Below are 41,342 nucleotides of genomic sequence, written 5' to 3' on the forward strand. Positions count from 1 at the left end.
AGTATGGCACAGGGAACTGTGAAATGGTTCAACAGCGAAAAGGGCTTCGGCTTTATCGCCCCCGACGACGGCTCCCCGGATGTCTTCGTCCACTACTCTGAGATCCAAGGCGGCGGCTACCGCTCGCTGGAAGAGGCTCAGCGAGTTCAGTTCGACGTCGGACAAGGTGCGAAGGGCCCCCAGGCCACCGGAGTTACCGCGATCTAAGAACTTCACGGATTATGGGCTGACAAGGGAAACCTTGTCAGCCCATAGTTCGTTTCGGGGCCCAATTCGGTTGGACCGCACGCGGTTTGCCGTCAGCCGGGCAGGATCAGCGAGACCGTCACGACGTTGACCATGGTCCCGCCCACGATCGACAGCAGCGCATTGCGGCGCCAGAGGTGCAGTCCGACGGTGACCACCAGCGCCGCGGCCAACGCCCAGCCGTGACGCCCGTCGACGTGGGGGGCGTCCCGCAAGGTGTACACGGCCAAGATGATCATGATGCCGACGGGCATGTGCACGCTCAGGTAGCGCACCACGACCGACCGCCGCATCGGAGCCAGCACGGCGAACGGGAATGCGCGCAGCGCCCACGTGATCACCGCACTGACCGCCACCATTGCCGCGGTGTGCCACGGCTCAGTCACGGGCCTCCCGTCGGCGGTCGATGACGAACCGGCCCAGCAGCATTGCGGTGTACGCGGCGAACGCCCACACCAACATTTGATCCGTTACCGCCAACGCCGCCACCACGGCGCAGACTCCCGAGCCTCCCGCCAGGAGCCGGTCGGGTCGAGCGCGGTAGGCGTCGATGGCCAAGACCACGAACAACGCGGTCAGCGCAAAGTCCAAACCCTGCACCCGCTCGATGGGCACTGCGGTGCCGATGAGCGCGCCGACCGTCGCACCCGAGACCCAGGCAATCTGAAAGATGAACTGCATCAACAGAATCGACCGCGACGTCCAACGCAGCGGATCGGTTGCCGTGACGGCGTAGGCCTCATCGGTCAACGCATAAGTGCTGTAGACCTTGGCGAGCCTGCCGTCGACCCTGTCCAACGGAAACGACAACGCGTAGAAGACGTGGCGCAGGTTCACGATGAGCGTGGTCGCGGCGACCTGCGCCAACGGAGTCGCGGCGACGGCGAGACCGACGAGGAGGAACTCCAGCGAGCCCGCGTACACGACCGCCGTGAACACCGTCGCCCACCACCACGCCAGACCGGCGTGGACGACGACCAGCCCGAAGGCCAGACCCAGCGAGAAGAGCCCCAGCCCGACCGGCACGACGACCGCAGGCACCCGACTCCGTCGTTCCACGACGAGTCAGCGTAGATGCCCGCGTGGCGGACCCGGTCATCCGGCGGTTTACTAAACGCCGTGACCACCGAACTGCTGTTCTCCTACGGCACCCTGCGTCAGCGAGAGGTCCAACTGACCACCTTCGGCCGAGAGCTCCGCGGCGAAGACGACGCGATCGTCGGCTACGAGCTGGACTGGGTCGCCATCACGGACCTGCACGTGGTCGCGACGAGCGGCACCGACAGTCACCCGATCCTCAAGCGGTCCGGAAGCTTAGACGGGGCCGTCGAGGGCACGGTGTTCGAGATCAGTGCCGAAGAGCTGGCCGCTGCCGACGAGTACGAAGTCGACGATTACGCCCGCGTCAAGGTGCCACTGCGGTCGGGGCGTTCGGCGTGGGTCTACGTGTGGGCAGCGAGCCGCTAGCGCTCGGTCACCGGCTCAGTCACCGGCACCGGCTCACTCACCACTGACCGAGCTGGCACCACGGGCTGTAGGGGTTGTCCTGTTGCACGGCGATCTGACCGTCGACGGTGATCTCGCAGTGCGCCCCTGGCGGGCCGGACGTGCCGCGCGTGGTGCTGCTGACGGTCAGGATTGCCCACTGCGGATCGGCGAGCGTCGTCTCGAAGGTCCACGGCGCGCCCGGCGCCAGATTCACCCGGTCGCGCTTCGCGTATGCATACGCGTCGGCGTTGTAGGCGGCCTTGTCCGCAGGCTGCGCCGTTAGGTAGAACAGCTCGAAGTCATACGGCGCGTTGGTGGTGACCGTGTACACGACCTTGTGTCCGTTGGCAGGCGCGGGATCGGGCTCCGCGTTGGCCACCCCGACTGACAAGGCAGTGTGGCCGACCACGCTTGCGGCCGCCAGCATCGATGCCACTCCGAGGGTTGCCCCGATCTTCTTCGTAGGTGTTCGCATGAAGGTCACATCGTCGGACGCTACCCGATCGTTACCCTTCTCCCCACCGTCACGGTCGGTGGCCGTCAGAGCTCCAGCAGGACCGTCACCGGGCCGTCGTTGACGAGTTCGACGGCCATGTCGGCGCCGAACACGCCCGTCTGCACGTGCGCCCCGAGCGCGCGCAACGCCTCGGCGAACGCCGTCACCAACGGCTCGGCCACGTCGCGCGGTGCGGCCGCATTCCATGACGGCCTTCGACCCTTTGCGGTGTTGGCGTACAGCGTGAACTGGCTGACCACCAGCACCGGTGCGGCGACGTCCGACGCCGACCGTTCACCGTCGAGAATGCGTAACTGCCAAAGCTTTTCGGCCAGCCTTGCCGCGATCGCCGTGTCGTCGGTGTGCGTGACGCCGACCAGTGCCAACAGTCCCTGACCGGTCGGTGTGATGGCCCCGACGACGTCACCCGCAACCACGACACGCGCGGAGGACACCCGCTGCACCAGAATTCGCACGATCCTCGATGTTGCCACGCGGCCCGTCGGCGATGGCCGGCTCCCTGTGTGACCGCCTCCGCGCAACCGAGGATCTCACCGAAGTCGGCGGTCTCGCGGTGTTGGCGCTGCTGCACCAGGTGAGCTTCGAAACGATGGACGCGGGTCAACCCAGGCGAGCGAGCACCTCGGCCACCACCGCGTCGGCACCCACGTCGGCCTGCTCCCCCGTCGCCAGCTCCTTGATGCCGACGGTCCCGGCCTCGATGTCACGGTCGCCGACCACCAGCGCGATGCGGGCCCCCGACCGGTCGGCCGCACGCATCGCGCCCTTCAGCCCGCGGTCACCGTAGGCGAGGTCGACGCGCACGCCGTTGGCTCGCAGCGCACCCGCCACCGTCACCAGCGCCAGCTTCGCCGCCTCGCCCATGGGCACGCAGTACACGTCGACGCGGGCGGTCTCGCCGACCGTCCTGCCCTCGGCTTCGAGCGCCAGCATCGTCCGGTCCACGCCGAGACCGAACCCGATGCCCGACAGATCCTGGCCACCGAGCTGCTTCATCAGCCCGTCGTAGCGGCCGCCGCCGCCGATCCCGGATTGCGCGCCGAGCCCGTCGTGGACGAACTCGAACGTCGTCTTGGTGTAGTAGTCCAGACCGCGCACCATCCTGGGATTGATGACGTACGGCACGCCCAGCGCATCGAGGTTGGCAAGCACGGTGTCGAAGTGGTGCTTGGCAACGTCGGAGAGGTGGTCGAGCATCAGGGGCGCGGCTGCCGTCATCTCACGCACGTGCGGTCGCTTGTCGTCGAGCACCCGAAGCGGGTTCAACCGAGCGCGTCGCTGTGTTTCCTCGTCCAGGTCGAGCTTGAACAGGAATTCCTGCAACAACTCCCGGTACTGCGGGCGGCACGTGTCATCGCCCAGCGAGGTGACTTCGAGCCGGAATCCCTCGAGACCGAGGGACCGGAACCCGGCGTCGGCGATCGCGATCACCTCGGCGTCCAGCGCGGGGTCGTCAATGCCGATCGCCTCGACGCCAACCTGCTGCAGCTGGCGGTACCGCCCCGCCTGCGGCCGCTCGTACCGGAAGAATGGGCCCGAATACCGCAGCTTGACGGGAAGCTGGCCGCGGTCGAGACCATGTTCGATGACGGCCCGCATCACGCCTGCGGTGCCTTCCGGTCGCAACGTGACCGAGCGCTCGCCCCGGTCGGCGAACGTGTACATCTCCTTGCTGACGACGTCGGTCGACTCGCCGACACCACGCGCGAACAGCGCCGTGTCCTCGAAGATCGGCAGTTCGACGTGGCCGTAGCCAGCCCGTCGGGCAGCCTCCAGCAAGCCATCGCGGACCGCGACGAACGCGGCGGAGTCCGGCGGCAGGTAATCCGGGACGCCCTTGGGCGCCTGAAAGTCACTCACGTAGACAAGCCTTCGAGGAACGGGTTGGTGCGACGCTCGGCGCCGATGGTGGACTTGGGGCCGTGCCCCGGTAGTACCACGGTGTCGTCGTCGAGCACCAACAGTTTTGACACGATCGAGGTCAGTAGGTCTCGCCCGCTGCCGCCCCACAGGTCGGTGCGGCCGATCGACTGCTTGAACAGGGTGTCGCCGGTGAAGGCCAGATCGGACGCTCCTCCGTACGACATTCCGTCGCTTCGCTCCACCCCGCCCGCCACCCGGAACGTCACCGAGCCCCGCGTGTGGCCGGGCGTGTGGTCGACGGTGACGCTGAACCCGGCCAGGTCGACCTTGTCGCCGTCGCGGTCCAGCTCCACGACCTGGCGCGGTTCGCGGAACATCGTCGACAACGCCAGCTGCGCGAGCCGCGGCCCGAAACCCTTGATCGGGTCGGTCAGCATGGTCCGGTCCTCGGGGTGAATGTAGGCCGGGCAGCCGAATGTGTCGGCCACCTTCTGCGCCGACCAGATGTGGTCGATGTGACCGTGGGTGAGCAGCACCGCCGCCGGGGTCAGCCGATTGTCGTCGAGAATCTTGCGCAGCGGCCCCATCGCCCTCTGGCCAGGGTCGACGACGAGACAGTCGGCTCCAGGGCCCGGCGCGAGCACATAGCAGTTGCACTGCAGCACGCCCGCCGGAAACCCCGTGATGAACACGTCGACCAGTTTCCCATCCGTCTTTGACGTGGGTCGCAGCGCCTACGCTCAGCGAATGCTGGCACACTCGGTGCCGATCGACCACATCGAGGAGGAGTACGCGGTGCCGACCAACGAACAGCGGCGGGCGACGGCCAAGCGCAAACTGGAGCGTCAGCTGGAACGTCGGGCCGCCCAGGCCCACCGGCGTCGGCTCCTCACGATCATCGGATCCGTCGTCGGGGTGCTGGTGCTCATCGGTGCGGGCGTTGGCCTCGTGTACTACACCGGCAAGGACTCCTCCGCCTCGAACGCGTCGGCCGACACCCCCACGTCGACCCCGGGCTCGGACACGCCGACGCCGGCGGCGGGCGCGCCGCTGCCGCCGTTCGTGGCGCCCGCCGACCTGGGTGCGAACTGCCAGTACCCGGCTGCCGAGGCGGCCGCCAAGGCGAACACGCCGCCGCGCACCGGCAAGGTGCCGACGGACCCCCCCGAGGTCAGCGCCAGCATGACCACCAACGAGGGCAACATCGGCCTTCAGCTCGACAATGCCAAGGCGCCATGCACCGTCAACAGCTTCGCCAGTCTTGCCAACCAGGGGTACTTCAACGACACCTCCTGCCACCGCCTCACCACGACGCCGGGCCTGTCGGTGCTGCAGTGTGGCGACCCGAAGGGTGACGGCATGGGCGGCCCCGGCTACCAGTTCGCCAACGAATACCCCACCGACCAGTTCCGGCCCGACGATCCAGCACTCCAGCAGCCGGTGACCTATCCGCGGGGCACCCTGGCGATGGCCAATGCCGGACCCGGCACCAACGGCAGCCAGTTCTTCCTGGTCTACAAGGATTCGCAGCTGCCCCCCGGGTACACGGTCTTCGGGACGATCGACGAGACCGGCCTTGCGACGCTCGACAAGATCGCCGCGGCGGGAGTCGATCCGGCGACCGGCGCCGGTGACGGCAAGCCGAAACTGCCGGTCCAGATCAAGTCGCTCCAGCTCGACTGACGCCGACCCGGCCGTCCCAGCCGTGACCAACCCGCCGCCCCATGGCGCGATACCACCCGAACCTGCCCCGTACGGCGTGCCGGGTGCCTACGGTTACGCACCGCCCCGCAGGACCAACGGAATGGCGATCGCGTCTCTGGTCTGCGCGTTCCTGTTCTTCCCACTGGGCATCGTGTTCGGGCACGTTTCGCTGTCCCAGCTCAAGCGCAGCGGCGAGGAGGGCCGCGGGCTGGCCATCGCTGGCCTGGTGGTCAGCTACGTGATGGCGGTGCTGACTATCGTCGCGATCGTCGCCACCTTCGTGTTCGCCGCATTTCTCGTGCGCGTCGCCGACGACGGGAACTTCGGGTCCTCGTTCACCTCCGGGCTGAACGCCCCGCCACCGACCGGGGACCCGCTGCCGCCGTTCAAGGCGCCTGCCAACCTCGGCGGCAACTGCCAGTACCCGAACACGACGGAGGCGGCCAGCCGACCCGTACGGCCGCCGCGCACCGGAGCCGTCCCCACCGAGCCCGCCACGGTCGATGCCACGATCGTGACGAACGACGGCGCCGTCGGCCTGCAACTGGACAACGGGAAGTCACCGTGCACGGTGAACAACTTCGCCAGCCTCGCCCAGCAGGGCTTCTTCGACGGGACGACATGCCACCGACTGACGACGTCGGCCTCGCTTGGGGTCCTGCAGTGCGGTGACCCGACGGGAACCGGAATGGGCGGGCCCGGCTACCGCTTTCCGAACGAATACCCGACCAACCAGTTCCGCCTGGCGGATCCGGCCAAGGAAACCCCGGTCGTGTATCCGCGGGGCACGCTCGCCATGGCGAATGCCGGGCCGGGCACCAACGGCAGCCAGTTCTTCCTTGTCTACGCCGATTCGCACCTGCCGCCGACCTACACCGTGTTCGGCACCATCGACGAGGTGGGGCTGGGCGTCATCGACCGCATTGCGGCCGGCGGCGTCAAGGGCGGCGTCGAGGACGGTCCGCCCGCCACGGACGTGACGATCGAATCGGTCCGGCTCGATTGACTAGCCGGCGGCCTCCCGGTTCGCGGTGGTCACGATCGACGTCAATAGTCCTGGGGCTGCCTCGTCGACGGCCCTCGTTCGCAGCAGCTGATGGGTGTGCCCGTCGATCACCAGCCGCTCTGTGAGACCCGCTTCCCGCAGGATCTTGAAGTGGTGGGTCGCCGTGGACTTGTTGATGCCGTCGTAGAGCAGTGCGCACGGCACGGAGTCGGCGGCGTTCATCAGACGACGAACCATCTCGAGGCGCACGGGGTCGGCGAGCGCGACGAGCAGTTGCTGCACGCTTGCCACGGAGTTTCCGTGGCCATCGGGGAGCTCGCCCGGCGGCACCGTTGTGTGCTCGCTCACCGCAGGTTTGACGTTCATCGAACCGAGCGTACTCTCGCTGGAGTTCGATGTTCGTCAAACCTGCTTGCCGAGGGAGGACTACGTGGCTGTGGTCGCGGTCGACCGTTTCACCGGGGAGACCCAGCGCGGGGCCTACTCACTGCTACTCGTCCTCAGCGGCGTCGCCCTCGGAGTATCGGGGCTGCCCGCGCCGCTCTACGGCATGTACGAGGAACAGTGGCACCTGTCCCCTCTGGCCACCACGATCGTGTTCGCCGTCTACGCCGTCGCGGCGCTCGGTGCCGTCCTGGTGTCCGGTCGCATCTCCGACGTCGTCGGCCGCAAGCCGGTGCTGCTCGGCGCGCTGGTCGCGATGATCGTCGGACTCGGCGTGTTCCTCGTCGCCGACAACATGGCCATGCTGATGCTCGCCCGCGTGATCCACGGCGCCGCGGTTGGCTCGATCGTCGTCGCAGGCTCTGCCGCCCTGTTGGACCTACGGCCCGACCACGGCGTCCGGTCCGGCCAACTCAGCGGCGTCAGCTTCAACATCGGCATGACGGTCGCCCTCGTCGGCTCGGCGCTATTGGCTCAGTACGCCCCCCATCCGATGCGCACGCCGTATGCGATCGTCGCCATCATCTGCGCAGTGCTCGGCGTGGGCGTCATCGCCCTGCGCGAACCCCACACCACCCGCACGCACGGCCGCATCCGGATCGCCAAACCCGCTGTGCCACAGGAGATTCGTGGCGACTTCTGGTTCGCAGCGATCGGCGCCATGGCGTCGTGGTCGGTGCTCGGCGTACTGCTGTCGCTGTACCCGTCACTGGCCGCGCAGCAGACGCACGTGCACAACCTCGTGTTCGGCGGCGCCGTCGTGGGAACCACGGCGTTCGCGGCCGCGATGGCCCAGCTCTTCTCGACCCGCCTGCCCGCCCGAGTGTCGGCGATCGCCGGTGACGCGGGGATGGCCGTCGCGCTGATCCTCACCATCCCGGTGTTGGCGACGCACAACTGGCCCCTGGTGTTGGTGGCAGCCGCGGTGCTCGGGGCGTCGTTCGGCCTCGGCTTCGGCGGCTCGCTGCGACACCTGTCGCACGTCGTTCCGTCGAACCGGCGCGGTGAGACCATGTCCGCCTTCTACCTGGTCGCCTACACCGCGATGGCGGTACCTACGCTGCTCGCAGGCTGGGCCGCGACGGAATGGCCGCTCGGCGCGGTGTTTCCGTGGTTCGCCTGCGCGGTGGCCGTCGCGTGCCTGGCCGCCGCCGGAATCGGCGCCGTCACGACGCGCGGCCGCTAGCACCCCAACGGCCGCCGAGCGTGGACTTCGTCTACGCCGCGGGTCGAATCGCGTGCCAGAAGTCCACGGTCGGCGGGGACGGTCAAGCCGCGGACGTCACCCGGTAGACGTCGTAGACGCCCTCGACGTTGCGCACCACGTTCAGCACGTGACCGAGGTGCTTGGGATCGCCCATCTCGAAGGTGAACCGGCTGATCGCCACGCGGTCGTTGGACGTCGCCACCGACGCCGACAGGATGTTCACCTTCTCGTCGGCCAGCACCCGCGTGACATCCGACAGCAGCCGGTGCCTGTCGAGCGCCTCGACCTGAATGGCCACCAGGAACACCGACGACGGAGACGGCGCCCACTTCACGTCGATGATGCGCTCCGACTGTTCTTGCAGCGACGTCGCATTCGTGCAATCGGTGCGATGCACACTGACACCGCCCCCACGCGTGACGAAGCCCATGATGTTGTCGCCGGGCACCGGGGTGCAGCACTTCGCGAGCTTGGTCAACACGCCGGGAGCGCCAGGTACCGCCACGCCGACGTCGTCGCTGGTGCGCTGCCGCACCGGCATCGTGGCAGGCGTCGACCGCTCGGCGATCTCGTTCTCGGCCTCGTCGTCCCCGCCGAGCTGAGCCAGCAGCCGCTGCACCACGTGGCGGGCGGAAACGTGTCCCTCACCGACCGCGGTGTAGAGGGACGACACGTCGACGTAGCGCAGCTCACGCGCCAGCGCCGCCATGGACTCGCCATTCATCAAGCGCTGCAACGGAAGACCACCACGGCGCACCTCACGGGCAATCGAATCCTTGCCCGACTCGAGCGCCTCCTCACGCCGTTCCTTCGCGAACCACTGCCGGATCTTCGCCTTCGCCCGCGGCGACACGACGAACGACTGCCAGTCCCGCGACGGGCCCGCGTTGAGCGCCTTCGAGGTGAAGACCTCGACCACTTCGCCATTCTCGAGCTTGCGCTCCAACGCGACCAGCCTGCCGTTGACCCGCGCACCGATGCATCGGTGGCCGACCTCGGTGTGCACGGCGTAGGCGAAGTCCACCGGCGTCGAACCCGTTGGCAGCGTGATGACGTCACCCTTGGGCGTGAAGACGAAGATCTCCTGCACGGCGAGGTCGTAGCGCAGCGACTCCAGGAACTCGCCCGGGTCCGCAGCTTCCCGCTGCCAGTCGAGCAGCTGACGCATCCACGCCATGTCGTCGAGCTCGGCGGCCGCGTTGTTGGCGGGAATCCCGTTGCGGCCCTTGGCTTCCTTGTACCGCCAGTGCGCCGCGATGCCGTACTCGGCCGTGCGGTGCATGTCGCGGGTGCGGATCTGCACCTCCAGCGGCTTGCCCTCCGGCCCGACGACGGTGGTGTGCAGCGACTGGTAGACGCCGTACCGCGGCTGGGCGATGTAGTCCTTGAACCGGCCCGCCATGGGCTGCCACAGCGAGTGCACCGCCCCGACCGCGGCGTAGCAGTCGCGGATCTCGTCGCACAGGATTCGCACGCCGACAAGATCGTGGATCTCGTCGAAGTCGCGGCCCTTCACGATCATCTTCTGATAGATCGACCAGTAGTGCTTGGGCCTGCCCTCGACGGTGGCGTTGATCTTCGACGCGGTCACGGTGTTGACGATCTCCGCGCGCACCTTCGCGAGGTAGGTGTCGCGTGACGGCGCCCGGTCGGCCACCAGTCGGACGATCTCTTCGTACTTCTTGGGGTGCAGGATCGCGAACGAGAGGTCTTCGAGCTCCCACTTGACCGTCGCCATGCCGAGCCGGTGAGCAAGGGGCGCAATGACTTCCAGCGTCTCGCGGGCCTTGCGGGCCTGCTTCTCCGGCGGCAGGAACCGCATGGTCCGCATGTTGTGCAGCCGGTCGGCGACCTTGATCACCAGAACCCGCGGATCCCGCGCCATCGCGATGATCATCTTGCGGATGGTCTCGCCCTCGGCGGCGTTGCCCAGCACCACCTTGTCGAGCTTGGTCACGCCGTCGACGAGATGACCGACCTCGACGCCGAAGTCGACCGTAAGAGCGTCCAGTGTGTAGCCGGTGTCCTCCACCGTGTCATGGAGCAGCGCCGCCACCAGCGTGGTGGTGTCCATGCCCAGCTCGGCCAGGATGTTGGCCACCGCCAGCGGATGGGTGATGTAGGGATCGCCCGAGCGGCGCAGCTGATCGGCATGCCGCTGCTCGGCGACCTCGTAGGCGCGTTGCAGGAGCGCCAAATCGGCTTTCGGGTATACCTCGCGGTGCACGGCCACCAGCGGCTCGAGCACCGGGTTGACGGCACTGCGCTGCGACGTCATCCGGCGGGCGAGCCGAGCGCGGACCCGCCGTGACGCGCTCGAGGTCTTGGTCGCCTCGGGCGTCGGGTCCGGAGTGATGATCGGCATCGGCTGCGTCTGCGTCAACGCCGGATCGTCCACCGCCATGCTCACCTCCTGACCAAAGCCGGGCTCCTAACCGAGGATATCCCTGCTAGCCCATCTGTTCTTCGCGCAAGCGCTCATACCCAGCCATCTGTTCTTCGCGCAAGCGCTCATGCCCAGTCATCTGTTCTTCGCGCAAGCGCTCATCACACCACGTACAGGCTCGTCACCGGCAAGTCCGGTAACCGCGCCCGGCCGTTGAGGGCGGACAGCTCCAACACCACCGCGGCCGCCGTCACCGTGGCTGCGCCGGTGCGGAGCAGTTCGATGGCCGCCGCCAACGTCCCACCGGTGGCCAGTACGTCGTCGATGACTACAACGCGAAGACCGGCGAGTTCGATGCCGTCGGCGGGAATCTCCAGCGTTGCGGAGCCGTATTCGAGGTCATACGTCACGCCGTGCACCCGGGGCGGCAGCTTGCCGCCCTTGCGAACGGCGAGCACGCCCTTGCCGAGCCGCGTCGCCACGGCAGCGCCCAGCAGGAACCCACGCGCGTCGATCCCGGCGATCAGGTCGGCGTCTTCGGCTACGGCGGCCAGCGCGTCGGTGACGACGGCCAGGCCCGCGGCATCGGCGAGCACCGGGGTGAGGTCCTTGAACTGGATGCCCGGCTCGGGGAAGTCAGGTACCTCGCGCATCAGCGACGCGATCACGGCGGTGACGTCCGTCGACGTTTCAGACCGACCCCGATCGCTTCGGTCCGCCCCACCGGAAGCGGACTCACTCACGACGTCAGTTCCCAACGGTCCATGTTCCATCCCGCGCCCCATCGGGTCGGATTGCTGCTCACAGCCGTCATCTTCGTCGATGTCAGCAAGGTTCGCTGCTGGCGGTACAGCGGAAGTGTTGGCATGTCGTCCCACAGTACTGGGGCGCCCTCGCCCAGCAGTCTGGCGAGCTCCTTTGGATCGGCGGACACCGCAAGCGCGCTGATGACGCCGTCGATGCGCTCGTTGGTGTACCCGGAGAGGTTGTTGCCGTTCCCGGTGAACAGGTCGTAGGCGTCCACGGCAGACGAGCCGCTCGAACCACTCCCGGTTGCGCCACCCGTACTGGCGATGAGGACGTCGATCTCGTTGTCCCGCAACGACAGTGGGCCCACCGTCTCCGATGCGGCGTCCTCAACCGTGATGCCCGCCGCCTCACACGACCGGGCGATGGTGCCCACGGTGGCGGCAAGTCTGGCATTCGGACTCTGGTAGCCGATGCGAACGGTCAACGGTCTCCCGGCGATGGCGTCGCGGGCCGCGATCGGGTTCGCCGCGCTGAACTGGCCGCCCTCGGCAGCGCTCTCGGCCGCCGTGATCGAATCCTCTGCGGCGGCGTTGAGCCGACTGTTGGCGAGCGGCACCTCCGCGTTCTGCGCGATCTGGTCGCGCGGCGTGCACAGGGCCACCGCCCGCCGCGCCGCCGGATCGGCCAGCGGACCCTGCGGGGCGAAGATCAGTTGCTCGATGCCTGCCGAGGCGCTGTCGGACCGGGTGTAACCGTCGGGCAGATTCAGGGTGCCCGACGAGCCTGCGGCGATGTCGACGACGTCGTAGTCCCCCTCGTTCACGCGGTCCTGGATGTCGGCGCCGCGCGGCCAGACGGTGATCTTCTGCGTCAGGGGCTTGGCGCCCCACCACTTGTCGTTCGCCACTAGCTCGACGGCGCCGGCGTCGGACACCGAACTCAACTTGTACGGCCCCGACGACGGGAAGCGCTTCACGTCGAGGTCGGGCTTGAGGTCCCACGTGGTGTTCCACAGCTCCGCGATGCGCGCGATCGTCGGCAGGTCGGCTGATTGCACGGCGTTCGTCACCCCCGCATCGCCCTCTCCGAGTTCGTCGGCGATCACGTGCGACGGCATCATCGCCGTCGCCGCGAACAACTGCCCGAAGTCGACGAAGGCTCGGTCCTGGGCGAACGAGACGCGGGCCTTCTTCTGCCCTGGGGTGCAGTCGACGGCGGCGACGTCGATGTAGCCCGCCCGGGTGGCCGCGTCGAAACCGGGGAATCGGCCCGACTGCGCGGCCCAGGCGAGCACCATGTCATCGCACGTGACGGGCTTGCCGTCCGAGTACACGGCGTTGTCGCTGATCTGGTAGTCGAGCACCAGCGGAGCACGACCGACCACCGCCACCGTGCCGAAGTCCCGATCTCCGACGACTTGGCCTTCGGGACCGTGATAGTTGAAACCCGTCAGCACGCGGGCGAAGGCCTGCGGTCCACCCGACGCCGCGCCCGCCACCGTGTTGGTGTTGTAGGTGACGAGCGTCCCGTCGACGGCGTAGTGGATCTCGTCGGCCGAACTTCCGCACCCGGACAGGCTCAATGCGCCGACCAGAGAAACCGTCGCCGCCACGATCGCGGCCCGCCTGGATCGGGCAGTCATTCAGGCCTACCGACGGGTGTTTCGCTTACCCGATGGCCTACCGGTCGGACGGCTCGGTTTCGCGCCAGGCGCAGGCTTGTCAGGGGCAGGCTTGTCCGGGGCGGGTGCGGCGGCGCGCCGGGGTGTGGCGGCCACCGACACCTTGTCGGCTTCGGAGTCAGACCCGGCGTCACCGTCCAATTCGACCGCCCTCGTAGACGCGTTCTTGCGGCGGTTGAGGACGCGGCGGGTGTGCGAACGCACCAGATCGGTGCGCTCGCGCATGGCCACCAGCAGCGGCGTGGCGAAGAAGATCGACGAGTAGGTGCCGACGATGACGCCGACGAGCTGGACCAGCGCCAGGTCCTGCAACGTCCCGACGCCGAGCAGCCAGACGGCGACGACGATCAGCGCGACGATCGGCAGCACCGAGATGAGGCTGGTGTTGATCGACCGCATGAAGGTCTGGTTGATCGCCAAGTTGGCCTGTTCGGCGAACGTTCTGCGGGTGGTGTGCTCGAAGCCGTGGATGTTCTCCTCGACCTTGTCGAACACGATGACCGTGTCGTACAGCGAGAAGCCGAGGATGGTCAGCAGACCGATCACCGTGGCCGGGGTGACCTCGAAGCCGACCAGGGAGTAGACGCCCGCCGTGGTCACGACGTCGAACACCAGAGCGGCCAGCGCCGCGGCGGCCATGTATCGCTCATAGCGCACGGTGATGTACACCGTGACGAGGGCGAGGAAGACCACCAGCGCGATGAGCGCCTTCTGGGTGATCTGACCACCCCAGGTCTCCGACACGTCGGAACTGCTGACTTCGTCCTTGCTGGGTTGACCGTTGGCCCCCCTGGGCTGGAACGAATCGAACAGCGCGGTCCGCAGCTTTTCGTTGTCCGGGTTGCTCAGCTTCTCGGTCCGGATCTGAATGGTGGCCGAGCCGCCGTTGCCGACCTGGACCACCGATTCCGGTGCTCGACCGAGGGTCGAGGAGAAGACGTCCTCCACCTGCTGGGTGGTCACCTGGCCCTGCGTGCCCTCCGCGGGCATCGACACCTTGGTGCCGCCCTCGAAGTCGATGCCGAAGGTGAAGCCGCGCAACAGGATGCTGGCGAGCGCGATGACGATGATCGCACCGCTGATGCCGAACCAGAGCTTGCGTTTGCCGACCACGTCGAAGGCACCGGTACCGGTGTACAACCGGACGAAGAAGCCGTGCCTCGGCGCGGCGGAGCCGGGTGCACCCAGTTCCTTGGCACCCGATCCGTCCTCGAGGTCGTCGAGGGTGACGTCGTCGACGTCCCTGGCTGATTTGACGTCTTCGACGTCCTTGGCCGATTTGACGTCGTCTTTGGACAGAGACACGTCCTTCGATCCCTGCTTGGCCATGTCGCTATCTCCCTCCCGCTGACGTTGCGGCAGCTCTGCGTTCGCGCGCGATCTGCTGCACCGCCCCGAGCCCGTTGAACGCCGGCTTGGACAGCACCGCCGACTTCGAGCACAGGTACACCAGCGGCCACGTCACCAGGAACACCACGACGACGTCGAGGATGGTGGTGAGGCCCAGAGTGAACGCGAAGCCCTTGACCTGTCCGATGGCCAGCACGTAGAGCACTGCCGCAGCGAGGAAGCTGACGGCGTTGCCCGACAGAATCGTCTTCCTGGCCCTGGCCCAGCCTCGGGGCACGGCCGACCGGAACGAGCGGCCCTCGCGGATCTCGTCCTTGATGCGCTCGAAGAACACGACGAACGAGTCGGCGGTCGTACCGATGCCGATGATCAGACCCGCGATGCCCGCCAGGTCGAGGGTGTAACCGATGGATCTGCCAAGCAGCACCAGGATTGCGTAGACCATCGCACCGGAGGCCACCAGTGACAGCGCCGTGAGCAGACCGAGCACGCGGTAGTACAGCAGTGAATAGAGAAGTACCAGGCCCAGTCCGACGGCCCCGGCGAGCAGGCCTGCCCGCAGCGACGTCAAACCGAGTGTGGCGGAAACGGTTTCGGCCTCCGAGGACTCGAACGACAGCGGCAGCGAACCGTACTTCAGCACGTTGGCGAGTTCCCGGGCCGAATCGGCGGTGAACTGACCGGTGATCTGCGTGCGGCCACCGGGGATCGCCTCGTTGATCGCGGGCGCGCTGACCACCTGCGAATCCAGGGTGAACGCCGTCTGGGTGCCGACGTTGGCGGCGGTGAAGTCACCCCAGATCGTGGCGCCCTCACTCTTGAACTCCAGATCGACGACGTATTCACCGCGCTGTTGGTCGAGCCCGGACGTCGCGCCCGCGATCTGCTCGCCGCTCATGATCGACGGGGCCAGAAGATAGACCTGCTTGTGGTCCTGCGAACAGGTCACCAAAGGCAGATTCGGGTCGTCGTTGCCCGCCAGGACGTCCTCGTCGTTGCAGCGGGTGGCCTGGAACTGCAGCGCCAGGATCTGGATCTGTTGGTCTGCGCTCTGGCGAAGGGCCTTCTCGTCGGAGATCCGCTGAGCAAGGTCGGCGCGCGGATTGGGCGTCGCGGGCGGGTTCTGTCCGGGGGCGGGCGCAGGCGCCGGGCTCTCGCCGGGAGCAGGGGCGCCGGGGGACGACGACGGAGCCGGGCTGGGCGGGGCGGGGGTCGGGGCAGGCTCCTCCGGGTACGGGCGGGGCTGCGGTGCCGCAGGAGCGCCGGGGGCGCCCTCGGCGGGCGCGTCGGGAGCGCCCTCGGCGGGAGGTGCGGGTCGCGGCGGCTGCCCCGGCGTCGGCGGCGAAATCGGCGCTTCGGGCTCAGCGGGCGAGATCATCGGCGGCATCCCGGGGGGCATCCCTGGGGCGCCCGGCATTCCGGGCAGCCCCGGTGGCATCCCTGGGGCGCCGGGCGGTGCCTGCCCGGGCGGCGGTCCCTGGCCTTCGGCGGGAATGGCGTGGATGACCGGCCGGATATATAGCCGTGCCGTCTGCCCGAGGTTGCGCGCCTCGTTGCCGTCGTTGCCGGGAACGGTGATGACGAGGTTGTCGCCGTCGACCACCACCTCGGAGCCGGAGACGCCGAGACCGTCGACGCGGGAGGTGATGATCTCCTGCGCCTGGGCCAGCGCTTCGCGGGTGGGAGGGGTGCCGTCCGGGGTGCGTGCCGTGAGCGTCACTCGGGTGCCGCCCTGCAGGTCGATGCCCAGCTTGGGCTTGGCCTGCTTGTCTCCGGTGAGGAACACCAGCAGGTAGGCACCGATGAGCAGCACCAGGAAAAGCGTCAGGTAGCGGTAGGGATGCACCGACGCCGAAGGCGATGCCACGTTCTTGGTTCTCCTCAGATCAGTCCGTCAACCCCGGAAACAGTACGTGGTCGCGCTGAGTGGTCGGCTGTCAGTCTTTGGTGAGACGACCTGGGTCGCTGTTTGCTTCGCTGGCGGTGCCTGGCTTGTTGAGTTCCACCGCACCGGAGTTCTCGGTGGTGTCGGTCTCGTAATCGTCGTCGTCGAAGTCGTCGTCGTCCCGGTCGTCGTCCAGGCCGTCTTCGTCCTTGACGACGTCGCGGACGGCCAGCTTGGTCCACGTGGTGACGATGCCGGGCGCGATCTCGATGTCGATGGTGTCGTTCTCGACGGCGGCGATGGTCCCGTACTGACCGGACGTGGTCATGACCCGGTCCCCGACGGTCAGCGAGTTCTGCAGGTCGATGGTGGCCTGCATGGCCTTCTTCTGACGCCGCGACGCGAAGAACATGAACGCGCCCATGATGATCAGAAGAGGCAGGAAGATGGTCAGTTCGCCCATGGCAGCTTGCAGTCTTTCGTGTCGGTCGTGCGGTCACGGCGCCCGCACAGCATGATCCACGGGGCAACCTCGTCGTGCACCAGTGTGCCATCAACGCCGTCGACGGAAGACCGCCCCCGGCCCCGGACCTCGGCCGTTGGCGCTTCTCGACCCCGCCAGGCCGCACCGACGGCGACCGATTGCTGGGCCACCGAGAGCGGTTTCTGGCTGGCGGACCGGACCGTCTTCAAGTGAACCCTCTGCCCACTGAATTCGCGGCCCTTCAACCGTTTCAGATGCGCAATCATCCCTCCGGCGGGCCGCATACCGAGGATTCCGGTCGCACCCCAGGACCGGCCGACTAGGCTCTGCTGCACCGTCTCGACGTTCATCCGGCGTCGGATCGCCGCGTCGCTGCCACCCTCGCAGGAGTTTGAAGTGAGCACCCTCGAACAAAGCCGTCACCTCGCCACGGCCATCCCAGGCCCCAAGTCATCAGCGCTGATCAACCGCAAGATCGCGGCGGTCTCGCGGGGCGTCGGCAACACCATGCAGGTCTACGCCGCCCGTGCGGGGGGCGGCATCGTCGAGGACGTCGACGGCAACCGCCTGATCGATCTCGGTTCGGGCATCGCGGTGACGACCATCGGCAACGCATCGCCCCGCGTGGTGGACGCGGTCGCCGCTCAGGCAGCCGACTTCACGCACACCTGCTTCATGGTCACTCCCTACGAGGAGTACGTCGCCGTGTGCGAACACCTCAACCGGTTGACACCGGTCCTCGGCGAGAAGCGCTCCGCACTGTTCAACTCCGGTTCCGAGGCCGTCGAGAACGCCATCAAGATCGCCAGGACGTTCACGCGCAAGCAGGCGGTCGTCGCGTTCGATCACGCATACCACGGCCGCACCAACCTCACGATGGCACTGACCGCCAAGTCGATGCCCTACAAGCACGGCTTCGGGCCCTTCGCGCCGGAGATCTACCGCGCTCCCCTGTCCTATCCGTTCCGCGACGCCGAGTTCGGCAAGGAGCTCGCCACCGACGGAGAGTTGGCCGCCAAACGAGCACTGACCGTCATCGACAAGCAGGTCGGCGCCGACAACCTGGCCGCGGTCATCATCGAACCCATCCAGGGTGAGGGCGGCTTCATCGTGCCCGCCGAAGGCTTCCTGCCGACCCTGCTCGACTGGTGCCGCAAGAACGGCGTCGTGTTCATCGCCGACGAAGTGCAGACCGGGTTCGCCCGCACCGGGGCGATGTTCGCGTGCGAGCACGAGGGCATCGACCCCGATCTGATCGTCACCGCCAAGGGAATCGCCGACGGGCTTCCACTCGCGGCGGTGACGGGCCGCGCCGAGATCATGGACGCTCCGCATGCCAGCGGTCTCGGCGGCACCTACGGCGGAAACCCCCTCGCCTGCGCAGCGGCACTGGCCACCATCGAGACCATCGAGTCCGACGGCATGATCGAGCGCGCCCGCGAGATCGAGGCGTTCATGAAGGAGCGCCTCGGCAGGCTGCAGGCCGACGACGACCGCATCGGCGACGTGCGTGGCCGCGGCGCGATGATCGCCGTCGAGCTGGTCAAGTCCGGCACCATCGAGCCCGACGCGGAGCTGACGAAGGCATTGTGTGCGGGCGCGCACGCTGCCGGGGTCATCGTGTTGTCCTGCGGCACCTTTGGCAACGTGTTGCGCTTCCTGCCCCCGCTGACCATCAGCGACGAACTGCTCGACGAGGGTCTCGACGTGCTCGCGCTCGTCCTGAAGGACCTCTGACGATGACGACCGTGAAGAACTTCATCGGCGGCGAGCTGGTGGACTCGGTCGGCGGAGCGACGATGCCTCTGGTCGACCCCGCCACCGGTGAGCAGTACGGCACCGCCCCGGTGTCCAACGAGCAGGACGTCGACAACGCGTACGCCGCCGCCGCCAAGGCATTCAAGGACTGGAAGCGCGCCACGCCGTCGGTCCGCCAGAAGGCCCTCCTCGACTTCGCCGACGAGGTCGAGAAGGCCGCCGGGGATTTGGTGGCCGCCGAGGGCCGCAACACCGGCAAGCCCAATCACGTCACCTTGGCGGAGGAGATTCCGCCGATGGTCGACCAGATCCGTTTCTTCGCCGGGGCGGCAAGGATCCTCGAAGGCAAGTCGGCCGGTGAGTACATGGAGAACCACACCTCGTGGATCCGGCGCGAACCGGTCGGCGTCGTCGGTCAGGTAGCGCCGTGGAACTACCCGATGATGATGGCGATCTGGAAGTTCTGTCCCGCGGTCGCCGCGGGCAACGCCGTCGTCATCAAGCCGAGTGACACCACTCCGGTCACGACGGTGATGCTGGCCGAGTTGGCCGCCAAGCACTTTCCGCCGGGTGTCCTCAACGTCGTGACCGGCGACCGGGTCACGGGTGCCTCCGTCGTCGCACATCCCACCCCGGCGATGGTCTCGATCACCGGCTCGGTGGCGGCGGGCCGCGCGGTGGCGGTCAGCGCGGGTGGCCATCTCAAGCGCACCCATCTCGAATTGGGCGGGAAGGCACCGGTCATCGTGTTCGGCGACGCCGACATCGCCGCGGCGGCCGAGGGCATCGCCACGGCGGGCTACTTCAACGCCGGCCAGGACTGCACGGCGGCCACCAGGGTGCTTGCGCACGCCTCGGTGGTCGACGAACTGACCGCCGCGCTGGCCGAGCAGGCCAACGGCGCGACGACGACGTTCGGCAGGGCGGCCGACGACGAGGACGCCTGGGTGCCGCCGGTCAACAACGTCAACCAGTTGGAGCGGGTGCTCGGCTACTTCGACGACGTGCCCGACCACGCCACGGTCGCGGCGGGCGGACATCGCCAGGGCGACAAGGGTTTCTACGTAGCACCGACGGTCATCGGTGGTCTGCGCCAAGACGACCGGCTGATCCAGACGGAGGTCTTCGGCCCCGTCATCACGGTGCAGTCCTTCACCGAGGAGGACGACGCGCTGGAGAAGGCCAACGGCGTGGAGTTCGCGCTGGCCTCGTCGGTGTGGACCAAGGACGTGTCGACCGCGATCCGGATGTCGAACGCGTTGGACTTCGGGTGCGTGTGGATCAACACCCACATCCCGTTGGTTGCCGAGATGCCGCATGGCGGGTTCAAGTCGTCGGGCCATGGCAAGGACCTGTCGATGTACGGGCTCGAGGACTACACCCGCGTCAAGCACGTCATGGTCTATACGGGATAGGGACGTCGTCCCAAAACCCCCGAAGCGCCGTAAGGATGCCGTCGACGTCGAGCAGTAGCGGCGAGACGTGCCCGGTGCCGGCGACGCCCGTCACGCGGGCGTCGGGCATCGTCGCCGCCACCTTCTCGGCGTCCGATGGCTGCCAGCCCATCGCATCGTCGTTGGCGGCCATCAGCAACGTCGGTGCCGTCACCCGCGCGACGTCGGACTCCATGCCCGGTCGCCTCAACATCATCGACCGCATGGCGTGGAACATTCCGTCGCGATCGGCCGAGGCGAACGCCGCCATGATGGCGGCCGACCGATCGGGTTGGGCCTCGAGGGCTTGCGGCCCGATGAGTGCTTTCGACAAGGCCTTCATCAGTACCTTGCTTGGTCCCGCCATGCGGTAGAGCTGGACCAGCGGCCAGCACATCACCCACCGCTCCCTGGCGTTGAGTCCGTGCACCGGGGTGCCGATCGTGGCCAGTGTGCGGATGCGAACGGGCCGATGCGCGGCCAGTTGGATGCCGACGTGCCCGCCCCATGCGTTGCCGACCCAGTCGACGGGCTCGGCCAGGTTCGACCCGTCGAGCACTTCGGCTGCTGCGGCGCCGCATTCGTCGAAGGTGAAGTCACGGTGCACGGCGCCGCTTCTGCCGTGGGACGGACCGTCGACGGTGAACACCGTCCGGTCGCCGGCGAGGAGATCGACCAGCGGGCCCCACGACTGCGAGTCGATGAACAGGCTGTGCCACAGCACGACTGGTGGGCCGGTCCCGGTGCGCTTCACGTGCAGCCGGCCCAATCTGGTCGCGACGAACGACTCTGACATGACGACCTCGTCTACTCCGGAGACCGAAACGGTCGCGGGACCAACGACGCCCGGGCCTGTGCCCGCCCGCCGCTAGCGCGCGGCCGGGGTGCGCGTCTCGTCGCGCCTCGACAGCGGGTTGCGCCACTTCCGGCGCGGCCGCTTCTCCGCGCCGGTCGCCAGCACCTGGCCGTCGACGGGTGACGTCGTGGGACCCGTGGCGGGGTCGTACACGGCGCCTGCCGGTGACTCGACCACGTCGTCGTGGGTACCGCGCCGACCGGCCACCCGCTGGGCATGGGTGATGTCGCGGGCACTGCGCACCGACAACCGACCCAACGCCATGGCACCGAGGAACACGATGACGGCACCGAGACCGTAGAAGTAGGTCAGCTCGAGCCACGCCGCCTTCGTGTCGGTCTCCGCGACCGGTCGTCCGATCTCCCCGATCGTCAAGGTGGTGGCGGCGACCCGCCCGACCACGAACCATGCGCCTGCGATCACGCTCAACCAGCCGCCCAGCATGGCGGTCGCCCGGTTGCGCGACCTCACCAGCAACACGCCACCGACGACGGCGACGACTCCGGGCAGTACCTCCAGCCAACCGCGCGCCGCGCTCCACGCCGCCCCCTGTTCCGGGTTGTACGCGAAGTCGAAGGCGGGTCCCACGAACGGGACGAGAGCGCCCCACAAACCGAGCAGTGCGACGAGAAGTCCACTTGCCGCACCACGACTGCGCGGGATGGTCATCCGTCCGCCGTTCACACGCTCACCGGTCACCACGTCGTTCATCACGTCCTCCTGAGTTGCGGGCGGGGTACCCACTTCCACGTGCGCCTACGCAGCCGCCTCGGCTGCCGGCGGGACGTCAGCGCATCTGGTCCCCGTGATCGTCGGCAAGAGCCGGCGAACGCGCCGGAAGGACATGGAAGCGCTTTGCCGGTGCTCATATGAGCGACTGTTCGAACCTGCGAGCAAACCCCTGCCAGTTCTTGTACGATCCCTTTCGAGGGGGATCCGACCGCCGAGTCACCGGCCGATTCATCCCCTACGCATGGCACACGACGGCAAGGGTGCGCACACAAAGTGGATTGGATTCGCCGCTGGTGGCGGCAACCCGACCACTACAGATGGCTGTCCACGTACCTTGCGGCCCGCGACCTGCAACGGTTCGCGCGCTACATGATTGCGGCCATCGTCGCCTTGCTCGGCATCGTCCCGGTGCTGATGATGTTCACGCCAGCAGGCCCGGCCGGACCGGTCACGCGCGCGCTGGCCGTCGCCATTACGATTTGCTGCGCAGTGATGGCGGTGCTGTGGTTGCTGAGGTGGCCAACGCGCAGCCAGTCCACGGTGTTCGTCGTCGTAGCGAATGTCTGCATCGCCACGTCATGCCTGATCGAACGGTGGCCGGGCACCGGCATTCACGGCTGCACCGCCTTCGCGGCTCTGGCAGGCTACGTCGCGTTCTTCCACACCAGCCGGTATCTGACGTTCACGTTGGTCATGGCCGTGGCGACGGCGGTGACGTGCGCCGTCGGAATCATCGCCCAAGGCGACGTGGCACTCGCCGTGAGCAAGTTGGTGATCATGGTCGCCAGCATCCTTGCCGTGCCGTTCTGCGTGCAGGTCCTCGTCCACACCCTGGGCCTCGACGCGCTCAAGTCGGACACCGATCCCCTGACCGAACTGCCCAATCGCCGCGGCTTCCGCCGCTCGGTCCACGTCCTGGCCTCCGAGTCGACCCGCAACAGCACCGCGCACCTGACGGTGGTGATGGTCGACCTGGACGACTTCAAACGGATCAACGACACCGCCGGGCACGCCGCGGGCGACCAGACGCTGATCGCGGTCGGCGACATCCTCCGTCGGTCACGGCGCGGCGATTCGGTCGTCGCACGCGTTGGCGGCGAGGAGTTCGTGGTCGCCATGTCGGGCGATCGGAACGAGGCGATCGGGTTGGCCGAACGCATCCGACGCGAGATCGCTCAGACGCCATCGCGGGTCACCGCCAGCATCGGCGTGGCGAGTGGGTCGTTCTTCCGGATGGTGTCGCGTGAGATTCCCACCCAGGTCGACCGACTCGTCGACTCGGCCGACCGGGCCATGTACACGGCCAAGCGTGCCGGCGGTGACCGCGTCCACGTGGTCGGCAAGCCGCACGACGGCTACATCGAGAAGAGACCGATGGCCAGCAGGACCACGGCCACCAGAGGAAACGCGCCCTGGATGACGGCCGACCGGGCCTTGTCCGGCGACGAGGCCAGGAGCACGATCGCGGCTGCCAGCATGGAGCCGACGCCCGCGAAGAGCAACGCCACACCAGCGCCCACCAGGGTGCCGCCGGAGATCGTCAAGCCGATCCCCACCCCGGTCACCACGGCCAAGAAGAGGTTGTAGAAACCCTGGTTGTACGCCAACGGTTTGGTGATCTCGGCTTCCTCTTGGCTGGTCCCGAACGTCGCCCTCGTCCGAGGCGCGGTCCACAGGAACGACTCCAACACCCAGATGTACACGTGCAGGAGCGCGGCCAGCGCCGCGAATGTCACTCCAGCAGTGATCATTTCACTCCTCCGGTCGTCGTGTCATTGCCCAAGGTTCGCGCCGTCGACTACTCGAAAAGACCGGCTTGGCCGACGCCCGTCACCCCGCTGGGCGGGGTGATCCCCAGGTGAGTCCAGGCCTGTCGGGTGGCCACGCGACCACGCGGGGTGCGGGCGATCATGCCCGCGCGCACCAGGAAGGGTTCGCAGACCTCCTCGACCGTCGAGGCCTCTTCGCCGACGGCCACCGCGAGCGTCGACACCCCGACCGGGCCGCCTCCGAAGCTCCGCGTCAGCGCCGAGAGCACCGCGCGGTCGAGTCGGTCGAGACCGAGATCGTCGACGTCGTAGACCGCGAGGGCAGCCTTGGCGATGTCACGGGTGATCACCCCGTCGGCGCGCACCTCGGCGTAGTCGCGGACTCGACGCAGAAGCCGGTTGGCGATACGCGGCGTGCCACGGGATCGTCGCGCGATCTCAGCACCTGCGTCGGTACCCACCTCGATTCCCAGGATGCCGCCCGAGCGGGCCAGGACGCGTTCGAGTTCGGCGGGTTCGTAAAAGTCCATGTGCGCGGTGAACCCGAATCGGTCCCGCAGCGGTCCGGTCAGCGCACCGGACCGCGTCGTGGCACCGACGAGCGTGAAGGGCGCCACCTCCAGCGGGATCGACGTGGCCCCGGGCCCCTTGCCGACCACGACGTCGACACGGAAGTCCTCCATTGCGAGGTACAGCATCTCTTCGGCGGGGCGCGCGATGCGGTGGATCTCGTCGATGAAGAGCACGTCGCCCTCGACCAGGTTGGACAGCATGGCGGCCAGGTCACCGGCTCGTTCCAGCGCAGGCCCGGAGGTGACGCGCAGCGACGTGCCCAGTTCGCCTGCGATGATCATCGCGAGAGACGTCTTGCCGAGCCCGGGTGGCCCGGACAGCAGGATGTGATCGGGTGTGCTGCCGCGGTTCTTGGCGCCCTCCAGGACGAGTTGCAGCTGCTCGCGCACGCGCGGCTGGCCGATGAACTCCTTGAGCGAGCGGGGCCGCAAACTCGCGTCGACGTCCCCCTCGCCCACCGTCAGCGCCGAGGACACCTCGCGGTCGCTGGTGTCCTCGTGTTCCTCTTCGTCGAATCGACCCACGCCTAGCGACTCTTCCCCAGCAGCGACAGGGCCGCACGCAACGCGCCGGACGTGGTGGCGTCGGGATCCCCCGCCAGCACCTTGTCGGTGGCCTCCTCGGCCTGCTTGGCCGCAAACCCAAGTCCGACAAGGGCTTCGACGACCGGCATGCGCACCGCATGACCGACGGCGGCCACCGCGCCACCCGTCGACGCCACGGCGCCGATCTTGTCGCGCAGTTCGAGCACCAAGCGTTCGGCGCCGCGCTTGCCGATGCCGGGCACCCGGGTCAGCGCCGCGACGTCGCCGTCGGCCAGCGCCAGACGCAGCGCCTGGGCGTCGTAGACCGCCAGCGTCGCCAACGCGATCTTCGGCCCCACCCCGGAGACACCGAGCAACGTCGTGAACAGGTCACGTGCCTCGGGGTCGGCGAAGCCGTACAGCGTCATCGAATCCTCGCGGACGATCATCGCGGTGATCAGGCGCGCCTCGCTGCCGCGGCGCAGCGTAGCCAGCGTGGTCGGCGTGGTCATGACCTTGTAGCCGACGCCGGCGGCTTCGATGACGGCATGGTCGAGGGCGACGTCGATGACCTCGCCGCGAACGGAGGCGATCATCTGGCGGCCTTCAGCTTGGCCCGGTACTTGCGCTGCTGCTCGGCCGCCATGGCCTCGGCCTGCGCCATCCGGGCGATCATGGGCGCACGCCAGCAGTGACAGATGGCGAGGGCGAGGGCGTCGGCGGCGTCCGCAGGCGTCGGTTTGGTCTGCAGCGCAAGGATTCTGGTGACCATCTCGGTGACCTGGGCCTTGTCGGCGCGACCGTTGCCGGTGACGGCGGCCTTCACTTCGCTTGGCGTGTGGAAGTGCACGTCGATGTCCCGCTTGGCCGCGGCGAGCGCGATGACGCCACCCGCCTGGGCGGTGCCCATCGCGGTGTTCGCGTTCTGGTTGGCGAACACCCGCTCGATGGCGATCACGTCGGGAAGGTGGGTGTCCATCCAGTGTTCGACGGTGTCGCTGATCACCAGAAGACGCCGGTGTAGCGGTAGGTCGGACGGTGTACGCACCACGTCGACGTCCAACGCGATCACCTGACGGCCGCCCCGGCTCTCGATGATCGACAGACCGCAGCGCGTCAGTCCCGGGTCGACACCCATCACCCGCACCTGAAGACTCCTTAGTCCCGAACAACTGTTCGATACCTTAACCGCAGCCGACGACGGCTCGGGCGGTGACACGCCCACGAGTGTCGGACCGGGTCGGATTCGGTCAGATGACGAAGTGGCCGGATCGCCGCCCCTGCGCGATCTCCAGGGCCAGATCGTTGATCCTGGCCGTGGACCTGCGCCAGCCGCGGACCAGTTCGGTGTCGACCTCCTCGTGGTCGCGTTCGATCACGATCCGCCAGCGCGCCCCGAGCGCCTTCGACAGCAGCCAGAACGGCCACACCAGGAGGAATGGTGCGGCCAGGAGCAGACCCAGCCAGCCGAAGAAGTCGCCGAGGTCCAGCAGATCGGCGACGTCCCAGAACGGCCACCACCGTCGCTTCAGATTCCATTGAATGCCACTTGGATCGGAGACCACTGTCACGGCAACATCTTGCGTGCTGAAGGGCGGGATTGGCGTGAAAACCGCCCACGAATACGGGCGATGTCGCCGTCGAGGCGATGTGACGACGGAGGTGGCCGCCGCTACCGTCGGACCAAGACCGTTGCCCCCGATCCGTGAAAGTTGACCCCTTCTCCATGCCCGACGAGTCCGAACTCTCCTCCGCAACCAACCTTGCCGTCACTCTCGCCTGGGCCTCGGGCGCCGTCGTCGCGGCCTACGTGTTGGGGGTGGTCGTCAACAAGGCGCTGTTGCGGATCGGGAGGCGGAGCGCCCTGCTCAGGGACATCTCGACGCTGACCAGGATGCCGGTACGCGCGACGCTGATGGTCATCGGCGCCACCGTCGCCGTCCAGCGGACGTCGGACCTGACCGACGCATGGCGCGGCTGGGTGGATCACGCGTTGGTCATCCTCCTGATCGCCTCGCTGACGTGGATGGCGGCGACCTTCGTCGAGGTCGTCGAACGCCGCGCGATCGCCCGCTTCGGCGGTGGTGACGACGACATCACCGATGCCGACCGGCGGTGGCGCCGGGTCCGCACGCAGGTGACGGTGCTGCGCAGGCTGGCCGTCGCCGTGGTGGTCCTGCTCGGCACCGCCGCGATCCTGATGACGTTCCCGTCGTTCTCCGACATCGGTACGACGGTGTTCGCGTCGGCAGGCGTCCTGTCCGTGGTCGCCGGGCTCGCCGCGCAGACCTCGCTGGGGGCAGTGTTCGCCGGGATGCAGATCGCCTTCAACGGCGCCATCCGCGTTGGCGACGTCGTCGAGCTCGAACAGGGCCACTGGTGGGGCCGGATCGAGGAAATCACCCTGACCTACGTCGTCGTCCGACTCTGGGACGAGCGTCGACTAGTCCTGCCGAGCACGTACTTCACGACGACTCCGTTCGAGAACTGGACCCGCAACGCCACCGAGATCATGGGAACCGTCGAATTCGACGTCGACTTCTCCGTCCCCTTCCACGAGATGCGCGCCGAACTGGACCGCCTGCTCGCCGAGAGCGAGCAGTGGGACGGCCGTCGCGGCGTGCTGCAGGTGACCGACGCCGTCGGCGCCGTGGTGCGCATCCGGATCGTCGTGAGTGCACCGAACGCGGGCGCGCTGTTCGACCTCCGGTGCGCGGTCCGCGAGGGCATGGTCGACTGGGTAGCCCGCACCGGCGGCGTCGTCCCGACGCAGCGCATCGAGCCCGCCGAGCCGGACAACGAACCGGCGGCACCCCGCAAGGGCGGCGGGGCGACGGCCCGCGTGGGTTCGAACCTGTTCTCCGGCAGCCCCGAGGCCGATGCCCGGAACCGCGCGTTCGACGAGCGCTCCGAACCCGGGGACGACCTCGTCAGCGCGCAGACCGCCCGCGAGATCGGCGGCTTCCTCGGAGCGCGATAGTTTGGCAGGGTGACCGTTCCCGACTCCCCCATCCCGGCACCCATCCCCCGGTTTCACCTCGCCGTCCCCGTCGACGACCTCGACGCCGCCCGCCATTTCTACGGCGACGTCCTCGGGCTGAAGCAGGGCCGTAGCGCCGACTCCTGGGTCGACTGGAACCTGCACGGCCACCAGTTCGTCACGCACCTGGCACCGGGCCCGTCGGCGCGGGTGCACAATCCCGTCGACGGCCACGACGTCCCGGTGCCGCACTTCGGACTGCTGCTGTCGGTCCCCGAATTCCATCGCCTGGCCGAACGGTTGCGCGCGAACGGCACGGAGTTCGTCGTCGAGCCCTACCTTCGCTTCGAGGGACGGACTGGAGAGCAATGGACCATGTTCCTCCTCGATCCGGCGGGAAACGCCTTGGAGTTCAAGGCATTCGCCGATGATTCACAAGTATTCGCTACGGAAGGAAGTCACTGATGCGCGTCGTCATCGCCGGGGGCCACGGCAAGATCGCGTTGATCCTTGAGAAGCTGCTCGCCGACCGTGGCGACACCGTCGTGGGTTTGATCCGCAACCCCGACCAGGTCGACGATCTGCGCCAGGCAGGCGCCGAAGCCGTCGTCGTGGACATGGAGAAGTCCTCGGTGGAGGACGTCGCCGCTGCCCTCGCAGGCGCGGACGCCGTGGTGTTCGCCGCGGGCGCGGGCCCCGGCAGTGGCGCGGCCCGCAAGACCACCGTCGACCGCGATGCCGCCATTCTGCTGGCCGACGCCGCCCAGGCCGCCGGAGTCGGTCGTTATCTGATGGTGTCGGCGATCGGCGCCGACGGACCACCGCCCGAAGGATCGGACGAGGTCTTCACGGCGTACCTGCAGGCGAAGGCCGCCGCCGACGCTGCGGTTCGCGACCGCACCGATCTCAGCACGACGATCGTGCGCCCGGGCCACCTGACCGACGAGGACGGGACGGGTCGGGTACGCGTCGCCGAGTCGACGGGAAGCGGAAGCATCCCGCGGGCCGACGTGGCGGCGATCCTCGTCGCACTGCTGGATGCGCCCGCGACCGGTGGGGTCACCTTCGAGCTGATCTCCGGCGACGCCTCGATCGAGGAAGCGGTGTCCGCGCTCAGCGGTTAGTCCTCGTCGAGCTGCGCGGCGACCTCGTCGGAGATGTCGACGTTGGTCCAGACGTCCTGTACGTCGTCGCTGTCTTCGAGTGCGTCGACCAGCTTGAGCACCTTGCGGGCCCCTTCGAGGTCCACCGGCACGGACACCGACGGCTGGAAGCTGGCGTCGGCGGAGTCGTATTCGATGCCCGCATCCTGCAGCGCCGTCCGCACGGCGGTCAGATCGGTTGGCTCGGAGATGACCTCGAAGCTGTCGCCCAGATCGTTGACGTCCTCGGCGCCCGCCTCCAGAACGGCGGTCAGGACGTCGTCCTCGGTGAGCCCGTTCTTCTCCAGCGTGACGATTCCCTTGCGGGTGAACAGGTAGGACACCGACCCGGGATCGGCCATGTTGCCCCCGTTGCGCGTCATCGCGATGCGCACCTCGCTGGCGGCGCGGTTCTTGTTGTCGGTCAGGCATTCGATCAGCACGGCGACACCGTTGGGTCCGTAGCCCTCGTAGGTGATGGGCTGCCAGTCGGCGCCGCCCGCCTCTTCGCCGGCGCCGCGCTTGCGGGCGCGCTCGATGTTGTCGTTGGGGACCGACGTCTTCTTGGCCTTCTGGATGGCGTCGTAGAGGGTCGGGTTGCCGCCGGGATCACCGCCACCGGTCCGCGCGGCGACCTCGATGTTCTTGATCAACCGGGCGAACTCCTTGCCGCGGCGCGCGTCCTTGACGGCCTTCTGATGCTTGGTGGTGGCCCACTTGGAATGGCCGCTCATGCAGTACTACCTCTTCTTCTCCGCTACGAAGTCCGATCGACCAGTCTACGGGGACGTTAGTCCCCTCCGAGGTCGCCCTCGACGTAGTGCTGCGGATTGGGTGCGACGGCCGCGTTCCCCTTGCGATTTCGGCGCGTAAACGTTCGCTCACCGACCGTTCTCGCGCCCAAATCGCTCAGAGGGAGTCGACGAATAGGCGATGCACGCGGCGGTCGCCGGTCATCTCCGGGTGAAAGGCGGTCGCCAGCGTGCGGCCCTGCCGAACCGCGACGGGATGGCCAGCCGCACGCGCGAGCACCTCGACGGACGGCCCGACACGCTCCACCCACGGCGCCCGGATGAACACCGCGTGCATCGGCTCGTCGAGTCCCTCGAATTCGACGTCCTCCTCGAAGGAGTCGACTTGACGGCCAAAGGCGTTGCGCCGCACCGTCATGTCGATGCCGCCGAGTGGGAGGGCTTCGCGGCCGGGCACGCCAGCATCGGCGATCTCGGTGGCCAACAGAATCATCCCCGCGCAGGAACCGTAGGCCGGCATGCCGTCGGCGAGGCGAGCCCGCAACGGTTCCAACAGCTCGAACTCACGCAGCAACTTGCTCATCGCGGTCGACTCCCCGCCGGGAAGCACCAGGGCATCGACGGAGTCCAGCTCGGCCCGCCGCCGCACGGTGATGGCCTCCGCACCGGCCTCGGCAAGAGCCGCGAGGTGTTCGCGAGTATCGCCTTGCAGCGCAAGGACACCGACGCGCGCGATCACTTGGCGGGCGGGGTGAAGTCGCGCTTGTAGCGGGTCAGCCCCTCTTGCATCACCGATGCCACCATCTCGCCGTACTGGCTGAAGAGCTTGCCCTCGGTCAGGGACCGGCCACCGCACGCCGACGGCGAGGACTGGTCGTACAGCAGCCACTCGTCGGCGCGGAACGCGCGCATGAACCACATCGCGTGATCCAACGACGCGATCATGAGGTGCTTGCGCTCGTCGGGGTGGTTCACCTGGGCAGAACCGAGCAGGGTGAGGTCGCTGAGGTAGGCCAGCGCACAGATGTGCAGCACGGGATCGTCGGGGAGCGGATCGCGATGCCTGAACCACACCTGCTGCTGAGATGCCTTGCCTGGCAGAACCGCGACCTGATCGCGCGGGACGATGCGGACGTCCCATTCGGCGAACTGGGCGAAACCAGCGTCATCGAACGCCCCGCCGGACCGGAAGCCGGGCAGGTCGTCCGGCGGCGGCGCGGCAGGCATCGCGTCCTGGTGTTCGATGCCGCTCTGGTCGGTCTGAAACGATGCCGACATCGAGAAGATGGTCTCGCCGTGCTGGATCGCGCTGACCCGACGGGTGGCGAACGACCCTCCGTCGCGGAGTCGCTCGACGATGTACACGGTCGGGTTCCTGGCGTCGCCGGGCCGCAGGAAGTAGCCGTGCAGCGAGTGCACCTGGTAGCGAGGGTCGACCGTACGCACCGCCGAGACCAGTGACTGGCCGGCGACGTGGCCTCCGAAAGTGCGCTGCAGGAAGCCTGATTCGGGGCTGAACACCCCGCCACGGAACATGTTGACCTCGAGCTGCTCGAGGTCGAGGATCTCTTCGATCGACACGAGGTTGCCTGGGTCGCCGTCGCCTACCAACCGCGTTCGGCGAGCCGGTGCGGCTGCGCGATGTCCTCCACGTTGATGCCGACCATGGCCTCGCCGAGTCCGCGGGACACCTTGGCCAGCACGTCGGGGTCGTCGTAGAAGGTGGTGGCCTTGACGATGGCCGCCGCCCTGGCCGCCGGGTCACCGGACTTGAAGATTCCCGAGCCAACGAACACGCCCTCGGCGCCGAGCTGCATCATCATCGCGGCGTCGGCCGGGGTGGCGATGCCGCCCGCGGTGAACAGCGTCACCGGCAGCTTGCCCGCCCGCGCCACCTCGACCACCAGGTCATACGGAGCCTGCAATTCCTTTGCCGCGACGAACAACTCGTCCTCCGACAACGAGCCGAGCCGACGAATCTCACCGCCGATCTTGCGCATGTGGGTGGTGGCGTTGGACACGTCACCGGTCCCCGCCTCGCCCTTGGAGCGGATCATCGCCGCACCCTCGGTCAGCCGTCGGAGGGCCTCGCCGAGGTTGGTGGCGCCGCACACGAAGGGCACCGTGAACTTCCACTTGTCGATGTGATTGGCGTAGTCGGCGGGCGTCAACACCTCGGACTCGTCGACGTAGTCCACCCCGAGGCTCTGCAGGATCTGCGCCTCCACGAAGTGACCGATGCGCGCCTTGGCCATCACCGGAATGGTGACCGCTTCGATGATGCCCTCGATCATGTCCGGGTCGCTCATCCGCGAGACCCCACCCTGGGCGCGAATGTCGGCGGGCACCCGCTCCAACGCCATGACCGCGACGGCGCCAGCGCCCTCCGCGATACGCGCCTGCTCCGGGGTGACGACGTCCATGATGACGCCTCCCTTGAGCATCTCAGCCATGCCACGCTTGACGCGCGCGGTGCCTGTCTGCGAGGTGTCGGCGCCGCCGATACCCCGGTCGCTGCGCTGCTGCCCACCGGATTCCACGGTCATCTCCTTCGATTTAGTACCGATTCAGTGTAGTAGCCGGGCCAAATTGGTTTGATCCGCAGCTCCAACTGGCCTACGTGATGGATTGCATCTCCCGACCCGGCCCGATGGACCCGGGCGCAGCCATGGCGTTGGCCTCGGCGAGCAGCTCGCCGAGTTGCAATGGATAGACGGTCTCACCGCCGTCGACGAGGTCGGCTATCGTCGCCTCGTCGCACCAGCGGTGGCCGTGGATGGTGCGCTCCTCCAACGGGGTGAAACCGATCGTCGACGGCTCGAACCGCAGCGTCCGGTAGACGAAGAACATCTCCTCGCTGCGGATCACCGAGCCGTTGAAGTCGAACACCGCTTCGCGCTTCCACACCGGCCCGACCAGGTCGGCGCTGCTGACCCGCAGCCCGGTCTCCTCGGCCAGTTCGCGGACGGCCGCCTCCGGCAGCGTCTCCCCCGGCTCGACGGCACCACCGACGGTGAACCACCAGCGCGGGGCGGACGGAGTGGCGGGGTCGGAGCCGCAGAACAGCAGCACGTAACCCAGCTCGTCGAGAAGCACCACGCGTGCCGACGTGCGCTTCTGAACCTGGCCGCGCGGTCGCTGCGTGGCGCGCTCGGCGATCTCGAAATAGCTTGGCTTCGCTGCCGTTCCACCGAGATGGAGCAATCGCACCAGTGGCCGCTCACGCAATGCGAGGGTGTCGCGGACGGCGTCGTTGTGGAAGCGGCGCGCCAGCAGCACCCTGGCTTCGGCGTCGGCCATCTCGGCGACGAGCGCCACGGGCAGCGTGGCGGGATCGACGAGGACCAGCGCCGCGGACAGCTCGTTCTCGGCGGCTTCGCGGGCGTGGCGCGGCGCGCGCTCGGCGGCGTCCGCCAACGCTGCCAGGTGCCTGCCCGCCGCCGTGCCTCCGTAGGCGTCGGTGGCGACGGAGCGTGCCACCACGGCGCGACGGGCCAGGATGCCGTCGAGCGCCTGCCACGACAGGTCGTAGCGGACGTGAAGGCGGTCCAGCCGGTTGGCGGTCAGGAAGGCCCACACGCCCCCGATCAACAGGACCACGGCCAGCAGGCCGAGCACGATGACCACGATCCAGGTGATCAACTGATCTCCCTGTTCTCATCGTCGGGAGCAAGCTCCAACGCTCTCGCTTCGCCCCGGCCAGAGCCCGTCACCTGGACCTTCGCCCCCGCTCCTGCCACGGTCTCGTACACCCGGAGGATCTCCTGCGCGACCACCGACCAGTCGTATCGACCCACCGCCTTGGCTGCCTGCGCGACGTAACGCTCGCGGGTCACGTCGTCGGACAGCATCTCGATCAGTGCCGCGCCGAGGGCCTCGGAGTCGTCGATCGGCACCAGCTTGCCTGCCGCGCCGTCCTCGAGCACACGACGGAACGCGTGGAGGTCGCTGGCCACCACCGCGGTCCCGGCTGCCATGGCCTCCACCAGGACGATGCCGAAGCTCTCGCCGCCGGTGTTGGGCGCGCAGTAGACGTCGGCGCTACGCATGGCGGAGGCCTTCTCGGCGTCGTCGACGAGTCCGAGGAACCGAAGATGGCTGGCCAGCTCGCCCGCCTCCTCGCGCAGTTCCTCCTCGTCGCCGCGGCCGACGACGAGGACCTCGACGTCGGGGAACGCCTCGACCAGTGCGGGCAGTGCGCCGAGGAGGACGGCCATGCCCTTGCGCGGCTCGTCGTACCTACCGAGGAACAGCACCGTCTTGCCTTCGCGTGGGTAGCCGTCGAGCCTGGCCGCCGAGGCGAACGCGTCGACGTCTACCCCGTTGGGGATCTCGACCGCATCGGAGCCCAGTGCCTCCATCTGCCACCGCCGCGCCAGATCGGACACCGCGATGCGGCCGACGATCTTCTCGTGCCAGGGCCGCAGAATGCCCTGAAAGACGCTGAGCGTCAACGACTTCGTGGTCGACGTGTGAAACGTCGCCACGATCGGTCCGGTGGCGATCATCAATGCCAACATCGACAGGCTCGGGGCGTTCGGCTCGTGCAGGTGAAGGACGTCGAAGTCACCGTCGAGCAGCCACTTCTTGACCTTGCGGTGAGTGGCCGGACCGAAACGCAGCCGCGCCACCGAACCGTTGTACGGAATGGGGACCGCCTTGCCGCCCGACACGACGTAGTCGGGCAGCTTCGCCGCTGGCGACGATGGTGCCAACACGCTGACGTAATGGCCGTAGCTGCGCATCACCTCGGCGAGCTGAAGGACGTGGACCTGCACGCCGCCGGGGACGTCGAAGGAGTACGGGCAGACCATCCCGATGCGCATCAGGGTGACCCGCCGCTAGTGATGCGAGCCCGGCGCTCGTCGGACAGATCGGCGATCCACTGCGGCTGCAGCATGTGCCAATCGGCGGGGTGGGCGGCGATGCTGGCGGTGAACCGATCGGCCAGTGCCTGCGTGATGACGCCGACGTCGCCGGAGGACACGTCCAGTGCAGGTCCGATCGTGGTGACCGCCACGTCGGGTTCGTAGTGCGAGTGCGCGGGCAGCAGCGCCGCGCCGGTGGCCAGCGCCAACTTCGCCGGACCCGCAGGCAGCATCGTGGGCTCGCCGAACAGATCCACCCGGATGCCGGACCTCGTCAGGTCGCGGTCCGACATCAGGCACACCAGACCGTTGGCGCGCAGCCGTTCCGTCAGGATGTCGAAGGGTGGCCGCGTACCCCCGGTGAGCGGCAACACCTCGAAGCCAAGGCTCTCCCGGTAGGCCAGGAATCTGTTGTACAGGGACTCGGGCTTGAGCCGTTCGGCGACCGTCGCGAACTTGCCGTACGTGTTGGTCAGCCACACCCCGGACATGTCCCAGTTGCCGCTGTGCGGCAGGGCCAGGACCACGCCGCGATTGGCCTCCAATGCCGCGGCCACGTGTTCGCCGCCGACGGTCGCCTCGTCCAGGCGCCTGGCCAACACTGCGTGGTCCATCGACGGCAACCGAAACGCCTCCCGCCAATAGCGTGCGTACGAGGCCAGCGAAGCACGGATCAGGCTGCCGGGCACCTTGGCGGGAGCGACTCCGATGACCCGGGCGAGGTTCTTGCGCAGTTGATCGGGTCCGCCGTTGCGCGATGCATACCGCGCGCCTGCGTCGAACGCGTTGCGGGCGGCGAATTCCGGCATGGCACGCACCACCTGCCAGCCTGCGGCGTAGCCGAGGTCGCTGAGCTGGCCGCCGAGCGGGACCTTGAGCCCCCTGACTCTCGGCACACCCGCCGACGGCGTGCTCACGTCTCGCTCGCTTCCTCGGCGGAATCGTTGGGCGGTCCTGACGTCTTGGTGTCCAGCGGTTCGCCTGCGCCTGGCGAGGTGCGGACCGAGTGCAGCCGTTGTCCGAGCGTGATCAGGCTGAGGACGGCGAGCACCCACATCGCGACCTGCAGCAGCCACGGCACGTGCAGGAACCCGACTCCCGACAAGCCCGCGCCGAGCAACACGATGATCAGGCGCTCCGGGCGTTCGATCATGCCGCCGTCGCCCTTGAGCCCGTTGGCTTCCGCCCTGGCCTTGATGTAGGAGATCACCTGCGAGGTGACAAGGCAGATCATCGTGGCGACCACCAGGGCGGCGTCGTGCATGCCGAACGCCGCCCACCACAGCAGTCCGCAGAAGACGGCGCCGTCGCCGATGCGGTCGCAGGTGGCATCCAGGACGCCGCCGAACGGCGTGCTGAAGCCCCGTTCACGCGCCATCGCGCCGTCGAGCATGTCGGCGAGGACGAACACGAACACCGCGAAGGCGCCCCACCAGAGCTGCCCGATCGGGAACAGCGTCAGCGCGGCGATGACGGTGCCCGCCGTGCCGACGATCGTGATGCTGTCCGGGGTGAGGCCCACCCGCAGCGCAACCCTGGCCACCGGTCGGCTCAGCTTGGCGTAGGCCGCCCTGGTCAACAAGTACAGGTCGCTCATGTCTGGGCAGCCCACTCCGTGGCAAGCAGTTCTCGGGTGTCGCGCAACAACTGAGGGATGACCTTGGAGTCACCGATGATGGTGATGAAGTTGGCGTCCCCGCCCCACCGCGGCACGACGTGCAGGTGCAGGTGCTCGGCCAGGCTGCCGCCCGCGGAGTGGCCGAGGTTCAACCCGACGTTGAAGCCGTGCGGCCTCGACACCGCCTTGATGACGCGAATTGCCCTCTGCGCGAACGCCATCAGTTCGGCGCTCTCGGCCTCGGTGAGATCCTCGAGCTCGGAGACCCTGCGGTAGGGCACCACCATCAGATGCCCGGGATTGTACGGGTAGAGGTTCAGGACGGCGTAGACCAACTCGCCGCGCGCAACCACCAGCCCGTCCTCGTCCGACATCGCCGGAATGTCACTGAACGGCTCCGAGGAGGACGCGGAGCCGACGCCGCCGGGCACCTTGGCCTCGGCGATGTAGTTCATCCGGTGCGGTGTCCACAACCGCTGGAGGTGGTCGGGGTCACCGACCCCGCGGTCGGTGATCGTATTCTCCGGATCCACTGTCACACCGTGACCAATTCGGCTGTGGGAGAAGCATTGTCGCGCCGGGCGATCCACTCGACGATGGCGTTGACGGCGTCGTCGCGCGCGACGCCGTTGACCTGGGTGCGGTCGTTGAACCGGAAGCTCACTGCCCCGGCCTCGACGTCGCGATCACCGGCGAGCAGCATGAACGGCACCTTCAAATTGGTGTTGGTGACGATCTTCTTCGCCATCCGGTCGTCGCTGTCGTCGACCTCGACGCGGACACCCCGCGCCTTCAACTGCGCGGCAACGTCTTCGAGGTATTCGACGTGCGCCTCGGACACCGGGATGCCGACCACCTGCACGGGCGCCAACCACGCTGGGAACGCACCCGCGTAATGCTCGGTCAGGATGCCGAAGAACCGCTCGATCGACCCGAACAGTGCACGGTGGATCATCACCGGCTGCTGCCTGCTGCCGTCGGCGGCGGTGTACTCCAGACCGAACAGCTTGGGTTCGTTGAAGTCCAACTGGATCGTGGACATCTGCCAACTGCGGCCCAACGCATCTCGGGCCTGGACCGAGATCTTCGGACCGTAGAACGCCGCACCGCCGGGGTCGGGCACCAAGTCCAGACCCGATGCGGCGGCCACTTCGGCCAGGGTGCTGGTCGCCTCTTCCCAGATGTCGTCGGACCCGACGAACTTCTTCGGATCCTTGGTGGACAGCTCGAGGTAGAAGTCATCGAGGCCGTAGTCCTTGAGCAGGCCGATGACGAACTGCAGCAGCGACGTCAGTTCGGCACGCATCTGATCGCGCGTGCAGAAGATGTGTGCGTCATCCATCGTCAGACCACGGACGCGGGTGAGGCCGTGCACCACGCCGGACTTCTCGTGGCGGTAGACGGTGCCGAACTCGAAGAGCCGCAACGGAAGTTCGCGGTATGAGCGACCGCGGGCGCGGTAGATCAGGCAGTGCATCGGGCAGTTCATCGGCTTGAGGTAGTAGTCCTGGCCGGGTTTGCGGACCGTGCCGTCGTCGTTGAGTTCCTCATCGACGTGCATCGGGGGGAACATGCCGTCGGCGTACCAATCCAGGTGCCCCGAGGTGTGGAACAGCTGCGCCTTGGTGATGTGTGGGGTGTTGACGAACTCGTAGCCTGCCTCGATGTGCTTCTGGCGCGAGTACTCCTCGAGTTCCCGGCGGATGATGCCGCCCCTGGGGTGGAATACGGCCAGCCCAGAACCGATTTCGTCGGGAAAGCTGAACAGGTCGAGTTCGGCGCCGAGCTTTCGGTGGTCGCGACGCTGCGCCTCCTCGAGCAGTTCCAGGTGGCGGTCGAGGGCCTCCTGCGACTCCCACGCGGTGCCGTAGACGCGCTGCAGGCTGGCGTTGTTCTGATCCCCCCGCCAGTACGCCGCGGAGCTACGGGTCAGCTTGAAGGCGGGGATGTAGCGCGTGGTCGGGATGTGCGGACCCCGGCACAGGTCGCCCCAGATGCGTTCGCGCGTACGGGGATTGAGGTTGTCGTAGGCGGTCAGTTCGTCTCCACCGACCTCCATCACTTCCGCGTCGCCCGACTTGTCGTCGACGAGCTCGAGTTTGTACGGCTCGTCGGCCAGATCTTCGCGCGCCTCGTCCTTGGACGCGTATACGCGGCGATCGAACAGCTGACCGTCCTTGACGATCTGACGCATGCGCTTCTCCAGCGCGGCCAGGTCCTCGGGGGTGAACGCCCGCGGCACCTCGAAGTCGTAGTAGAACCCGTCCGTGATGGGCGGGCCGATGCCCAACTTGGCCTCGGGGAACAGACCTTGGACGGCCTGGGCCAGCACGTGGGCCGCCGAGTGCCGGATCACGCTGCGACCGTCCTCGGTGTCGGCGGCGACGGGGGTCACCTCGACGTCGGCCGCGGGCACCCACGACAGATCGCGCAGGCGTCCGTCGGCGTCGCGGACGACGACGATGGCATCGGACGCTCCGCGGCTCGGCAATCCGGCGTCACGTACCGCTGCGCCCGCGGTGGTCCCGGCAGCGACCCGGATCGGGGCTGCTGGGGCAAGGCTGGCGGCGGCGGTCATCAGTGGGTCTCCTCGTCAAGGGGGATCGGCATCCTGAACGCGACCATGTTATCGGTGCAAGGTGTTCAGACCCGCTCCAACCTCCGCGTCAGCCGGACCCCAGCCCGATGGGGCTCTGCAACCAGGGTTGCTCAAGACCCACCAGGCCGGCCAACCAGCCGAGCGCGCCGAACAGCCACAACGTCGCGACCACGATCGCCGCCGTGAACACGAACCCGAGGATCTGCACCCACAGGCCCTGTCGTTTGAACCAGTCCATCACCTGGTCGTAGCGCTCGCGGGTGTACTTCAGCGCCCGCCGCGCCCACTCGAACTCGCTGGCCAGGATCGCCAGGCCAAGGAACACGATGGCCCAGCCTGGGCCGGGATATGGGATCGCGACGAGGCCAGCGCCGAGCACGGCCACGCCGATGACGGCGACGACGACGCGGTAGATGAACTCGGCCCTGGGCCTGTCCTGGAGGCCCTCACGCCACCGTTTGAGGGCGTGCAGCGGTCCCGACTCGTCTTCTGACCGGTCGTCCTCGCGCTCGTCGCTCACGGCTGACCCGGGTTCAGCTTGACGAACAGCGCCTCGGCCTCGCACAGCACGTCGTCACCGTCGAACAAGCGGCCCGACACGAAGATCTTCCGGTCCTCGATCCGGTCGATTCCGGCGTCCACCCGAAGCTCCCTTTCGATCGGTGCAATCTTGCGGTAGTTCACATGCAGGTACGCGGTGCGCTGACGGGGACTCCTGGCCAGCTTGAAGGTGGTGTACCCGAGCAGTGAGTCGAACAGCATCGCCAGCGCTCCCCCGTGTACCGCGCCGTTGCGGCCAAGGTGGAACCGGCGGAACCGGGCGGTGCCGCCGAGCCGGCCGTCCTCGGTGACGACCAGGCGAACCGGAACCTGCATGATGTTGCCGCGGTTCGGCAGGTCCATCCTCCTGCCCGACGGTGAGTGCCACTCGTCGGCGTCGTGGGGCGCGAGCAGGCGGTTCACGTCCTCGATGAGGTCGGCGGCCCGGGCGATCACGTCGTCGGGCGCGTCGGCACCACGCGTCAGATCCTGCAGGGTCCGGACTGCTTCGACGAAGCGCCCGTAGTCGGGTCCTCCGCGGGTGGTCGGCTCTGGCGGGTTGAACCCACCGCCGGTCTTCGGCTCGACGGTGTCGCTGGGCATCTGCTCACCGTATTGCCTGACCGGTTGCGGACGGCCACCCGCACCCTGCCGTCAGGTGCCGCTGACGGCGTTGAATTCGTCGTCGGTGAGCACGATCTGGGCCGCGCCGACGTTCTCTTCGAGATGAGCGACGCGGGACGTACCGGGAATCGGCACCATCACCGGGGACCGCCTCAGCAGCCAGGCGACGGCCAGTTCGGACGGCGTGGAACCGTGGTCGGTGGCGACGCTCTGCAGCGGACCGTTCTCGGCGACCAACGGTCCCGAGCCCAGCGGCGCCCACGGGATGAAGGCGATTCCCTGGGACTCGCAGGCCTCCAGTAGCGGCTCGGCGTCGCGCTCCGACATGTTGTACCGGTTCTGCACCGACGCGATGGGCGTCACCTTCTGAGCGGCTTCGAGTTGTTCGACGCTGATCTCGGACAACCCGATGTGGCGGATCTTGCCTTCCCCCTGCAGCGCCGCGAGCTCACCGACCTGGTCCTCGGCGGGGAACTTCGGATCGATGCGATGCAGCTGGAACAGATCGATGCGGTCGGTGCCAAGACGACGCAGGCTCATCTCGACCTGTTGACGCAGATAGGCCGGGAAGCCGAGCGGGGTCCACGCGTCTTCACCCGTGCGCAGGAGCCCGGCCTTGGTGGCGATCACGATGCCGTCCCGGTAGGGGTGCAGCGCTTCGCGGATCAGTTCTTCGGCGACGAACGGCCCGTACGAGTCCGCCGTGTCGAAGAAGTCGATGCCGAGTTCGACGGCGCGGCGGAGAACGCGGATGGCCTCGTCGTGATCGGCGGGCGGGCCCCAGATGCCCTTGCCGGTGAGCCGCATCGTGCCGAATCCGAGTCGGTGCACGGTGAGGTCTCCACCGAGAGTGAATGTTCCAGCTTGATGAGCGACGGGTTCAGTGGTCACGGTTCGACGGTACGCCGCGGCTGGCATGGTGAATGGATGATGTTGAGCGATCTCGCCGCCCTACCGTTGACCTACCGTGAGATCGGTGCGACGGCAGGCCCCACACCACATGGCTACCACCAGTTGGCCGCATCGGCGGTGATCGGTCAGGGCCGGGATCGCTTCGAGGAGGCGGCGGCCGACCTGATGCGGTGGGGCATGCAGCGCGGCGCCGGGTTGCGCGTCGAGGCCACCACGGAGGTGGCGGCGGTCGATTCTGAGGTCCTAGTGGGCATCGGTCCCGTGCGGGTGCCGTGCCGGGTGGTCTACGTGCTGGACGAACCGGACCGGCGCGGCTTCGCGTACGGAACGCTGAAGGGGCACGCCGAAATTGGCGAGGAGCTCTTCTCCGTCCGCTTCGACCCGACGGGTGGGACCGTCCATGCCGAGGTGCGCGCCTTCTCCCGGCCGGGTACCTGGTGGAGTCGATTGGGCGGTCCCGTCACGGCGCTGGCGCAGCGCCTGGTGACCCAGCGATACCTTCGGGCGCTCTAGTACCGCCGTCGGCGGTGCCGACAGGGTGACCGGCGTCGGCGGTGCCGACAGGGTGACCGGCGTCGGCGGTGCCGACAGGGTGACCGGCGTCGGCGGTGCCGACAGGGTGACCGGCGTCGGCGGTGCCGACAGGGTGAC

The 41,342-nt window shown here is 67.9% G+C and carries 44 protein-coding genes and 2 pseudogenes; 13 read left to right on the forward strand and 33 right to left on the reverse strand.

The genetic code is table 11. The features are described from left to right. Window positions 1-3: 3 nt before the first annotated feature. Window positions 4-207 carry a cold-shock protein gene (locus tag ABW137_RS32725; RefSeq protein WP_056548397.1) on the forward strand — a complete coding sequence of 68 codons (204 nt, stop codon included), beginning with the start codon at window positions 4-6 and terminating at the stop codon, window positions 205-207. Window positions 208-299: 92 nt separating this feature from the next. Here ABW137_RS32725 and ABW137_RS32730 read toward each other — a convergent pair whose 3' ends face one another. Together ABW137_RS32730 and ABW137_RS32735 are read right to left on the reverse strand one after the other, a co-directional pair. Beyond that, window positions 300-632, reverse strand: coding sequence for a branched-chain amino acid transport AzlD family protein (locus ABW137_RS32730; protein ID WP_526406582.1), 333 nt, complete (start codon window positions 630-632; stop codon window positions 300-302). Continuing rightward, window positions 625-1,305 (reverse strand): AzlC family ABC transporter permease, encoded by a 681-nt coding sequence (locus ABW137_RS32735; RefSeq protein ID WP_526406584.1) that lies wholly within the window; start codon window positions 1,303-1,305, stop codon window positions 625-627. The genes ABW137_RS32730 and ABW137_RS32735 overlap by 8 nt, the downstream gene beginning before the upstream one ends. Before the next feature lie 60 nt (window positions 1,306-1,365). Between ABW137_RS32735 and ABW137_RS32740 the strand changes: the two genes are divergently transcribed. After that, window positions 1,366-1,713, forward strand: a complete 348-nt coding sequence (locus tag ABW137_RS32740) for a gamma-glutamylcyclotransferase family protein (RefSeq protein ID WP_526406585.1) — start codon at window positions 1,366-1,368, stop codon at window positions 1,711-1,713. A 37-nt stretch (window positions 1,714-1,750) separates the two neighbouring features. Here the strand turns inward: ABW137_RS32740 and ABW137_RS32745 are convergent, their stop codons facing one another. The 4 genes from ABW137_RS32745 to ABW137_RS32760 all read right to left on the reverse strand — a co-directional run bounded on the left by ABW137_RS32745 (window position 1,751) and on the right by ABW137_RS32760 (window position 4,806). Beyond that, window positions 1,751-2,209: an Rv2576c family protein gene (locus tag ABW137_RS32745; protein WP_526406587.1), complete on the reverse strand. Its 459-nt coding sequence runs from the start codon at window positions 2,207-2,209 to the stop codon at window positions 1,751-1,753. Between the two features lie 65 nt (window positions 2,210-2,274). Beyond that, the gene (gene dtd / locus ABW137_RS32750; RefSeq protein WP_526406589.1) at window positions 2,275-2,706 is read right to left on the reverse strand and encodes a D-aminoacyl-tRNA deacylase; all 432 of its coding nucleotides are present in this window, start codon (window positions 2,704-2,706) and stop codon (window positions 2,275-2,277) included. 145 nt (window positions 2,707-2,851) lie between these two features. Beyond that, entirely contained in the window at window positions 2,852-4,111 is a 1,260-nt protein-coding gene (hisS, locus tag ABW137_RS32755; protein ID WP_526406591.1) for a histidine--tRNA ligase, read from the reverse strand. Further along, a complete protein-coding gene (locus ABW137_RS32760) occupies window positions 4,108-4,806 on the reverse strand; it encodes an MBL fold metallo-hydrolase (RefSeq protein ID WP_526406593.1) in 699 nt (232 codons plus the stop codon). The genes hisS and ABW137_RS32760 overlap by 4 nt, the downstream gene beginning before the upstream one ends. 103 nt (window positions 4,807-4,909) lie before the next feature. Here ABW137_RS32760 and ABW137_RS32765 point away from each other — a divergent pair, with 103 nt between their 5' ends. Together ABW137_RS32765 and ABW137_RS32770 are read left to right on the forward strand one after the other, a co-directional pair. Beyond that, window positions 4,910-5,797, forward strand: coding sequence for a peptidylprolyl isomerase (locus ABW137_RS32765; protein ID WP_526406654.1), 888 nt, complete (start codon window positions 4,910-4,912; stop codon window positions 5,795-5,797). Between the two features lie 22 nt (window positions 5,798-5,819). Further along, window positions 5,820-6,824, forward strand: a complete 1,005-nt coding sequence (locus ABW137_RS32770) for a peptidylprolyl isomerase (RefSeq protein ID WP_526406595.1) — start codon at window positions 5,820-5,822, stop codon at window positions 6,822-6,824. Here the strand turns inward: ABW137_RS32770 and ABW137_RS32775 are convergent, their stop codons facing one another. Next, on the reverse strand, window positions 6,825-7,190 hold the full coding sequence (locus ABW137_RS32775) for an ArsR/SmtB family transcription factor (RefSeq protein ID WP_526406597.1): 366 nt from the start codon (window positions 7,188-7,190) through the stop codon (window positions 6,825-6,827). It lies immediately after the preceding gene. Between the two features lie 70 nt (window positions 7,191-7,260). Between ABW137_RS32775 and ABW137_RS32780 the strand changes: the two genes are divergently transcribed. Continuing rightward, window positions 7,261-8,454 (forward strand): MFS transporter, encoded by a 1,194-nt coding sequence (locus ABW137_RS32780; protein WP_526406656.1) that lies wholly within the window; start codon window positions 7,261-7,263, stop codon window positions 8,452-8,454. A gap of 82 nt (window positions 8,455-8,536) precedes the next feature. On the opposite strand, the gene ABW137_RS32785 is transcribed toward ABW137_RS32780, so the two are convergent. The 6 genes from ABW137_RS32785 to yajC all read right to left on the reverse strand — a co-directional run bounded on the left by ABW137_RS32785 (window position 8,537) and on the right by yajC (window position 16,990). Further along, window positions 8,537-10,840, reverse strand: coding sequence for a RelA/SpoT family protein (locus ABW137_RS32785; protein WP_526406657.1), 2,304 nt, complete (start codon window positions 10,838-10,840; stop codon window positions 8,537-8,539). A 182-nt stretch (window positions 10,841-11,022) separates the two neighbouring features. Further along, window positions 11,023-11,604 carry an adenine phosphoribosyltransferase gene (locus tag ABW137_RS32790; protein WP_526406598.1) on the reverse strand — a complete coding sequence of 194 codons (582 nt, stop codon included), beginning with the start codon at window positions 11,602-11,604 and terminating at the stop codon, window positions 11,023-11,025. Next, window positions 11,601-13,253 (reverse strand): ABC transporter substrate-binding protein, encoded by a 1,653-nt coding sequence (locus ABW137_RS32795; protein WP_526406600.1) that lies wholly within the window; start codon window positions 13,251-13,253, stop codon window positions 11,601-11,603. The genes ABW137_RS32790 and ABW137_RS32795 overlap by 4 nt, the downstream gene beginning before the upstream one ends. A 6-nt stretch (window positions 13,254-13,259) precedes the next feature. Continuing rightward, window positions 13,260-14,621 (reverse strand): protein translocase subunit SecF, encoded by a 1,362-nt coding sequence (secF, locus tag ABW137_RS32800; protein ID WP_526406602.1) that lies wholly within the window; start codon window positions 14,619-14,621, stop codon window positions 13,260-13,262. Between the two features lie 4 nt (window positions 14,622-14,625). Beyond that, window positions 14,626-16,509: a protein translocase subunit SecD gene (gene secD / locus ABW137_RS32805; RefSeq protein WP_526406604.1), complete on the reverse strand. Its 1,884-nt coding sequence runs from the start codon at window positions 16,507-16,509 to the stop codon at window positions 14,626-14,628. Between the two features lie 70 nt (window positions 16,510-16,579). Next, window positions 16,580-16,990: a preprotein translocase subunit YajC gene (gene yajC / locus ABW137_RS32810; RefSeq protein ID WP_526406606.1), complete on the reverse strand. Its 411-nt coding sequence runs from the start codon at window positions 16,988-16,990 to the stop codon at window positions 16,580-16,582. Window positions 16,991-17,407: 417 nt separating this feature from the next. Between yajC and gabT the strand changes: the two genes are divergently transcribed. Both gabT and ABW137_RS32820 read left to right on the forward strand, forming a co-directional pair. Further along, complete coding sequence (gene gabT / locus ABW137_RS32815; protein WP_526406608.1) at window positions 17,408-18,748, forward strand: 4-aminobutyrate--2-oxoglutarate transaminase; 1,341 nt, start codon at window positions 17,408-17,410, stop codon at window positions 18,746-18,748. A gap of 2 nt (window positions 18,749-18,750) precedes the next feature. Continuing rightward, on the forward strand, window positions 18,751-20,184 hold the full coding sequence (locus ABW137_RS32820) for an aminobutyraldehyde dehydrogenase (protein WP_526406610.1): 1,434 nt from the start codon (window positions 18,751-18,753) through the stop codon (window positions 20,182-20,184). Here ABW137_RS32820 and ABW137_RS32825 read toward each other — a convergent pair. Then, window positions 20,165-20,998, reverse strand: coding sequence for an alpha/beta fold hydrolase (locus tag ABW137_RS32825; protein WP_526406612.1), 834 nt, complete (start codon window positions 20,996-20,998; stop codon window positions 20,165-20,167). The two genes, ABW137_RS32820 and ABW137_RS32825, sit on opposite strands and share 20 nt — an antisense overlap. Before the next feature lie 72 nt (window positions 20,999-21,070). Continuing rightward, on the reverse strand, window positions 21,071-21,769 hold the full coding sequence (locus ABW137_RS32830) for a hypothetical protein (RefSeq protein ID WP_526406614.1): 699 nt from the start codon (window positions 21,767-21,769) through the stop codon (window positions 21,071-21,073). Between the two features lie 798 nt (window positions 21,770-22,567). Here ABW137_RS32830 and ABW137_RS32835 point away from each other — a divergent pair. After that, window positions 22,568-23,113: pseudogene (locus ABW137_RS32835) on the forward strand (GGDEF domain-containing protein); the annotation flags it as partial. Between the two features lie 32 nt (window positions 23,114-23,145). Here ABW137_RS32835 and ABW137_RS32840 read toward each other — a convergent pair. The 5 genes from ABW137_RS32840 to ABW137_RS32860 form a co-directional block, all read right to left on the reverse strand. Further along, window positions 23,146-23,541, reverse strand: a complete 396-nt coding sequence (locus tag ABW137_RS32840) for a DUF1304 domain-containing protein (protein ID WP_526406616.1) — start codon at window positions 23,539-23,541, stop codon at window positions 23,146-23,148. 47 nt (window positions 23,542-23,588) lie between these two features. Beyond that, the gene (ruvB, locus tag ABW137_RS32845) at window positions 23,589-24,656 is read right to left on the reverse strand and encodes a Holliday junction branch migration DNA helicase RuvB (protein ID WP_526406618.1); all 1,068 of its coding nucleotides are present in this window, start codon (window positions 24,654-24,656) and stop codon (window positions 23,589-23,591) included. Window positions 24,657-24,658: 2 nt separating this feature from the next. Next, complete coding sequence (gene ruvA / locus ABW137_RS32850) at window positions 24,659-25,252, reverse strand: Holliday junction branch migration protein RuvA (RefSeq protein ID WP_526406620.1); 594 nt, start codon at window positions 25,250-25,252, stop codon at window positions 24,659-24,661. Next, window positions 25,249-25,803: a crossover junction endodeoxyribonuclease RuvC gene (ruvC, locus tag ABW137_RS32855; RefSeq protein WP_526406622.1), complete on the reverse strand. Its 555-nt coding sequence runs from the start codon at window positions 25,801-25,803 to the stop codon at window positions 25,249-25,251. The genes ruvA and ruvC overlap by 4 nt, the downstream gene beginning before the upstream one ends. Before the next feature lie 103 nt (window positions 25,804-25,906). Then, window positions 25,907-26,227 (reverse strand): hypothetical protein, encoded by a 321-nt coding sequence (locus ABW137_RS32860; RefSeq protein ID WP_526406624.1) that lies wholly within the window; start codon window positions 26,225-26,227, stop codon window positions 25,907-25,909. 155 nt (window positions 26,228-26,382) lie between these two features. On the opposite strand from ABW137_RS32860, the gene ABW137_RS32865 reads away from it, so the two are divergent. From ABW137_RS32865 to ABW137_RS32875, 3 genes are read left to right on the forward strand one after another with little or no spacing between them, the layout of a single operon-like run. Continuing rightward, a complete protein-coding gene (locus ABW137_RS32865) occupies window positions 26,383-27,636 on the forward strand; it encodes a mechanosensitive ion channel family protein (protein ID WP_526406659.1) in 1,254 nt (417 codons plus the stop codon). Between the two features lie 9 nt (window positions 27,637-27,645). Then, window positions 27,646-28,101, forward strand: coding sequence for a VOC family protein (locus ABW137_RS32870; protein WP_526406626.1), 456 nt, complete (start codon window positions 27,646-27,648; stop codon window positions 28,099-28,101). Next, on the forward strand, window positions 28,101-28,760 hold the full coding sequence (locus ABW137_RS32875) for an NAD(P)H-binding protein (protein ID WP_526406628.1): 660 nt from the start codon (window positions 28,101-28,103) through the stop codon (window positions 28,758-28,760). Before ABW137_RS32870 ends, ABW137_RS32875 begins: the two co-directional genes overlap by 1 nt. On the opposite strand, the gene ABW137_RS32880 is transcribed toward ABW137_RS32875, so the two are convergent. The 13 genes from ABW137_RS32880 to ABW137_RS32940 all read right to left on the reverse strand — a co-directional run bounded on the left by ABW137_RS32880 (window position 28,757) and on the right by ABW137_RS32940 (window position 40,670). After that, window positions 28,757-29,512, reverse strand: a complete 756-nt coding sequence (locus tag ABW137_RS32880; RefSeq protein ID WP_526406630.1) for a YebC/PmpR family DNA-binding transcriptional regulator — start codon at window positions 29,510-29,512, stop codon at window positions 28,757-28,759. The genes ABW137_RS32875 and ABW137_RS32880 overlap by 4 nt on opposite strands. Before the next feature lie 175 nt (window positions 29,513-29,687). Beyond that, a complete protein-coding gene (pdxT, locus tag ABW137_RS32885) occupies window positions 29,688-30,269 on the reverse strand; it encodes a pyridoxal 5'-phosphate synthase glutaminase subunit PdxT (protein ID WP_526406632.1) in 582 nt (193 codons plus the stop codon). Beyond that, on the reverse strand, window positions 30,266-31,111 hold the full coding sequence (tesB, locus tag ABW137_RS32890; RefSeq protein WP_526406634.1) for an acyl-CoA thioesterase II: 846 nt from the start codon (window positions 31,109-31,111) through the stop codon (window positions 30,266-30,268). Before tesB ends, pdxT begins: the two co-directional genes overlap by 4 nt. A gap of 23 nt (window positions 31,112-31,134) precedes the next feature. Further along, window positions 31,135-32,076, reverse strand: coding sequence for a pyridoxal 5'-phosphate synthase lyase subunit PdxS (gene pdxS, locus ABW137_RS32895; protein ID WP_526406636.1), 942 nt, complete (start codon window positions 32,074-32,076; stop codon window positions 31,135-31,137). Window positions 32,077-32,146: 70 nt separating this feature from the next. Further along, entirely contained in the window at window positions 32,147-33,169 is a 1,023-nt protein-coding gene (locus ABW137_RS32900; protein ID WP_526406661.1) for an NUDIX hydrolase, read from the reverse strand. Further along, complete coding sequence (locus tag ABW137_RS32905) at window positions 33,169-34,356, reverse strand: glycosyltransferase family 4 protein (protein WP_526406638.1); 1,188 nt, start codon at window positions 34,354-34,356, stop codon at window positions 33,169-33,171. The genes ABW137_RS32900 and ABW137_RS32905 overlap by 1 nt, the downstream gene beginning before the upstream one ends. Then, window positions 34,356-35,315 carry a phosphatidylinositol mannoside acyltransferase gene (locus ABW137_RS32910; RefSeq protein WP_526406640.1) on the reverse strand — a complete coding sequence of 320 codons (960 nt, stop codon included), beginning with the start codon at window positions 35,313-35,315 and terminating at the stop codon, window positions 34,356-34,358. Before ABW137_RS32910 ends, ABW137_RS32905 begins: the two co-directional genes overlap by 1 nt. Beyond that, window positions 35,312-35,995: a phosphatidylinositol phosphate synthase gene (gene pgsA, locus ABW137_RS32915; RefSeq protein WP_526406642.1), complete on the reverse strand. Its 684-nt coding sequence runs from the start codon at window positions 35,993-35,995 to the stop codon at window positions 35,312-35,314. The genes ABW137_RS32910 and pgsA overlap by 4 nt, the downstream gene beginning before the upstream one ends. After that, on the reverse strand, window positions 35,992-36,567 hold the full coding sequence (locus tag ABW137_RS32920) for an ATP adenylyltransferase (protein WP_526406663.1): 576 nt from the start codon (window positions 36,565-36,567) through the stop codon (window positions 35,992-35,994). The genes pgsA and ABW137_RS32920 overlap by 4 nt, the downstream gene beginning before the upstream one ends. Beyond that, the gene (gene thrS, locus ABW137_RS32925; RefSeq protein WP_526406644.1) at window positions 36,552-38,594 is read right to left on the reverse strand and encodes a threonine--tRNA ligase; all 2,043 of its coding nucleotides are present in this window, start codon (window positions 38,592-38,594) and stop codon (window positions 36,552-36,554) included. Before thrS ends, ABW137_RS32920 begins: the two co-directional genes overlap by 16 nt. Window positions 38,595-38,682: 88 nt before the next feature. Continuing rightward, window positions 38,683-39,135, reverse strand: coding sequence for a TIGR02611 family protein (locus ABW137_RS32930; RefSeq protein ID WP_526406646.1), 453 nt, complete (start codon window positions 39,133-39,135; stop codon window positions 38,683-38,685). Continuing rightward, window positions 39,132-39,758, reverse strand: coding sequence for a PaaI family thioesterase (locus ABW137_RS32935; protein ID WP_526406648.1), 627 nt, complete (start codon window positions 39,756-39,758; stop codon window positions 39,132-39,134). The genes ABW137_RS32930 and ABW137_RS32935 overlap by 4 nt, the downstream gene beginning before the upstream one ends. Before the next feature lie 51 nt (window positions 39,759-39,809). Beyond that, window positions 39,810-40,670 (reverse strand): aldo/keto reductase, encoded by an 861-nt coding sequence (locus tag ABW137_RS32940; RefSeq protein ID WP_526406650.1) that lies wholly within the window; start codon window positions 40,668-40,670, stop codon window positions 39,810-39,812. Window positions 40,671-40,706: 36 nt separating this feature from the next. Here ABW137_RS32940 and ABW137_RS32945 point away from each other — a divergent pair, with 36 nt between their 5' ends. After that, window positions 40,707-41,204, forward strand: a complete 498-nt coding sequence (locus ABW137_RS32945; protein WP_526406652.1) for a DUF1990 domain-containing protein — start codon at window positions 40,707-40,709, stop codon at window positions 41,202-41,204. Between the two features lie 22 nt (window positions 41,205-41,226). Continuing rightward, a pseudogene (locus ABW137_RS32950) lies at window positions 41,227-41,342 on the forward strand (hypothetical protein); the annotation flags it as partial.

Origin of the sequence: Mycobacterium sp. (genome assembly GCF_040509115.1) — a bacterium.
Taxonomy (GTDB): domain Bacteria; phylum Actinomycetota; class Actinomycetes; order Mycobacteriales; family Mycobacteriaceae; genus Mycobacterium.

Excerpts from the sequence above, each read along its gene's own strand:
- ABW137_RS32830 (WP_526406614.1), bottom strand. The coding sequence starts at position 21,769 with ATGAACGACGTGGTGACCGGTGAGCGTGTGAACGGCGGACGGATGACC.
- ABW137_RS32785 (WP_526406657.1), bottom strand. The coding sequence starts at position 10,840 with ATGCCGATCATCACTCCGGACCCGACGCCCGAGGCGACCAAGACCTCG.
- ABW137_RS32880 (WP_526406630.1), bottom strand. The coding sequence starts at position 29,512 with ATGAGCGGCCATTCCAAGTGGGCCACCACCAAGCATCAGAAGGCCGTC.
- ABW137_RS32865 (WP_526406659.1), top strand. The coding sequence starts at position 26,383 with ATGCCCGACGAGTCCGAACTCTCCTCCGCAACCAACCTTGCCGTCACT.
- yajC (WP_526406606.1), bottom strand. The coding sequence starts at position 16,990 with ATGGGCGAACTGACCATCTTCCTGCCTCTTCTGATCATCATGGGCGCG.
- ABW137_RS32795 (WP_526406600.1), bottom strand. The coding sequence starts at position 13,253 with ATGACTGCCCGATCCAGGCGGGCCGCGATCGTGGCGGCGACGGTTTCT.
- thrS (WP_526406644.1), bottom strand. The coding sequence starts at position 38,594 with ATGACCGCCGCCGCCAGCCTTGCCCCAGCAGCCCCGATCCGGGTCGCT.
- pdxS (WP_526406636.1), bottom strand. The coding sequence starts at position 32,076 with ATGACCGTGGAATCCGGTGGGCAGCAGCGCAGCGACCGGGGTATCGGC.
- pgsA (WP_526406642.1), bottom strand. The coding sequence starts at position 35,995 with ATGAGCGACCTGTACTTGTTGACCAGGGCGGCCTACGCCAAGCTGAGC.
- ABW137_RS32725 (WP_056548397.1), top strand. The coding sequence starts at position 4 with ATGGCACAGGGAACTGTGAAATGGTTCAACAGCGAAAAGGGCTTCGGC.
- ABW137_RS32825 (WP_526406612.1), bottom strand. The coding sequence starts at position 20,998 with ATGTCAGAGTCGTTCGTCGCGACCAGATTGGGCCGGCTGCACGTGAAG.
- secF (WP_526406602.1), bottom strand. The coding sequence starts at position 14,621 with ATGGCCAAGCAGGGATCGAAGGACGTGTCTCTGTCCAAAGACGACGTC.
- ABW137_RS32875 (WP_526406628.1), top strand. The coding sequence starts at position 28,101 with ATGCGCGTCGTCATCGCCGGGGGCCACGGCAAGATCGCGTTGATCCTT.
- ABW137_RS32935 (WP_526406648.1), bottom strand. The coding sequence starts at position 39,758 with ATGCCCAGCGACACCGTCGAGCCGAAGACCGGCGGTGGGTTCAACCCG.
- ABW137_RS32775 (WP_526406597.1), bottom strand. The coding sequence starts at position 7,190 with ATGAACGTCAAACCTGCGGTGAGCGAGCACACAACGGTGCCGCCGGGC.
- ABW137_RS32745 (WP_526406587.1), bottom strand. The coding sequence starts at position 2,209 with ATGCGAACACCTACGAAGAAGATCGGGGCAACCCTCGGAGTGGCATCG.
- ABW137_RS32820 (WP_526406610.1), top strand. The coding sequence starts at position 18,751 with ATGACGACCGTGAAGAACTTCATCGGCGGCGAGCTGGTGGACTCGGTC.
- ruvA (WP_526406620.1), bottom strand. The coding sequence starts at position 25,252 with ATGATCGCCTCCGTTCGCGGCGAGGTCATCGACGTCGCCCTCGACCAT.
- ABW137_RS32840 (WP_526406616.1), bottom strand. The coding sequence starts at position 23,541 with ATGATCACTGCTGGAGTGACATTCGCGGCGCTGGCCGCGCTCCTGCAC.
- ABW137_RS32905 (WP_526406638.1), bottom strand. The coding sequence starts at position 34,356 with ATGCGCATCGGGATGGTCTGCCCGTACTCCTTCGACGTCCCCGGCGGC.
- ABW137_RS32945 (WP_526406652.1), top strand. The coding sequence starts at position 40,707 with ATGATGTTGAGCGATCTCGCCGCCCTACCGTTGACCTACCGTGAGATC.